Origin of the sequence: Phenylobacterium sp. NIBR 498073 (assembly GCF_027286305.1) — a bacterium.
Taxonomy (GTDB): Bacteria; Pseudomonadota; Alphaproteobacteria; order Caulobacterales; family Caulobacteraceae; genus Phenylobacterium.
Window position 1 is genome coordinate 4005617 of sequence record NZ_CP114599.1, and the last position, 54604, is coordinate 4060220.

At 69.5% G+C, this 54604-nt stretch carries 56 protein-coding genes (2 of these 56 cut by a window edge); 24 read left to right on the forward strand and 32 right to left on the reverse strand.

Going from position 1 to position 54604, the window contains the following annotated elements; genetic code table 11:
• Positions 1–376 carry the 5' portion of a 3-deoxy-manno-octulosonate cytidylyltransferase gene (locus O4N75_RS19920; RefSeq protein ID WP_269627147.1) on the reverse strand. It extends 362 nt beyond the left edge of the window, so 376 of the gene's 738 nt are visible here — the first part of the coding sequence; the start codon lies at positions 374–376; the stop codon falls past the left edge of the window.
• Between the two features lie 139 nt (positions 377–515).
• Between O4N75_RS19920 and O4N75_RS19925 the strand changes: the two genes are divergently transcribed.
• Positions 516–1190 (forward strand): cytochrome c family protein, encoded by a 675-nt coding sequence (locus O4N75_RS19925; RefSeq protein WP_269627148.1) that lies wholly within the window; start codon positions 516–518, stop codon positions 1188–1190.
• Between the two features lie 6 nt (positions 1191–1196).
• Here the strand turns inward: O4N75_RS19925 and O4N75_RS19930 are convergent, their stop codons facing one another.
• Entirely contained in the window at positions 1197–2030 is an 834-nt protein-coding gene (locus O4N75_RS19930; protein ID WP_269627149.1) for a C40 family peptidase, read from the reverse strand.
• The gene (locus O4N75_RS19935; RefSeq protein WP_269627150.1) at positions 2027–3409 is read right to left on the reverse strand and encodes a leucyl aminopeptidase family protein; all 1383 of its coding nucleotides are present in this window, start codon (positions 3407–3409) and stop codon (positions 2027–2029) included. Before O4N75_RS19935 ends, O4N75_RS19930 begins: the two co-directional genes overlap by 4 nt.
• Before the next feature lie 100 nt (positions 3410–3509).
• Here O4N75_RS19935 and O4N75_RS19940 point away from each other — a divergent pair, with 100 nt between their 5' ends.
• Positions 3510–4358: a tetratricopeptide repeat protein gene (locus O4N75_RS19940; RefSeq protein WP_269627151.1), complete on the forward strand. Its 849-nt coding sequence runs from the start codon at positions 3510–3512 to the stop codon at positions 4356–4358.
• A gap of 16 nt (positions 4359–4374) precedes the next feature.
• On the opposite strand, the gene O4N75_RS19945 is transcribed toward O4N75_RS19940, so the two are convergent.
• Entirely contained in the window at positions 4375–4551 is a 177-nt protein-coding gene (locus O4N75_RS19945; RefSeq protein WP_269627152.1) for a hypothetical protein, read from the reverse strand.
• The gene (locus O4N75_RS19950) at positions 4548–4847 is read right to left on the reverse strand and encodes a hypothetical protein (protein ID WP_269627153.1); all 300 of its coding nucleotides are present in this window, start codon (positions 4845–4847) and stop codon (positions 4548–4550) included. Before O4N75_RS19950 ends, O4N75_RS19945 begins: the two co-directional genes overlap by 4 nt.
• 142 nt (positions 4848–4989) lie before the next feature.
• Here O4N75_RS19950 and O4N75_RS19955 point away from each other — a divergent pair, with 142 nt between their 5' ends.
• Positions 4990–5235 carry a hypothetical protein gene (locus tag O4N75_RS19955; RefSeq protein ID WP_269627154.1) on the forward strand — a complete coding sequence of 82 codons (246 nt, stop codon included), beginning with the start codon at positions 4990–4992 and terminating at the stop codon, positions 5233–5235.
• Positions 5236–5284: 49 nt separating this feature from the next.
• Here the strand turns inward: O4N75_RS19955 and O4N75_RS19960 are convergent, their stop codons facing one another.
• Positions 5285–5494 carry a hypothetical protein gene (locus O4N75_RS19960; protein ID WP_269627155.1) on the reverse strand — a complete coding sequence of 70 codons (210 nt, stop codon included), beginning with the start codon at positions 5492–5494 and terminating at the stop codon, positions 5285–5287.
• Positions 5495–5601: 107 nt separating this feature from the next.
• On the opposite strand from O4N75_RS19960, the gene O4N75_RS19965 reads away from it, so the two are divergent.
• Positions 5602–5784, forward strand: coding sequence for a hypothetical protein (locus tag O4N75_RS19965; RefSeq protein WP_269627156.1), 183 nt, complete (start codon positions 5602–5604; stop codon positions 5782–5784).
• Between the two features lie 70 nt (positions 5785–5854).
• Complete coding sequence (locus O4N75_RS19970) at positions 5855–6232, forward strand: hypothetical protein (protein WP_269627157.1); 378 nt, start codon at positions 5855–5857, stop codon at positions 6230–6232.
• Between the two features lie 176 nt (positions 6233–6408).
• Here the strand turns inward: O4N75_RS19970 and O4N75_RS19975 are convergent, their stop codons facing one another.
• The gene (locus O4N75_RS19975) at positions 6409–7440 is read right to left on the reverse strand and encodes an NAD(P)-dependent alcohol dehydrogenase (protein ID WP_269627158.1); all 1032 of its coding nucleotides are present in this window, start codon (positions 7438–7440) and stop codon (positions 6409–6411) included.
• A 489-nt stretch (positions 7441–7929) separates the two neighbouring features.
• Here O4N75_RS19975 and O4N75_RS19980 point away from each other — a divergent pair, with 489 nt between their 5' ends.
• From O4N75_RS19980 to O4N75_RS19990, 3 genes are all read left to right on the forward strand, one after another.
• Positions 7930–9435, forward strand: coding sequence for an L-serine ammonia-lyase (locus O4N75_RS19980; RefSeq protein ID WP_269627159.1), 1506 nt, complete (start codon positions 7930–7932; stop codon positions 9433–9435).
• Between the two features lie 4 nt (positions 9436–9439).
• Positions 9440–10957 carry a hypothetical protein gene (locus O4N75_RS19985; RefSeq protein WP_269627160.1) on the forward strand — a complete coding sequence of 506 codons (1518 nt, stop codon included), beginning with the start codon at positions 9440–9442 and terminating at the stop codon, positions 10955–10957.
• A 158-nt stretch (positions 10958–11115) separates the two neighbouring features.
• Complete coding sequence (locus O4N75_RS19990) at positions 11116–12930, forward strand: NAD(P)/FAD-dependent oxidoreductase (protein ID WP_269627161.1); 1815 nt, start codon at positions 11116–11118, stop codon at positions 12928–12930.
• Positions 12931–12988: 58 nt separating this feature from the next.
• Here O4N75_RS19990 and O4N75_RS19995 read toward each other — a convergent pair whose 3' ends face one another.
• A complete protein-coding gene (locus O4N75_RS19995) occupies positions 12989–13426 on the reverse strand; it encodes an Rrf2 family transcriptional regulator (protein ID WP_269627162.1) in 438 nt (145 codons plus the stop codon).
• A gap of 104 nt (positions 13427–13530) precedes the next feature.
• On the opposite strand from O4N75_RS19995, the gene O4N75_RS20000 reads away from it, so the two are divergent.
• Positions 13531–14424, forward strand: a complete 894-nt coding sequence (locus O4N75_RS20000; protein ID WP_269627163.1) for an NAD(P)/FAD-dependent oxidoreductase — start codon at positions 13531–13533, stop codon at positions 14422–14424.
• Here the strand turns inward: O4N75_RS20000 and O4N75_RS20005 are convergent.
• Complete coding sequence (locus tag O4N75_RS20005) at positions 14421–15101, reverse strand: Crp/Fnr family transcriptional regulator (RefSeq protein WP_269627164.1); 681 nt, start codon at positions 15099–15101, stop codon at positions 14421–14423. The genes O4N75_RS20000 and O4N75_RS20005 overlap by 4 nt on opposite strands.
• Before the next feature lie 83 nt (positions 15102–15184).
• Between O4N75_RS20005 and O4N75_RS20010 the strand changes: the two genes are divergently transcribed.
• The gene (locus O4N75_RS20010) at positions 15185–16012 is read left to right on the forward strand and encodes a TauD/TfdA family dioxygenase (RefSeq protein WP_269627165.1); all 828 of its coding nucleotides are present in this window, start codon (positions 15185–15187) and stop codon (positions 16010–16012) included.
• A gap of 79 nt (positions 16013–16091) precedes the next feature.
• Positions 16092–18188, forward strand: coding sequence for an MASE1 domain-containing protein (locus O4N75_RS20015; protein WP_269627166.1), 2097 nt, complete (start codon positions 16092–16094; stop codon positions 18186–18188).
• A gap of 58 nt (positions 18189–18246) precedes the next feature.
• Here O4N75_RS20015 and O4N75_RS20020 read toward each other — a convergent pair whose 3' ends face one another.
• Positions 18247–18801 (reverse strand): TetR/AcrR family transcriptional regulator, encoded by a 555-nt coding sequence (locus O4N75_RS20020; RefSeq protein WP_269627167.1) that lies wholly within the window; start codon positions 18799–18801, stop codon positions 18247–18249.
• A 62-nt stretch (positions 18802–18863) separates the two neighbouring features.
• Between O4N75_RS20020 and O4N75_RS20025 the strand changes: the two genes are divergently transcribed.
• A complete protein-coding gene (locus tag O4N75_RS20025) occupies positions 18864–19265 on the forward strand; it encodes a hypothetical protein (RefSeq protein WP_269627168.1) in 402 nt (133 codons plus the stop codon).
• 79 nt (positions 19266–19344) lie between these two features.
• Positions 19345–19731, forward strand: a complete 387-nt coding sequence (locus tag O4N75_RS20030) for a limonene-1,2-epoxide hydrolase family protein (RefSeq protein WP_269627170.1) — start codon at positions 19345–19347, stop codon at positions 19729–19731.
• Positions 19732–19783: 52 nt separating this feature from the next.
• Here the strand turns inward: O4N75_RS20030 and O4N75_RS20035 are convergent, their stop codons facing one another.
• The 10 genes from O4N75_RS20035 to O4N75_RS20080 form a co-directional block, all read right to left on the reverse strand.
• The gene (locus O4N75_RS20035) at positions 19784–20764 is read right to left on the reverse strand and encodes a type II secretion system F family protein (protein WP_267231747.1); all 981 of its coding nucleotides are present in this window, start codon (positions 20762–20764) and stop codon (positions 19784–19786) included.
• A 4-nt stretch (positions 20765–20768) separates the two neighbouring features.
• Positions 20769–21746 (reverse strand): type II secretion system F family protein, encoded by a 978-nt coding sequence (locus O4N75_RS20040; protein WP_269629399.1) that lies wholly within the window; start codon positions 21744–21746, stop codon positions 20769–20771.
• A gap of 6 nt (positions 21747–21752) precedes the next feature.
• Positions 21753–23279 carry an ATPase, T2SS/T4P/T4SS family gene (locus tag O4N75_RS20045; RefSeq protein ID WP_269627171.1) on the reverse strand — a complete coding sequence of 509 codons (1527 nt, stop codon included), beginning with the start codon at positions 23277–23279 and terminating at the stop codon, positions 21753–21755.
• Positions 23280–24779, reverse strand: coding sequence for a CpaE family protein (locus O4N75_RS20050; RefSeq protein WP_269627172.1), 1500 nt, complete (start codon positions 24777–24779; stop codon positions 23280–23282).
• Positions 24779–25459, reverse strand: a complete 681-nt coding sequence (locus O4N75_RS20055) for a CpaD family pilus assembly lipoprotein (RefSeq protein ID WP_269627173.1) — start codon at positions 25457–25459, stop codon at positions 24779–24781. The genes O4N75_RS20050 and O4N75_RS20055 overlap by 1 nt, the downstream gene beginning before the upstream one ends.
• Positions 25456–26913, reverse strand: coding sequence for a type II and III secretion system protein family protein (locus O4N75_RS20060; protein WP_269627174.1), 1458 nt, complete (start codon positions 26911–26913; stop codon positions 25456–25458). Before O4N75_RS20060 ends, O4N75_RS20055 begins: the two co-directional genes overlap by 4 nt.
• Positions 26910–27773 carry a Flp pilus assembly protein CpaB gene (gene cpaB, locus O4N75_RS20065; protein ID WP_269627175.1) on the reverse strand — a complete coding sequence of 288 codons (864 nt, stop codon included), beginning with the start codon at positions 27771–27773 and terminating at the stop codon, positions 26910–26912. Before cpaB ends, O4N75_RS20060 begins: the two co-directional genes overlap by 4 nt.
• A 139-nt stretch (positions 27774–27912) precedes the next feature.
• The gene (locus O4N75_RS20070; protein WP_269629400.1) at positions 27913–28428 is read right to left on the reverse strand and encodes a prepilin peptidase; all 516 of its coding nucleotides are present in this window, start codon (positions 28426–28428) and stop codon (positions 27913–27915) included.
• A 122-nt stretch (positions 28429–28550) separates the two neighbouring features.
• Positions 28551–28742: a Flp family type IVb pilin gene (locus tag O4N75_RS20075; protein ID WP_269627176.1), complete on the reverse strand. Its 192-nt coding sequence runs from the start codon at positions 28740–28742 to the stop codon at positions 28551–28553.
• A gap of 97 nt (positions 28743–28839) precedes the next feature.
• Positions 28840–29022: a Flp family type IVb pilin gene (locus O4N75_RS20080; protein WP_269627177.1), complete on the reverse strand. Its 183-nt coding sequence runs from the start codon at positions 29020–29022 to the stop codon at positions 28840–28842.
• A 304-nt stretch (positions 29023–29326) separates the two neighbouring features.
• Between O4N75_RS20080 and O4N75_RS20085 the strand changes: the two genes are divergently transcribed.
• Genes O4N75_RS20085 through O4N75_RS20095 form a run of 3 tightly spaced genes read left to right on the forward strand, consistent with a single transcriptional unit; the run spans position 29327 to position 30913 of the window.
• Positions 29327–29707, forward strand: coding sequence for a pilus assembly protein N-terminal domain-containing protein (locus O4N75_RS20085; protein ID WP_269627178.1), 381 nt, complete (start codon positions 29327–29329; stop codon positions 29705–29707).
• Positions 29708–29762: 55 nt separating this feature from the next.
• Positions 29763–30398 carry a TadE/TadG family type IV pilus assembly protein gene (locus O4N75_RS20090; protein WP_269627179.1) on the forward strand — a complete coding sequence of 212 codons (636 nt, stop codon included), beginning with the start codon at positions 29763–29765 and terminating at the stop codon, positions 30396–30398.
• Entirely contained in the window at positions 30389–30913 is a 525-nt protein-coding gene (locus O4N75_RS20095) for a TadE/TadG family type IV pilus assembly protein (protein WP_269627180.1), read from the forward strand. The genes O4N75_RS20090 and O4N75_RS20095 overlap by 10 nt, the downstream gene beginning before the upstream one ends.
• Here the strand turns inward: O4N75_RS20095 and O4N75_RS20100 are convergent.
• Genes O4N75_RS20100 through O4N75_RS20110 form a run of 3 tightly spaced genes read right to left on the reverse strand, consistent with a single transcriptional unit; the run spans position 30903 to position 34484 of the window.
• Positions 30903–31667, reverse strand: coding sequence for an aminotransferase class IV (locus tag O4N75_RS20100; RefSeq protein ID WP_269627181.1), 765 nt, complete (start codon positions 31665–31667; stop codon positions 30903–30905). The two genes, O4N75_RS20095 and O4N75_RS20100, sit on opposite strands and share 11 nt — an antisense overlap.
• Positions 31664–33001, reverse strand: a complete 1338-nt coding sequence (gene pabB / locus O4N75_RS20105; RefSeq protein ID WP_269627182.1) for an aminodeoxychorismate synthase, component I — start codon at positions 32999–33001, stop codon at positions 31664–31666. The genes O4N75_RS20100 and pabB overlap by 4 nt, the downstream gene beginning before the upstream one ends.
• A gap of 37 nt (positions 33002–33038) precedes the next feature.
• A complete protein-coding gene (locus tag O4N75_RS20110) occupies positions 33039–34484 on the reverse strand; it encodes an MFS transporter (protein ID WP_269627183.1) in 1446 nt (481 codons plus the stop codon).
• 230 nt (positions 34485–34714) lie between these two features.
• On the opposite strand from O4N75_RS20110, the gene O4N75_RS20115 reads away from it, so the two are divergent.
• Entirely contained in the window at positions 34715–36550 is a 1836-nt protein-coding gene (locus O4N75_RS20115; RefSeq protein ID WP_269627184.1) for an ABC transporter ATP-binding protein, read from the forward strand.
• A gap of 148 nt (positions 36551–36698) precedes the next feature.
• Here the strand turns inward: O4N75_RS20115 and O4N75_RS20120 are convergent, their stop codons facing one another.
• From O4N75_RS20120 to O4N75_RS20130, 3 genes are all read right to left on the reverse strand, one after another.
• Entirely contained in the window at positions 36699–37868 is a 1170-nt protein-coding gene (locus tag O4N75_RS20120) for an alanine--glyoxylate aminotransferase family protein (RefSeq protein ID WP_269627185.1), read from the reverse strand.
• Positions 37869–38009: 141 nt separating this feature from the next.
• Positions 38010–38783, reverse strand: a complete 774-nt coding sequence (locus O4N75_RS20125; RefSeq protein ID WP_269627186.1) for a tyrosine-protein phosphatase — start codon at positions 38781–38783, stop codon at positions 38010–38012.
• 50 nt (positions 38784–38833) lie between these two features.
• On the reverse strand, positions 38834–39838 hold the full coding sequence (locus O4N75_RS20130) for a putative sulfate exporter family transporter (protein WP_269627187.1): 1005 nt from the start codon (positions 39836–39838) through the stop codon (positions 38834–38836).
• Positions 39839–39918: 80 nt separating this feature from the next.
• Between O4N75_RS20130 and O4N75_RS20135 the strand changes: the two genes are divergently transcribed.
• Positions 39919–40803 carry a LysR substrate-binding domain-containing protein gene (locus O4N75_RS20135; protein WP_269627188.1) on the forward strand — a complete coding sequence of 295 codons (885 nt, stop codon included), beginning with the start codon at positions 39919–39921 and terminating at the stop codon, positions 40801–40803.
• A 144-nt stretch (positions 40804–40947) separates the two neighbouring features.
• On the opposite strand, the gene O4N75_RS20140 is transcribed toward O4N75_RS20135, so the two are convergent.
• The gene (locus O4N75_RS20140; protein WP_269627189.1) at positions 40948–41733 is read right to left on the reverse strand and encodes a hypothetical protein; all 786 of its coding nucleotides are present in this window, start codon (positions 41731–41733) and stop codon (positions 40948–40950) included.
• A gap of 64 nt (positions 41734–41797) precedes the next feature.
• Here O4N75_RS20140 and O4N75_RS20145 point away from each other — a divergent pair, with 64 nt between their 5' ends.
• On the forward strand, positions 41798–43822 hold the full coding sequence (locus tag O4N75_RS20145; RefSeq protein ID WP_269627190.1) for a TonB-dependent receptor: 2025 nt from the start codon (positions 41798–41800) through the stop codon (positions 43820–43822).
• 48 nt (positions 43823–43870) lie between these two features.
• Here O4N75_RS20145 and O4N75_RS20150 read toward each other — a convergent pair whose 3' ends face one another.
• Positions 43871–45319 (reverse strand): AMP nucleosidase, encoded by a 1449-nt coding sequence (locus O4N75_RS20150; RefSeq protein WP_269627191.1) that lies wholly within the window; start codon positions 45317–45319, stop codon positions 43871–43873.
• Between the two features lie 123 nt (positions 45320–45442).
• Here O4N75_RS20150 and O4N75_RS20155 point away from each other — a divergent pair, with 123 nt between their 5' ends.
• The 4 genes from O4N75_RS20155 (at position 45443) to htpX (ending at position 50351) form a co-directional block, all read left to right on the forward strand.
• Positions 45443–46693 (forward strand): dicarboxylate/amino acid:cation symporter, encoded by a 1251-nt coding sequence (locus O4N75_RS20155; protein WP_269627192.1) that lies wholly within the window; start codon positions 45443–45445, stop codon positions 46691–46693.
• A gap of 192 nt (positions 46694–46885) precedes the next feature.
• Entirely contained in the window at positions 46886–48364 is a 1479-nt protein-coding gene (locus tag O4N75_RS20160) for a bifunctional diguanylate cyclase/phosphodiesterase (RefSeq protein ID WP_269627193.1), read from the forward strand.
• Positions 48365–48480: 116 nt separating this feature from the next.
• Positions 48481–49308, forward strand: a complete 828-nt coding sequence (locus O4N75_RS20165; protein ID WP_269627194.1) for an alpha/beta hydrolase — start codon at positions 48481–48483, stop codon at positions 49306–49308.
• A 68-nt stretch (positions 49309–49376) separates the two neighbouring features.
• The gene (htpX, locus tag O4N75_RS20170) at positions 49377–50351 is read left to right on the forward strand and encodes a zinc metalloprotease HtpX (RefSeq protein ID WP_269627195.1); all 975 of its coding nucleotides are present in this window, start codon (positions 49377–49379) and stop codon (positions 50349–50351) included.
• A 55-nt stretch (positions 50352–50406) separates the two neighbouring features.
• On the opposite strand, the gene O4N75_RS20175 is transcribed toward htpX, so the two are convergent.
• The gene (locus O4N75_RS20175; RefSeq protein ID WP_269627196.1) at positions 50407–51201 is read right to left on the reverse strand and encodes an enoyl-CoA hydratase/isomerase family protein; all 795 of its coding nucleotides are present in this window, start codon (positions 51199–51201) and stop codon (positions 50407–50409) included.
• Positions 51202–51277: 76 nt separating this feature from the next.
• Between O4N75_RS20175 and O4N75_RS20180 the strand changes: the two genes are divergently transcribed.
• On the forward strand, positions 51278–51877 hold the full coding sequence (locus O4N75_RS20180) for a class I SAM-dependent methyltransferase (RefSeq protein ID WP_269627197.1): 600 nt from the start codon (positions 51278–51280) through the stop codon (positions 51875–51877).
• Between the two features lie 159 nt (positions 51878–52036).
• On the opposite strand, the gene O4N75_RS20185 is transcribed toward O4N75_RS20180, so the two are convergent.
• The 3 genes from O4N75_RS20185 to O4N75_RS20195 form a co-directional block, all read right to left on the reverse strand.
• Positions 52037–53125, reverse strand: coding sequence for a ribonucleotide-diphosphate reductase subunit beta (locus O4N75_RS20185; protein ID WP_269627198.1), 1089 nt, complete (start codon positions 53123–53125; stop codon positions 52037–52039).
• Positions 53126–53349: 224 nt separating this feature from the next.
• Positions 53350–54186, reverse strand: a complete 837-nt coding sequence (locus O4N75_RS20190) for a lipid A-modifier LpxR family protein (protein WP_269627199.1) — start codon at positions 54184–54186, stop codon at positions 53350–53352.
• A gap of 318 nt (positions 54187–54504) precedes the next feature.
• Positions 54505–54604: the end of a ribonucleoside-diphosphate reductase subunit alpha gene (locus O4N75_RS20195; RefSeq protein ID WP_269627200.1), read on the reverse strand. 1766 nt of this gene lie beyond the right edge of the window; only the last 100 of its 1866 coding nucleotides appear in the window; its start codon lies beyond the right edge, outside the window; the stop codon is at positions 54505–54507.

Genomic DNA, 54604 nt, shown 5'->3' on the forward strand with positions numbered 1-54604 from the left:
AAATATCGCAGCTCGGCTGATCGACCAGCAGCCGGGTCGCGGCCTCGACGACGGCGGGCGCGACGAACGGGATGTCGCCTTGCAGGTTGATCACCACGTCGTGCGCGCCGGCCGGATCGAGGCTGTTTAGCGCCGCCAGGATGCGGTCCGAGCCGGACGGCAGGTCGGGATCGGTCAGCACCGCCTGGCCGCCCGCGGCCCTTACCGCCTCGACGATCTCGGCGTCACCGGCGGCCACCGCCACGGGTCCGACGCCGGCGGCCTGCGCCTGGCGCAGCACACGGACGATCATTGGCAGACCCTCGATATCGGCGAGGGGTTTTCCCGGCAGCCGAGTGGCCGCCATGCGCGCTGGAATGAGGACGATCGGTTTCATGACACCCGGAAGCGACCAACTGGCTGGTTGCGCGGGCGGCGGTAGCGTGTAAGAGAGCCGGGCGCAATAAGGGGCGGGGATTCCCGTGCTGACGCCAGCCCGCTTTTGGCTGGCCGTTGAGAGGGCCGATTTAGAGACTATGAGCGACCTGACGTTCAATAAAGTCGCGGGCGCCGTGCTTGCGACCGGCTTGGCCATTGTCGGCCTGCGTGAAATTTCGTCGGGCGTCTTCGCCCCCCAGCCGGTCGAGAAGCCGGGCTACGCGATCGAGGTCGCCGAGGACGCGGGCGCCGGCGGCGGCGCGGCCGAAGCGCCGATCGACTGGGGCACCGTGCTGCCGACCGCCGACGTCAAGGCCGGTGAAGCGGTCTTCGCCAAGTGTAAGTCCTGCCACACCATCGAAGCGGGCGGCGCCAACGGCACCGGTCCCAATCTTCACGGCATCCTCGGCAAGAAGTCGGGCCAACACGCCGGCTTCGCCTACTCGCCGGTCATGATCGAACACGGCACCCACGGCGTCTGGACCTTCCAAGAGACTTCGGAATTCCTCAAGGCGCCGCAAAAGCACCTGCCGGGCACCAAGATGACCTTCGTCGGCCTGAAGAAGGCCGAGGACCGCATCAACCTGCTGGCCTATCTGAACACCCAGGGCTCGAACCTGCCGTTCCCGGCGCCGAACCCGGCGGCCGCCGCTGCTCCGGCTGCGGACGCTGCTGGCGCCCCGGCCGCCGCCGAAGGCGCGGCTCCGGCCCCGGCCGAAGGCGCTGCGGCTCCCGCCGCGGCGGCTCCGGCGGCTCCGGCCGCCGCGCACTAAGCCTTTCTAATAACGGCGGAAAACGGTGGGTTCGCCCACCCCCGCCGCGACGTAGCGAGCCCTTGTCACCGACAAGGGCTCGATTGCTGTGGCCATATGGTGCGCGTTGGCGTGCACGATGGTCTCGCCGTCCAGCATCATGGCCACGTGGCCCTTCCAGAACACCAGATCGCCGCGGGCCAGCTCGGCTTCGGCCACCACCGCCCCGCCCAGCGCCTGCTGGTCGGTGTCGCGCGGCAGAGCCACCCCGCAGGCGCCAAACGCTTGCAGCGTAAGGCCCGAGCAGTCGAGGCCGAGGCTCTCGCGCCCGCCCCAGAGATACGGCGTCCCGAGATAGCGCAGGGCCACGGCGGCCGGATCGGTCTCGAACACGCCGATGTCGGCCAGGTGATCCTCCACGAACCAGCCGATCCCGGCGGCCCGCGCGAAGCGGCCTTCGCGCTCTTCGATGTCCAGCAAGCTGCCGAGCGAGTACGGGCCGAGCGCCCGCGACTTGATGCTGGGCGCCTCGAAGGCGTAGCTGCGCAGCGCCGATAGCTTCATATTCGGCGTCCTATCGGCAGGTTTCAGCGCCGATAGTTCCACAAACCCGACGTAACCGTCGCGGCGGGCCTGGCCCCAGGCGTAGCCGCCCTGCTCGTCCACGACGTCAAACCCTTCCCCGCAAAGCAGTTGATCGACCTGCTCGGCGCCGGCGTCCGGCTCACGCAAAATCCCAGCGGCAGGTTTTGCGCAGACGTATCGGCGCCTATCGGCATAGCGATCGGCAGCGACGAGAGCTTCCAGCTCGCGGGCGGCCAGGTCGCCGCGGGCGAGCGTCACGCGCGGATCGAAGCTCACGAGAAGCGGCCCGCCAGCATCGCGTACAGGGCGCGAATCGACTGCGCCTCGCCGCCCGAGGGCCAGCCCGGCCGGCCGCGCGGGTTCCAGGCGAAGATGTCCAGGTGAACCCACGGCCCGCTGGGCGCGAACTTCTGCAGGAATAGGGCGGCGGTCACCGAGCCGGCCTGGGCCCAGGCGTCGGAATCGTTCTTCAGGTCGGCGACGTCGGACTCGAGCGAGTCGACATAGCCCTTCCACAGCGGCATCCGCCACAGCGGGTCGGCGACCGCGGCGGCGGCGGCCTCGATCTCCCCCGCCAGCTCCTCGTCGTCGGTGTAGTAGGGCGGCAGCTGCGGGCCGAGCGCCATGCGCGCCGCGCCGGTCAGGGTGGCCAGGTCGATGGTCAGGGCCGGCTCCAGCTCGGCCGCACGGGTCAGGGCGTCGGCGAGGATCAGCCGGCCCTCGGCGTCGGTGTTGCCGACCTCGATGGTCAGGCCCTTGCGGCTGTCGAGCACGTCGCCCGGCCGCATGGCGTCGCCGGAAATCGCGTTCTCGACCACCGGCAGCAGGATCGCCAGCCGCACCGGCAGGCCGGCGGCCATCACCATCCGGCCGAGCGCCAGGGCGTGGGCGGCGCCGCCCATGTCCTTCTTCATGTTGCGCATGCCGGCTGAGGGCTTGATGTCGAGGCCGCCGGTGTCGAACACCACGCCCTTGCCGACCAGGGCGACCAGCGGCTTGTCGGCCGCTCCCCAGGTGATCTCGATCATCCGCGGCGCGCGCTCGGGCGTCGCGGCGCGGCCGACGGCGTGGACGGCCGGATAGTTCGCCTCCAGGAGGCCCGCGCCGGTGACCACGGTGACCTGCGCGCCGTACTGCTCGGCGATCTCGCGGGCGATGGTCTCGATCTGCAGCGGCCCCATGTCGCCGGCCGGGGTGTTGACCATGTCGCGGGCCAGCGCGCAGGCGTGGGCGATGCTGCGCACCTCGGCCACGTCGACGCCTTCGGCCGCCACCAGGCGCGGCTGCTTGTCGCCCTTCCTCTTGTAGCGATCGAAGCGGTAGCTCCCGAGCGCGAAGGCCAGCGCGATCTGGTCGGGCGCGATCTCGGCCGGGGCCGAGGCGATGCGGTAGTCGCCGGCCGGCAGCCTGGCCGCCAGCACCCGGAAGCCCTGGGCGTCGCCGCCCGCGCCGAGGCCCAGCAGCACCCGGTCGATCCCGCCGGCGGTGTCGGGCACGACCAGCACCTGGCCGGCCTTGGCCTTGAAGTCCGAGAGTTCGGCGAAGGCCTTCACGAACGCCTGGCGGCCCTCGAGGAAGCCGGCCAGCTCAGAGTCGCGCAGGGCGTGGACCGGGACGACGGCGCCCTCGGCATGGTCGACGACGACTTCGGTCATGGCGTTCTCCTGCCCCGCCCGGCGGCGGAAAATTATGCTTAACGCTTCCTTTAAGCGGGCGGGGCGAAGCTGGCGGCGATCACCCGGAGCCCGTCATTCCATGTGTCGCATGTCGGCCCTCGCCGCAACCGCCCTCGCCCTCGTCTTGAGCGCCAGCCCGGCGCTGGCCTTCCCGTTCGGCAAGAGCGCCGACAAGGCAGGGGACAAGGCGGGGGACAAGGCGCCCGCCGCGGCCGCGCCAGCGCCGCGCAAGGCCAGCGCCCAGGAGCGCGCCCAGGTGGCGCGGCTGGACCCGCTGGCCCGCGCCGCCTTCTGGGCGCACGAGGCCGAGGTCGATGCGAACGACGCCGAGGCCGGGATCAAGCTCTCCCAGGCCCTGCGCCAGATGGGCAATTACGACGACGCCCTGCAGGCGGCCGAGCGCGCGCTGATCGTCGCGCCGAACGACGTCGAGGCGCTGCTGGAGGCGGCCCGCAGCCAGGTCGGCCGCGGCCAGGGCTTCTACGCCATCGACCCGGCCCGCCGCGCCGAGAAGCTGGCCCCGCGCGACTGGCGCATCCCCTCGCTGCTGGGCGTCGCCTACGAGCAGGCCAGCCGGTACGACGAGGCGCTGGCCGCACACCGCCAGGCCCTGGCCCTGGCCCCGGACAATCCCGTCGCGCTGGGCAATCTCGGCATGTTCTACGCCTCGCGCGGCGACACGGCGAAGGCCGAGGCGACCCTGCGCCAGGCTGCCGCCCGCCCCGACGCGCCGATCGCCGTGCGCCAGAACCTGGCCCTGGTGGTCGGGCTGTCGGGCCGCATCGACGAGGCCGAGCGCCTGGTCCGCCAGGACCTGCCGCCGGAAATGGTCGAGAACAACCTCGCCTGGCTGCGCAGCGCCCAGGCCCCGGCCCCCGCGCCGAGCGCGCCGAGCGCGCGGTCGTGGGAGAGCCTGCGGACCCCTTGAGGGATGTCGCTCAGGCTCAATGCGTTGTGGGGCGCTCTTCCTTGATGATCGCAACGAGGGTCTCCCGGCCATCCGGCGGCCAGAACGCGATCTCCAGCAGCAGCTGTTCGATCTCGTAGGGCGCTGCGGTCCGTAGCCACTTCCTCAATTGGATGATCGAGTTGAGGGGAAGTCGCGAAACCAGCGGCGTCATGATCGCCCCGCTTCGCCGGCGGCGCGCGGGGACGGGCAAGACATCGGCGGCGAATAGTCGGGGGCCTGCTCCCCCACCGTCAGCGCCGGCGCGTTCTGGCGCTCCTGAGATAAGGCCCCGCCTCTGGACGACACCAGCCGGTCGCCTTGCCACACCGAAACCTTGGTCGCGCTGTCGTGTTCGCTGAGCACCGCCGACGCTCGCCGCGAGGCGCTCGCGTCGCTGGAACAGTAGATCGCCTCGAAGCTGGCGGACACGCCATCTGCTTTGGCGGGGTAGATCATATAGAGTTTCATTGTCGGCTCCGGCTGAGGCAGGGAGCTTCCCGGTGCAGCTAAAAGCTTCCAGATTTCAGTAAAAACTCAGTCATAACGTCACCCAACTTGAAGGTTACGCTCATTTTTGGAGACTCGAAACAAAATTTGTAATTTATGGAAAATGCGACAACTCGTCGGTTTCGCCGCAACGATTTCAATTTTGATCGGTTTATACTTTATGGATTTTCGCCACACACCACTAGAACGTGCATTTCAACTCGCCAGAACGGGGGAATTTCCGGGAGTAGGGGCCGTTGTCGACCGTCTTCGCGTCGAAGGATTCAGCGTGGCTCAGATCGAGGGACCGCTGCTCAAGCGCCAGATCCGCGACCTCTGCGCGGCGTCACGCACCGCCAAGGACAAATAGCCCGCGCGTCCGGCGCCTCGCGGCCGGTGGACGTAGCGGCGCAGGCCCGTCACCCCTCGGGTGGACAGCGGGTTTCGCTGGCGGCGATGAGGGCGTCGAAGTCCCTGATCGCGTCTCGCAGCTGATAGATGGTCTCGACGCTGACATCCTTGCTGTCGGACATGATCTGGTAGGAGCCGTCTTCGAAGCGCGCGAGCTGCTCGATCAGCAGGCCTCGGAGGTACGACCAGCGTCGCCGAATGTCAGCGGGCGTTTCCATGACGGGGACGGTACGCCTCGCGCCTGGGCCGCGCCATATCAATCCCACCTGCCCCGCCCGAACGCCCCGCGGCCGGGGCTTCGAAGGCGACATGGGAGGCGGAGGTCATGACGCTCCAGTACGAAGCGCGCCGCGACGAGGCCGGTTGGACGGTGTTCGATCGTTGGACCGGGATGACCGTGATCCTCAATCGCGTTCGACTGGCCGGGCTGGCCGCGTTCATGGCGGAGGAAATCGTCGAGCGCCTCAACAGCGAACAGGAACGCGGCGACCGCACGATCCATCAGTAGCGCAGCCGCCGCCACCGATCCAAAGCGCGACTGTCGCGCGGCTGACGCAGAGGGCGTGCAGGCTCGCGCCATGCGAATCGCGGCGCCGCTCGTCCTGGCTTTCGCGCTGGCGGCGGGCCAGGCTCCAGGCCTTGCTCGCGCCGCGCCGCCGATCGAGGCGGCGTTCGGCAACACCGTCGTCTCGACCTTCGCCGACGGCAAGACCCAGCACATCTGGTTCGACGAAGACGGCGGCTATAGCGCCAGCGGCCGGCGCGGGCAGCGGTCCAGCGGGCGCTGGAGCCTGAAGGGGACTGAGATCTGCCTGCGCCAGCTGCGCCCGTTCCCGGCCCCGATCGTCTATTGCACGCCGGTCCCGAACGATGCGGCGACCGTCGCCTGGACGTCGAAGGCGCTGGACGGCCGGCCGGTGCGGCTGCAGCTGGTGCGCGGGCGGTTCGGGCCGTGAGCGCCGGGCCCGCACCGCGGGTGTCATCCCGGTTTGCGAAGCAAGACCGGGACCCATGAACACCGGATGGGGCAGGCAGCAACTCGGCGGCGCCCCGTTCTTCGGATTCAGACGCGAATGGGTCCCGGTCTTCGGCTACGCCGAAACCGGGATGACACTCGGGGATAGGCGCCCCGTCAGGGCCGCAGCACCGCCCGGCCGTGGATCTTGCCCTCGCGCAGGCGCTGGTAGACATCGACGGCCTGGTCGAGGGCGAAGGTCTCGATGTCGGCCTTGATGGCGCCGGACTGCGCCAGCGCGATGACCTCCATCAGCTCGGTGCGCGAGCCCCAGTAGGGGATGGAGACCTGGGTGCCGTAGGGCGGGTTGTTCGCCGAATAGCTGAGCACGCCGCCGGCCAGGCCGACGATGGTCAGGCGGCTGGCGCGGCCGACCGTGCGCGCGCAGAGGTCGACGGTCGGTTGGGCGCCGACGAAGTCCAGCGCCACGCTGATCCCGCGCGGGCCGGCGAGGTCGGAGATCTCCTCCACCGCGAGGTCGCCGTTGCGGGTGTTGATCGTGTGGGCGACGCCGAGCTGGCGGGCGTGCGCGAGCTTGGCCTCGTCGATGTCGCCGGCGATGATCTTCGCCGAGGTCATCGCCTGGAGGATCTGCACGGCCATGTGGCCGAGGCCGCCGACGCCGAGCACCAGCACCGTGGCGTCGGGGGTCAGCAGCGGCAGCGCCGCCTTGATCGCGTGATAGGGGGTCAGGGCCGCGTCGCTGAGCGGGGCGGCGGCCAGCGGGTCGAGGCCGCCGAGCGGCACCAGCAGCCGCGCCGAGGGGACGATCATGAACTCGGCCATGCCGCCGTCGGAGCCGAGGCCGCCGCCGTAGCTGGGAATGGAGGCGTGGCGCTCGCAATAGTTCTCGGCCGAGGACTGGCAGGTCTTGCACTGGCCGCAGCCCCAGGGACCGTAGACGGCGACGGGATCGCCCTCCTTCCAGCCGCTCACGCCCTCGCCGAGCTGCTCGATCCAGCCGGCATTCTCGTGGCCGAGGGTGAAGGGGCCCGGCACGCTGAAGCCGTGGTCGAGCACGTGCAGGTCGGAGTGGCAGACCCCGGCCCCGCCCATCCGCACCAGCACCTGGCCGGGACCGGGCACGGGCTTCGGAATGTCGACGACCTCAGGCGGGCGGCCGGAGGCGATGAAGCGGACAGCCTTCATGCCGGGAACTCCTGGTTGTGGAGCGGGGAGTTTGGGGGCGTGGCGTCGGGGAAGGCAATGGGGGGGGATCAGTCCCTAGCGTTAGAGACCGAGTTCCAAGCTCGCCAGTTCTTGTCCGCTGTCGAGGCTCGCCAAGCCGACGACGACGCGATCGCCAAGGGGCAGATCGACAAGCAGGCGCTTACCAAGCACAGCGCCGAGCGCGACACGCACAGTATTGCCCGCCCGTTCCGCGCCCCGAGTTCCTGCCGATCCGCCCACCTCCGTCTACCCGCGCAACACCCCAGGCATCGAGTCCTTAGGGAAAACGCGCAGGGCGTCTACGCACTTCACCCTATGCTAAGCCAGCGCTTTCGGCCGCATCCTTCAGCCTGCTGATTTCTTCAAGAGGCGCAGGGTGTGATGGCCAGTGAAGATGTCTTAGAAGACAATCCCGTCCCGCAACTGGATACGAGCGAGCCGCCCGCCGGCTCGGATCGGCGTGCGTTCATGGTGCGCAGCGCGATGGCCGCGGCCATCGCGACCCTGACCGGTCGGCCCATCGCGGCCTATGCGCAGACGCCGGCGACCTCGCCGCAGGACTCGGTGAAGCTCGATCCCAGCCTCAATGTCGTGAAGAAGTCCAAGGGGCCGGTGATGACCCTGGTGGACGAATTCTACAAGGTCGGTCCCGGCCCGTCGTCGTCGCACACCATCGGGCCGATGCGGATCACCTACGACTTCTATCAACGCTGCACGAAGCTGCCCGCCGCCCAGCTGGACACCGCCACGGCGCTGCAGGTGAACCTGTTCGGCAGCCTGAGCGCCACCGGCAAGGGCCATGGCACCGAGCGCGCGGCGCTGGCCGGGCTGATCGGCAAGGAGCCGGCGACGGTCGACCCCGCCTTCCTCGACAGCCTGGCCACCAACCCGGACCAGACTTTCAAGGTCAAGCTCGGGAACAAGGAGATCCCGGTCTCGCTGAAGAATATCGTCTATGACGCCACCAAGGGCGACTTCCACCACCCCAACACCATGACCGCCAAGCTGATGGCCGGCGACAAGGTGCTGCTGGAGCAGGAATACTATTCGGTCGGCGGCGGCTTCATCGAGTGGAAGGGCTACGAGCCGCCGAAGAAGAACCCGCCGAAGTATCCGTACGAGCGGATCAGCCAAGTCATCGAGCACTGCAACCGCGACAAGATCTCGATCGCCCAGTTGGCGCGCGCCAACGAGACGGCGATCTCGGGCAAGAGCGACGCCGAGATCGACGCCTTCCTCGACAAGATCCTCGGAGCCATGGACGCAACGGTGAAGACCGGGCTCGCGGCGCCGACCTCGACCCTGCCCGGACCGATAAAGCTGAAGACCAAGGCGCACGACGTCTATCAGAGCGCCCAGAAGCAGGAGGGCGATGCGCGCCGCGCCATCGGGCTCGTCGCGGCCTACGCCCTGGCCGGCTCGGAGGAGAACGCCCGCGGTCACTTGGTGATCACCGCCCCGACCGGCGGCTCGGCCGGGGTCCTGCCAGCGGTCATCTACTCACTGGGGCCGAACGGCGTGAAGATGTCGAAGGAGAAGCTGCGCGAAGCGCTGCTAGCCGGCGCCGTTATCGGCTACCTCTGTAAGCACAACGCGACCCTGTCGGCGGCCGAGGGCGGATGCCAGGCCGAGATCGGCGTCGCCTCGGCCATGGGCGCGGCGGCCATCGCCCAGGCCTATGGCGACGCGCCGCAGGTGGCGGCCAACGCCGCCGAGGGCGCGCTGGAGCACCACCTGGGCATGACCTGCGATCCGGTCGCCGGCTTCGTGCAGATCCCCTGCATCGAGCGCTGCGCGTTCGGGGCGGTGAAGGCCTGGACCGGCTATCTCATCGCCAAGAACGAGATCCCCGCCAACCGGCGCGTCGATTTCGACTCGACGGTCGACGCCATGGCGCTCACCGCCAAGGAGATGAACTCCAAGTACAAGGAGACCTCCGAAGGCGGCCTGGCCGTTTCGCTCGTGCTCTGCTGAGGCCATGGGGCCGGGGGCGACAGTCCGGCGCGCGATCGCAGCCGGCGCGCTGAGCGCCGCGTTCGCGACCGCGGCCCAAGCCCAGGATCGGCCGGCGACGACCGCCGAGCTGCAGCAGCAGGTCTCCGCGCTGCAGGCGCAATTGCGGGCCATGGAGCAGCAGCAGCAGGCGCTGACCGCGACGCTCGGCCGGCTGCAGCAGCAGCTGGACGGCCAGACCGCCGCCGCGCCGCGGCCGGCCCCGGCGGCGGCCCCGCCTGCGCAGGCCGCGCTCGCCCCGCCGCTGACGACGGTGAAAAGCTCTGGCGAGTCGATGGGCCAGAAGCTGGCCGAGCGCTATCAGGACGGCATCGTGATCTGGCAGACGCCGCCGGACGCCGACGTCCCGTTCCTGCTGAAATACAACATCAATTCCCAGGTCCGGTATCTGAACACCACCTCGGGCGAGGAGACCTTCACCGACCATCTGGGCGCCGAGCGCGCGGTCAACCTGCGCAACGACATCACCGTCAATCGCACGATGTTCATCCTCGGCGGCTACATCTTCGATCCGCGGCTGCGCTACAGCTCGACGGTCTGGACCTCGGCCGGGTCGAACTCGATCGTCATCGCCGGCAACATCGGCTGGCAGTTCAACAAGGCCTTCACCCTGACCGGCGGCTATACCGGCGTGCCGGGCAGCCGCTCGCTGGTGAACACCTTCCCGTTCTTCCAGTCGACCGACCGGACCATGGCCGACAACTTCTTCCGCCCCGGCTTCACGCAGGGGATCTGGGCCAACGGGGACATCACCAAGGACCTGCATTACCTGGCCTTCGTCGGCAACGGCCTGAACACGTTGAACATCTCGGCGGCCAAGATCGACGAGAACCTGATGGCGTCGGGCAGCCTGTGGTGGGAGCCGCTCGGCGACTTTGGCCCGCCCGGCAAGTCGCGAAACATGTACGACGACTACTACGCCTCGCCGGATCTGCGCGTGCGCTTGGGCACGTCGTTCACGTGGGCCAGGGAAGACCGCTTCTCAGACCTCGATCAGTCGAGTCCCGAGAACACCTCGATGCACAATTCGGACGGCGTGCTGACCTTCGCCACCGGCGCCTTCGCGCCCGGCGTGACGGTGGACAACGCCACTTACCGGATGTGGGCGATCGACGTCGGCCTGAAGAAGTACGGCTGGTCGCTGAACGGGCAGTACTATTTCCGCTGGATCGACGACTTCAAGGCCGACGGCCCGATGCCGATCGACACCATGTTCGACCACGGCTTCGAGCTGTCCGGGGCGGCGTTCATCGTGCCGAAGAAGGTGATGGCCTACGGCCGCGGCTCGATGGTGTTCGGCGAGTTCCGCGACTCCTGGGAGGCCGGGGTGGGGGTGAAGTGGTACTTCGTCCCGACCGAGCGCATGTGGCTGACCGCCGAGGTGATGCGCGTGGTCGACGTGCCCTATGGCGGCGTCTTCACCCCCTACACGGCCGGCCTGACGGCCTGGGTGCCGATGGTCCAGGCGGTGCTGGCCTTCTGATCCTGGAAACCTGACCGGCGGGTCGCCGCTTGCCCGATTGCAGAACGCCGATAACATACTGTACATTCGAAAAACAACGAGCCGCAGAGAGTGATCGTTCGGCTTTGGCCGGGCGCCCACCACGGCGGCAATAGATTGATAAAGTTGGGGAATTCTGCATGACTGCCGTCACCGACGCGCCCGCCAAGGGGCGGATCGACAAGCAGGCGCTGCTGGCCAAGTACGTCGCCGAGCGCGTCAAGCGGCTGCGGGCCGACGGCAACGACCAGTACCAGCAGCTGACCGGCCGCTTCGCCCACTATGCGCAGGATCCCTATACTCCGGTGGCCGAGCGCGAGCCGAAGACCGACCATGTGACCTTCGCCTTCGTCGGCGGCGGCTTCGCCGGGCTGGTGACCGGGGCGCGGCTGGTCGAGCAGGGCGTCACCGACGTGCGCATCGTCGAGAAGGGCGGCGACTTCGGCGGCACCTGGTACTGGAACCGCTATCCGGGCGCGCAGTGCGACACCGCCTCGATGATCTATATGCCGCTGCTGGAAGAAACCGGTCACATGCCGACCGAGAAGTACGCCCACGCGCCGGAGATCCTGGCCCAGTGCCAGCGGATCGGGAAGCAGTACGGCCTCTATGACAACGCCCTCTTCCACACCGAGGTGACCGACATCGCCTGGGACGAGGCGGCCAGCCGCTGGGTGATCTCGACCAACCGCGGCGATGTCTTCACCGCCAGTTTCATCGGCCTGGGCACCGGGCCGCTGCACGTGCCCAAGCTGCCCGGCATTCCCGGCATCGAGGCCTTCAAGGGCCACGCCTTCCACACCAGCCGCTGGGATTATGACTATACCGGCGGCGACCCGAGCGGGGCGCTGATGGAGAAGCTGGCCGACAAGCGGGTGGCGATCATCGGCACCGGGGCGACCAGCGTGCAGGCCGTGCCGCACCTGGCCCGCGCCTGCAAAGAACTCTACGTCGTGCAGCGCACGCCGTCCTCGGTGGACGTGCGGGCCAACGCGCCGATCGATCCGGAGTGGTTCGCGAGCATCGCCACCCCCGGCTGGCAGCAACGCTGGCTGGAGAACTTCACCGCCAACCAGGCCGGCGGAAACGCCGAGGTCGACCTGGTGATGGACGGCTGGACCGACCTGTCGCGGCGCATCCGCGAGAAGATCGCCCAGCTGCCGCCGGGCGAGCGCACGCCGCAGAAGATGCTGGCCGCCTATGAGGACTCCGACTTCGAAAAGATGGAGGAGATCCGCGCGCGGGCCGCGGCGATCGTGCAGGACGGCGAGACCTCCGAGAAGCTGAAGGCCTGGTACCGGCAGCTGTGCAAGCGGCCGTGCTTCCACGACGCCTATCTGCAGGCGTTCAACGTTCCGGGCGTACGGCTGATCGACACCGACGGCCAGGGCGTCGAGGCGGTCACGGAGAACGGCTTCGTGGTCGGCGGGGTCGAGCACGAGGTCGACTGCATCATCTACGCCTCGGGCTTCGAGGTCGGCACCGACTACAAGCGCCGCTCGGGCTTCGAGGTGACGGGCCGCGACGGCCTGACCCTGTCGGAGGCCTGGGGCGAGGGGATCAAGTCCAAGCACGGCATCCACGTGCGCGGCTTCCCGAACGCCTTCTTCGTACAGCCGACCCAGGGCGCGAACCTGATCTCGAACATTCCGCACAACCTGACCGACTCCGGCCGCACGATCGCGCTCGTCATCAAGCACGCGCTGGACGGCGGCTTCCGCGAGGTCGAGGTCAGCGCGGCGGCGCAGGAGGCCTGGGTGGCGCTGATGCTGACCAGCATGGGCCGGATGACCGGGGCGCCGGACTGCACGCCCGGCTACTACAACAACGAAGGCCAGGACCCGGGCCCGGCGGCCAAGCTGAACGTCGGCTATCCGGCCGGGGCCAGCGCCTACTTCCAGTACATCGACGGCTGGCGGAAATCGGGCCAGTTCGAAGGTCTGGAATTCCGTTAAGCGCCGTCCTTTATTTTGGGGCGTGACGGGCGCTTCAACCGGCTTCCACTTGAAGCTGTCACGCCCCTCTACCGGCTGCGAAGCGGTCGTCGAAATCGCGGGAGAGATCCCCGAGGGTGACGGCCGCGAACCGCGCGGAGATCAGGTCGCGGGCCTGACTGAGGGTTCCCTCCAGCGCGCCGTTGACCGCCTGCTCGACCAGGCATTCGGGGTGGTCCCGCGACTGGCCGATGGCGAACAGCGCCGGCTCGCCCAGGGCCCGGTAGATGTCCAGCAGGGTGATGTCGTCGAGGCGCCGGGCCAGCGCCCAGCCGCCGCCCTGCCCGGACTCCGAGGCCACCAGCCCGTCGCGGCGCAGGCCGGCCATGGTGCGGCGCACCACCACCGGATTGGTCGCCAGCATCGCCGCCAGCTGCTCTGAGGTCGCCCGCCCGCCCAGCCGGTCCATGTGGATCAGGGCGTGCAGCATTCGCGAAAGTCGGCTGTCGGTGCGCATGGCGCAGATATGGCCCCTGCGCACAATCGTAACAAGGACAGTTGCGGAAACGATCGCCACGCCCATATCCGTAACTTCGAAAGTATCGAATACGGAGATGGACGATGTACGACGCGATCGTGGTGGGGGCGAGCTTCGCGGGCCTGTCTGCGGCGATGCAGCTGGCGCGGGCGCGGCGCAAGCTGCTGGTGATCGACGCCGGGGCGCCGCGCAACCGCTTCGCCGAGGCGGCGCACGGGTTCCTCGGCCAGGACGGCGTGGCGCCGGCGACGATCATGCGCACGGGCCTCAACCAACTCAGCGCCTATCCCAGCGTCGAGTTCGCCGACGGGCTGGCGACCCGCGCCTGGGGCGAGATCGACGCCTTCCGGGTCGAACTGGACGACGGGGCCCCGCTGGCGGCGCGGCGGCTGATCCTGGCCACCGGGGTGCGCGACGCCCTGCCCGACCTGCCGGGCCTGGCCGAACGCTGGGGAATGAGCGTGCTGCACTGTCCCTACTGCCACGGCTACGAGATGAACCGCGGGCCGCTGGGCCTGCTCGGCGGAGACCCAGCCCTGGCGCTCAAGGCCGGGCTGATCGCCGAGTGGGGGCCGACCACCCTCTTCCTGCAGGGCGGCGCGGCGCCCGAAACCGAGACGGCGGCCAAGCTGGCCGCGCGTGGGGTCGCCATCGAGGCTGCGCCCATCGCGCAGCTGATCGGCGAAGCGCCGCGGCTGTCGGCGGCGCGGCTGGCCGACGGCCGCGAGATCGCGCTCGCCGGCCTGTTCGTCGCCCCGCGCACCCGCCCGGCCAGCCCGCTGGCCGAGCAGCTGGGCTGCGCCTTCGAGGACGGCATGAGCGGCCCCTATGTGCGGGTCGACGACAGGCAGCAGACCAGCATCCCGGGCGTCTATGCGGCCGGCGACCTAGCGATGCAGATGCACAACGGCACGCTGGCCTCGGCGGCGGGCGCAATGGCCGGGTTTGGCGCGCACCAGTCGCTGGTCGGACTCTAGCTTTCCGCCACCCGCTCGAGCCGGCGCAGGTCGAGCACGGCGAGCCCGCCATAGTCGAGGTCGATCAAGCCCTCGCGGGCGAACTCGAGCAGCAGGCCGTTGACGGTCTTGCGGCTGAGCCCGACCATCTCGGCCAGGGCCTGCTGGCTGAGCCGCAGCTCGGGCGGGCCCTGGCGGCTGCGGGCCAGGGCCAGCAGCCGCGAAGCCAGCCGCTGGCGCGGCGGCAGGGCGATGGCGTCGGCCGCCATCCGCACCGCGCCGCGCAGCTGCAGGTAGACGAGCGCGGCGACCGCGCGCCAGACCTCGGGCCGGGTGCGGGCGATGCGCTCGAGCCCGGCGTCGGAGACCCGGAGCAGCAGGCTGTCCTGGGCGCAGACCGCGGTGACGATCCGAGGCCCGCCGCCGAAGGCCACGCTCTGGCCCAGCGCTGCGCCGGGCCCGGACTGGCTGAAGCGCACCTCGCGGTCGCCGGGCGCCTGGCAATAGAGGTCGACCGCGCCCTCGATCACCACCAGCACGCCCGCCGCCTCGTCGCCCTCGGCCTGGGCCCAGCGGCCAGCGGCGAGCCGGGCGAGCTGGCCCTCGGCCAGCAGCGCCTCAGCCAGCTCGCGGCCATGCGGCGCCAGCCAAGCCGAGCCCAGCAGCACCGCCAGCGCCTTGCCGCGATCGTCGGTCATGGCAAGACTGTAACCTGGGTGACAATCTTCGGCGAGCAGCGTTCCTAGATTTTGCGCAACATCACGCCAGGGAGGCGACCAACATGACCGCCATCGTCCGCGACACCGAAGGCTGCGGCGCCGAGATCGCCAACATCTCGCTGCCCGAGGCCAGCGCCGCCGAGATCGACCTGATCCGCCAGACCGTCTTTCGCCGCGGCGTCGCCTTCCTGCACGGCCAGCACCTGAGCCCCGAGCAGCACATCGCCTTCGCCGAGCAGATCGGGCCGATCGTGGTCAACCGCTACTTCCCGCCCTCGGAGAAGTACCCGCAGATCGCCAAGGTCGAGAAGACCGAGGCCCAGACCACCAATATCGGCGGCGGCTGGCACACCGACCACAGCTATGACGCCGAGCCGGCCATGGGCTCGGTGCTGCTGGCCATCGAGACCCCGCCGAGCGGCGGCGACACCATGTTCGCCGACATGTACGCCGCCTACGAGGCGCTGTCGGACGGGCTGAAGGCGACGCTGGCGTCCTTGCGGGCGGTGCATGCCTCCGAGCACATCTATGGAATGGACGGGGTATACGGAAAGACCGACCAGGCGCACCTGGCCGGCAAGACCGACACCCCCAGCGCGACGCACCCGGTGGTGATCACCCACCCGGGCAGCGGCAGGAAGGCGCTCTATGTGAACCCGGCCTTCACGCTCGGCTTCGAGGGCTGGAGCCGCGAGGAGAGCCGCGCCCTGCTGGCCTATCTCTACCAGCATGCGGTGAAGCCGGAGTTCGTCCACCGCTTCGCCTGGAAGCCCGGCTCGATGGCGATCTGGGACAACCGCGCCACCTGGCACCAGGCGATGAACGACTATCAGGGCCACCACCGGCTGATGCACCGCATCACCATCGCCGGCGGCCCGCTGGCGGCTTAGGGGCGCCTTTTCCGCCTTTTAACCCCTCGCCGCTATTTGGGACGGCGTGCTCCAAGATCCGCCGAGAAGCCGTATCGCCATGCCTGTTCGCCAAGCGGGGTTTTTCCTGCTGGCGCTTGCAGGCGTGTACGGCCTGGCTTGGTTCTGCATAGAGATCCCGGAGCGTTCGGGGCTGGTCGCGCCAATCTGGCTTGCGAACGGGTTCCTGCTGGCTCTGTCGCTGAGGGCTCCTCCCAGCGGCTGGCCTATGTTGATGCTCGCAGGGTTCGCCGGCAATCTGCTTGCCTATCCTGGCTTCCTGGACGCGCTTGACTCAGCCGTGCACTTCGCCGCCAGCGATGTCGCCGAAGTCCTCATCGCGCTCCTCCTGATCCGCGCATTAATCGGCGCCGCTCCCGACTTCTCCAGTCGACGGGACCTGATCCTGTTCATTGTGGTTTGCGGTCTCATCGCGCCAGGCGCCGGCACGCTCGTGGCCAGCGGACACCTGACTGGCGAGCCGTTCGATCGGCCGGCCGGTCAAATGATCCGCTGGATGGTCTCCAATGCGATGGGGCTTCTGGTCGCAACGCCGCTTCTGCTGGCCTTGGCGGATATGCGCGAGGATCTGCTCGAACGGCGCCCTGAGCCTGGCGCGCTGCTTTGTCTCGGGGGGCTGGGCGTCGTGCTCGTCGTCGCCCTGAGCAGCTCTGCTGTGGCGGCGTTGTTTCTCATCGCGCCAGTATTGATGTGGGTCGTCTTCAGACTTGAGCGCGTGGGCGCCGCCCTGGGCGGCGCCATGGTGGGACTGTCGACGATCGGCGCAACCCTATGGGGGCGAGGTCCAATCGCGGCCCAGGGCGCAGGGGCCGACGCGATGCTTCTGCTGCACGGCTTTCTGACATCGCTAATGCTGACAAGTCTCGTCGTCGGCGCCGTCCTGCGGGACAGGCGCGTGCTTCGAGAGCAACTAGCGATCGCCAGCATCGCCGCCGTTGCGGCGCAGGAACGGGCGTTGATGGAGGAGAGCAAGGCTCGCCAGGCGGCGGAAGTCGCTGCGGAGATGAAAGCGACTTTTCTGGCGGAAATGACCCACGAGCTGCGGACGCCGGTGACCAGCATGATCGGCTTCGCCCGCATCGCGCAGGATGAAGCTCCAGCATCGCTGGCCTCTAAGATTGAAAAGATCGTCGGTGCGGGCGAGGGCCTTCTGCAGACCGTGAACGACCTGCTCGACTTCTCCAAGCTCGAGGCGGGCCGATTGGTGATCAGGCCTCAGCCGACCGGGCTGCGCGCGTTGGGCCGAAAGGCGCTCGAATTGCTGGAGCCCCAGGCCGACGCCAAGGGCCTGAAGTTGGTGCATGAGGACGGTCCTGACTGGACCCTGATGGTCGACGGGCCTCGGCTCAACCAGATCCTTGTGAACTACCTTAGCAATGCGGTGAAGTTCAGTCCCACGGGCGAGGTTCGCCTGCGAACCCCGTATGATGCTGATCGGGGCATTCTACGGCTTGAGGTGACCGACAACGGGCCAGGCGTTGCTCCGGAGCAGGCCTCGTTGGTCTTCGACCGATATGCACAGACGGAGGCTGGCGCAGCAGCGCCTGGAACCGGGCTCGGATTGTCGATCTGCCGCCAGCTCGCAGAAGCTATGAACGGGTCCGTGGGGGTCGACAGCGCGCCCGGCGGCGGCAGCACCTTCTGGCTGGAAATCCCTGCGCAGTCGACGCGCCCATTGGCGGCTGAGCCTTCGCCTCCACAGCGCGCCATCGGCCAGCAATTTGAAGGAAGAGTCCTGGTCGCCGACGACAACCCAGGAAATCGTCATATCGCCAGGCACTTCCTGGAGGCGATCGGCTTTGACGTCGTGGAGGCGACGAACGGAGCCGAAGCGGTAGAACAGGCCCGGGCAGCGACCTTTGACATCGTCCTCATGGACTTGAACATGCCTGTGCTGGGCGGACGCCAAGCCGCTGCAATCCTTCGGGAGAGCGACGGGCCGAACAGGAGCGTCCCGATCATCGCCTTTTCGGCCGGATCGGCGGAAGACGGAGAGGGCCTCGATGAGCGTCTCTTCAACGGATTTGTCCAAAAGCCGCTGCAGCCACGCGAACTGATCGAAGCGCTCGCAGCGAGCGCGTCGCGTGCAAACAGCCGCGAGTCAGATTTCATCGTCCAGCCCGCGGCGGTATCCTGAACGGCCAACGTCTCCTGCTGACGCGTTCGAGTCCGGCGCCTGTGGCGACGCCTTCCCATCAGTCCCTCGCTAACGCCTCGAGGACCTCCACGGCGCGGAGGGCAGCCTCGTGGCCGGCGCCGATTTCCACCAGCACCAAGCCGTCCACGAGCGCCAGGATCCCCGCCGCCTGACCAGACGCGGAGTGTCCGTCGAGAGGACGCAACCGTTGCTCGATCCATTGCAGGAAGCCCTGCATCACCTCCGCAGAGATTAGGGTAAAGGGCGGCTCGCCTCTTCCCGCGGCGGCCACTACCTCAAGCCACAAGCGCATGTAGGGCATGAAGTCCGGTTCGATGACGATCCGGGCGGCGCGTGCAGTCAAAGCGGCCGCCGAGAGCCGGGCGTCTTCGGGGATCGCCGCGTCCAGCCGCTCCGACATGGAGGCCGCCAGGCGCGCCATGACCTGTGCGAGCACCTCGGCCTTGTCGACGAAGTAGTAGAGCAGCATGCGGTCGCTGACCTCTGCCGCAGCAGCCAGTTGCCGCAGGCTGGACTGCGACAACCCGGTCCGCAGCAGATGGCCGGTCAGAGCTCCGATCACGCGTTCGCGTTGCTCGTCTCTGGGCGACATGCTCCCCCCTTGTAGCGACCGCTACATCGTGCAAACGTGTAGCGATCGCTACAGGAATTGCGATGGACCTCGACCTCTACGAAATCCTGCCTTGGATTGCAGCCCTGGCGTTCGTGGCCATCGGGTTGATGCATGCCTCGGACCGTCCGCCCATGCGGGGATCATGGCTCGCGCCTAGCGCTCTCGCGGCCCTCCTCTTCGGGTGGAGCGCATTCACCATCGCTCGCGAGGGCTTCGCCGTTTGGGCCGAGCACACGCGCAACGCCTGGGGAAACCAGATTTGGTTCGATCTTCTGCTGGCCGCTGGGCTCGCGCTGGCGCTGCTTTTCCCACGGGCCAGGGCGGTCGGGATGCATCCGGCCCGATGGCTGCTGTTCGTGGGGTTGAGCGGCAGCATCGGCCTGTTCGCCATGCTGGCGCGATGCCTCTTTCTAGAAGAGCGCCGGCGGGCCGCCGCGCCCTGATCGGCGCGCTCCCTTTCGCATCAGCCGCGCGCAGTTCGACACCATGGGCCCGGGGAGCGGCCCCGAAAGGAGCTTCAATATGACTGCTGAGACCCCTTCGTCGCTCGAGATCGTCCGGGGATTCATGAAGGACATGCAAGGGCTCGACTACGCCCGTGCCGTTCAAAGGGTGGCGGCCGGCCTCGAGTATGTGAACCCCCCGCCAATCGGCGCAGCCCATGGGCCCGACGGCATGCGAGCGGTTCTTGAGCCTTTCTTCGCCCCGACGCTCGAGAACGAGTTCGTGATCCTGCGAGACGCCATGGCCGGCGAGACCGTGTTCCTGGAAAGGCTCGATCGGCACCGGCTGGCCGATCGCTGGGTCGAGTTGCCGGTGACCGGAGTGTTTCGGGTCGAGCGAGGACTAATCACCTACTGGCGGGACTATTTCGACGCGGCGACGATCCTCAGCCAGTGGCCGAGCTAACGCCGCGTTGCGACCTGCGTCGTGGCCGCCGCCGCCAGAAGCCGTCCAACCGTCAGCCGCCGCCAGCCCGCATCAGGTCGCTGACCTTGAGCGCGGCGGGGCCGAGGATGACGATGAACAGCACCGGCAGGAAGAAGACGATCATCGGGATCGTCAGCTTGGCGGGCAGCTGGGCGGCCTTCTTCTCGGCCGCGGAGATGCGCATCTCGCGGTTCTCCTTGGCCATGACCCGCAGGGCCGCGCCCAGCGGGGTGCCGTAGCGCTCGGCCTGGATCATGGCGGTGGTCACCGACTTGATGCCCGGATGGTTGGTCCGCCGGGCCAGCCCCTCATAGGCCAGCCGCCGCTCGGGCAGGTACGAGATCTCGGCGGTCAGCAGGGTCAGCTCCTCGGCCAGCTCGATCGAGGCGCCGCCGATCTCCTGGGCGACCTTCTGGATCGCGGCCTCGATCGACATGCCGCTCTCGACGCAGATCAGCAGCAGGTCGAGGGCGTCGGGCCAGGCGCCGACGATGGAGTCGCGGCGCTTCTGCGAGACATTGGTGATGAACACGTTCGGCGCGTAGTAGCCGCCGGTCATCGCCGCCACAGCGAAGAAGAACCGGGTCATCGGCGGCAGGTCGAAATCGTTGACCAGGAATAGGTAGCCGCCGACCACGATGAAGAACACGAACGGCAGGATGAACCGGAAGAAGTAGAAGGTGGAGACCGGCCGCGGGCCGCGGAAGCCGGCCTGGGCCAGCTTTTCGACCACCTTCGGATCCTCCAGCAGGCGCGAGAGCTGGAGGCGTTCGACGACCTTCTTGTAGAGGCCCTCGTCGACGTGGCGCAGGCTGCTCTGGCCGCGGGATCCGGCCAGGGCCTCGCGCGACTTGCGGCGCAGCTCCTCGCGGCGGGTCGACACCGACTTCAGCCGCGCCTCGAGACCGCGGCGGTTCATCATCGGCGTGGCGATGGTGACGATGGTCGCAAAGCAGACCACCGCCACGAAGATGGTCAGCAGGTTGGTCGGGTTGGTGAGCGTCTCGACCATGCCGTCAGAGCCTGAAGTTGATCATCTTGCGCATCGAGAGCACGCCGAGCGTCATCCAGAAGGCCCCGATCATCAGCATCACGCGGCCGCGCGGATCGGTGAACAGCGGGCCCATATAGTCGGGCGCGGTGATGAAGATGAGGATCGCCACCGCCGGCGGCAGGCAGCCGATGATCGCCGCCGAGGCCACCGCCTCGGCCGACAGCGCCTTGACCTTCTCGCGCATCAGCTTGCGCGAGCGGATGACGGTGGAGAGGTTGCCGAGCGCCTCGGCCAGGTTGCCGCCGGTCTTGGCCTGGATCGCCAGCACGATGGCGAAGAACCGCACCTCGGGGGTCGGCATCTCGGCGTGCATCTTGTCGAGCGCCTGGTCGATGGTCATGCCCATGCCGATGCCCTCGACCAGACGGTGGAACTGACCGGCCAACGGTTCGGGCGCCTCCTTGGCGATGACCCGCAGGCTGTCGTGCACGGGCAGGCCCGACTTGATGCCGCGCACGACGATGTCCATGGCGTCGGGAAAGGCCTCGGTGAACTTCTTGATCCGCGACTTGGCGATCGCGCCCACCACCCAGCGCGGCAGGCCCAGACCCGCGGCGAAGGCAAGGCCGACAGCCGCCAGCGGCATCTTGGTGACCGCCCAGACGACCAGCAGGACCACGAGGGCGAGGCCCGCGCTGATCAGCCAGAACGTGCTGACCTTCATGCCGATGCCGGCCTGACGCAGCTTCGAGGAGATGCTGAGCAGGGCCTTCTTCTGCTCGCGGTCCTGATCCTTGAGGGTCTTGATGATCTGCCGACGGCGCTGTTCCTGGGCGCTGACCGCGGGGCGGCGGCGATTGGCCTCGCGCAGCTCCTCGCCGCCGACCAGGGCCTGGGCTCGCTTCAGCGTCTTGGCGTCGGCGGTCGAGCCGCCGGCCAGGGCCAGGCCGACGCCGGCGATGGCGACGAACCCGAGCACGGCGATCAGCAGCGTCAGCAACATCGGCTATTCCGCCGCGTCGAGGGCTTCGGCCAGCTCGCGCTCCAGGCCATAGTAACGGGCGCGGTCCCAGAACCGCGGCCGGGCGATGCCGGTGGAGCGGTGACGGCCGAGGACCTTGCCGTCGGCGTCGTCGCCAGTGATCTCGTAGACGAAAAGGTCCTGGGTGATGATCACGTCGCCTTCCAGGCCCACCACCTCGGTGATGTGGGTGATGCGGCGCGAGCCGTCGCGCAGGCGGGCGGCCTGGATGATCACGTCGACCGAGCCGACGATCATTTCGCGGATGGTCCTCGAGGGCAGGCCGTAGCCGCCCATGGTGATCATCGACTCCATCCGGCTGATCGCCTCGCGCGGGGAGTTGGCGTGCAGGGTCCCCATCGAGCCGTCGTGGCCGGTGTTCATCGCCTGGAGGAGGTCGAAGGCCTCCGGGCCGCGGACTTCGCCGACGATGATCCGCTCCGGACGCATCCGCAGGCAGTTCTTGACCAGGTCGCGCATGGTGATCTGGCCCTGCCCTTCCAGGTTCGGCGGGCGGGTTTCCAGACGCACGACGTGCGGCTGCTGGAGCTGCAGCTCGGCGGCGTCCTCGCAGGTGATGACGCGTTCGGACGGGTCGATGAAGGCGGTCAGGGTGTTGAGCAGGGTGGTCTTGCCCGAGCCGGTCCCGCCGGAGATGACCAGGTTGCATCGGCAGGCGCCGATGACCCCGAGAACCCGCGCCCCTTCCGGGCTGATGGAGGCGAACTCCACCAGGTTCTTCATGGTCAGCTTGTCCTTCTTGAACTTCCGGATGGTCAGGGTGGGACCATCCAGCGCCAAGGGCGGGGCGATGACGTTGACGCGGCTGCCGTCGGGCAGGCGCGCGTCGCAGATCGGCGAGCTTTCGTCGACCCGGCGGCCGACCTGGCTGACGATCCGCTGGCAGATGTTCATCAGCTGGCCGTTGTCGCGGAAGCGGACATTGGTCAGTTGCACGCGACCGGCGACTTCGATGAACACCCGGCCCGCGCCGTTGACCATGATGTCGGCGATGTCGTCGCGGGCCAGCAGCGGCTCCAGCGGGCCGTAGCCGAGGACGTCGTTGATGATGTCCTGGACCAGCATGTCCTGCTCGGACACCGACATCGAGACGTTCTTGATCGCCACCAGCTCGGCGACGATGTCGCGGATCTCCTCGGCGGCCTGCTTGGCGTCGAGCTGAGCCAGCTGCGCCAGGTCGATCGTGTTGATCAGGGCGTTGAAGATCGTGGTCTTGGTGGCGTGGTAGTAGTCGCTCTGCTCGCGGACGACCTGGGTGGTCGGCGCCGGCCCCTGGGCGGCGCGCAGCTGCTCGAAGCCCAGGGTCGGCTTCGGGCCGGCCGCGGGCTTGGCGCGCTCGCTGGCCGGCGGCGGCGTCTGCACCGGCGCAGCCGGCGTGGGCGACGGCTCGATCCGCTGCGGGCGCGTAGCGATCGCCGGACCTTCGGCGGCGGGAGGCGGCGCCTGGCGCGGCGCCTGCGACCCGCCTTCTGTGGGGCGCTTGCCGAACATCTACTTCTTCTTGAACAGGCCGGAGAGCAGCGAGGTCTTCTGGACCTGCGGCGGCTCGCGGCGGGCGATCTGCTGGGCCAGCTGGTCGAGGCCCTCGGCGGCCTTCGACTTGGGGCCGACCTCGCTGATCATCTGGCCGTTGTTGGCGGCCTGGCCGAACAGCTTGGGATCGAACGGCAGGCAGAGCGCGGGGGTGAGGTCGAGCGCCTCGCCGAAGTCCTTGACCGGGATTTCCGGACGGCCGGGCACCCCGACCTGGTTCAGCACCAAGCGCGGGGGCGCATCGTTGGGCCGGGCGCGGCGGACCAGGTCGACGATGTTCTTGGCGTTGCGCAGCGAGGCCAGGTCGGGCGTGGCGACGATCACCAGATCGTCCGACGACAGCAGGATCTTGCGCTTCCAGGCGGTCCAGACGTGCGGCAGGTCGAGCACCACGAACGGCGCGGCGCCGCGGATCTTCTGGGTGACCTCCTCGAACGCCTCGGCCGAGATGTCGTAGTCGCTGTCGAGCGTCGCCGGGGCGGCGAACAGCGACAGGCGCTCCGAGCAGCGGGCCATCATCCGGTCCATCAGGACGGGATCGAGGCGGTCGGGCTGGCCGAGCGCGTCGGCGACGCCCTGCAGCGGATCCTGGTTGAAGTCGAGCCCGGCGGTGCCGAACGGCAGGTCGAGGTCGACCAGCACCGCGCCGGTCTGCAGCCGCTCGGTGATCGAGTAGGCGACATTGTGAGCCAGGGTCGAGACCCCCGCCCCGCCCTTGGCGCCGCAGAAAGCGATCTGGCGACCGATGAACGGCGCCGAGGGATCGGCGTAGAGGCCGGTGGCGGTGCGGACCAGCAGCAGGGGGTTGAGCGGCGGGACCAGATACTCCGACACTCCGCGGCGCATCAGCTCGCGATAGAGGGCGATGTCATTGGCCGAACCGATGACCACCACCTTGGTGCCCGGGTCGCAGACCTCGGCCAGGCGGTCGAGCTGAGCCAGCAGCACCGGGGCCGGATCGGTGCTCTCGACCATCACCAGCGAGGGCGTGGCCTGGTTCTGATAGGCCTCGACGGCGGCGGCCAGGCCGCCCATGCGCACGACGACGACGCCACGCTCCATGCGCCGGTCGGCGGCGGCGACCTCGGCGAACTCAGCGGTCTCGGCGCTGGCGCAGTAGATGTGGACGGTGATCCGCGGCAGGCTGGCCTCGCCGAAGGCCGCCTCGGCCCCAGCGAGCATGTCATGCACCGGATTGGTCGCGGCCGGCCGCTCCGGCGGCAACGGCGGCACGGCGGGCTCGTCGAAGTCGTCCTCGGCGGCGGCCTCGAGCCGAGCCTCGGCGCGGGCGCTCTCGCGCACCGGCGGCAGGTCGGCGAAGGGGTCGGCGAACGGATCGGCGGCGGCGGCTTCGGCGGCGGGCGGCGGTTCGGGCCACGCGGCCTCCGGCGGCGAGGCGAACTCGTCGTCGGCGTCGAAGTCGAGATCGAAGGGATCTGCGCCCTGTTGCGGCTTCATCAGTTGACCACCTGCGACACCGTGCCCTTCGCCTGACTGTCACTGGCCGAGGACGTGACCTCGCCCTTGCGGTACTTGCCGAGCGTCACGTCGCGGCGCTGGGCGTCGGCCGGATCGATGGCCGCCGGGCCGAGCAGGTCGGCCGGATTGGCGATCTGGGCCGCCATGTTGGCGGTGACAGAACAGCCGAATTGCGACTGCACCTCGTTGGTCGCCGAGCGTGAGATGTTGTCCCACTGCCGACCGCAGGTCGGGATCGACACCGCGTAGCTCTCGCGGCCGACGATCAACGGCGCGCGGGCGTCGCCCCCCGCCTCGTAGCCCTGGACGCGGACCTCGGCGCCGTAGCTGGCCAGCGTGGCGCGGGCGCCCTCGGTCGCGCGCGACACCATCGCCGCGTCGGGCCCGCCGACCGGCGCGCGCAGGGTGATCGGACCGCGCCCGCCGAGCCGCCAATCGCCGGCGAACCGAGCCAGGGCGTCTTGCTGGGTCGGCGACAATCCCTGGGCGTGGACCGCCAGGCGGATCTCCGCGGTCTGCGGCTGGACGTCCGGGGTCCAGAGTTCGGTCGGGGTGCGGGCGGCCTGCGCGCGGGTCAGCTCCGGCGGCGGCGACGTACTGGCGCAGGCGCTGAGAACCGCGGCGGCGGCGACCAGGACGGAAAGGCGAAGTGCGCTCATTCGATCACGTAGCCATGCGGCCCCTGATAGCTGCGCCCCGATTGCGCCTGGGGATTGGCGTTGTAGGCCTTGATCAGCGAGCCCATCAGAACGGTGGACGGATCGTCGGCGATGCGCAGACCGTCGACCGGCGTCTGCAGGCGCTTGGGGTCGGCAGCGTCGACGATGTAGGGCGTCACCAGGATCACCAGCTCGCTCTCGCCGGCCAAGTAGTCGCGCGAACGAAACAGGGCGCCGAGCACCGGCAGGGTGGTCATGCCGGGCAGGCTGTCGATGTTCTGCTTGGTCTTTTCCTGCAACAGGCCAGCGATCATCATCGAGCCGCCGGAGGGCAGCTCGACCGCGGTCTCGGCGCGCCGCACGGTCAGGGCCGGGATAGTCAGGGTGGTGCCGGTGCCGGGCGTGCCGACCGAGAATGCGCCCTGGCTGGTCAGCTCCGACACCTCGGTCGACAGCTTCAGCGCGATGCGGCCCGAGGACAGCACCACCGGGGTGAAGCCGAGGCCGACGCCGAACGGCTTGAACTGGACGCTGATGGCGCCGTTTGTGTCCTGAGCCACCGGGATCGGAAACTCGCCGCCGGCCAGGAACCGGGCCGATTCGCCGGAGACCGCGCTGAGGGTCGGCTCGGCGAGGGTGCGCACCAGACCGACGCGTTCGAAAGCCTTGAGGGTGGCTTCGCCCTCATACTTGCCGCCGAGCTCGCGGACCTGGGCGACGCCGCCGCCGAGCAAGGCGCCGTTGATCGCGAAGCTGGAGGTCGTGCCGAGCAGGAACTGGGTGCTGCCCAGCTCGCCGAGCACGGCGTTCATATTGACGCCGAGCTGCTTGATGACGTTGCGCTGCATTTCGACGATGCGCACCTTGAGCATCACCTGGTCCTTGCCGGCGACGCTCATCATGTTGATCGCCCGGTCGGGGTTGGCCACCGCGGCGCGGGCGATCTGCATGGCCCTGTCAGCGTCGGCCAGGTTCGCCACCTGGCCCGAGAGGATCAGGCTCTCGTTCATCGAATCGACCTGGACGCGGGCGCCCGGCACGATGCGGTTGATGGTCTGGGCGACAGCGCTCGGATCCTGGTCGACGCGGATGTCTAGCGCCAGGATGCGGCGGCCGGCGGAGTCGAAGAACACCGCGTCGGTGGTGCCGTTCTTGAGGCCGAGGATGAAGATCCGCCGCGGCGAGCGCAGCATGGCGTCGGCGACGCCCGGATTGGTCACCAGCACGTCGCGGACGTCGACCGGCAGCTCGATGATCGCCGACTTGCCGGTCGGCAGGTTGAGCGCCTGGGAGGCGGTCCCGCCGGTCAGGTTGACGCGGACCACCGCCGATTGGGCGGCGAGGCCCGCGGCCATGGCGGGAGCGGCGGCCTCGGCCGCCTGGGCGATGGCCGCGCCCGGCGCCAGCAGGGCGGCGGAGGCGGCGAGCGCGGTGAGGATGCGGCGCGGCGTCATGGATTGGCGACCTCGGTGACCTGCCCGGCGCGGAACACGCGCACGCCCTGGGCGGAGGCGCGGCTGGCGACGCCGCGGCCCGGCGGGCCGCCGATGTCGGCGTAGGAGCGCAAGGCCAGCTGCATCTCGCCTTGGGCCTTGCCGCGGGCGATGACCTCGACGTCGGCGGCGGGAACTTCGATGGTGGCGACGCCGCCGACGATGGTCCGGGAGTCCTTGGCCGGCTCGATGTTCTGGTCGATGGCCAGGACGCGGACGTTGCGCATCAGCACCTCGGTCAGCATCGCCTTGGCGCCGCCGCTGGAGTCCTGACGGCTCTGCAGCACGTCGACCCGGTCGCCCGGCAGGATGAATCCGCCGGCCGCGGTCTCGGCGTTGATCGGTATGGCCATGGCCCGCATGCCCGGCGCCAGCACCACGGCCATGAAGCCGCTCTGGCCGGCGCGGACCACCTTGCGCGCCACCACCGGCTCGCCCGCGGCGAGGGCCTCCTTGACGATCGCGCCTTCGAAGGCCTGGATCGGCCCCTGGGGCATGACCAGGTCGTTGGCGGCGCGGGCGGCCTTCTGCACGGCCTTGTCGGGCATCTTCGCCGGCAGGGCCGGCGCGGCGCCGTCGGTGACGAAGGCGGCGTTGAGCGCGTTGGCGGGCCAGGGCTGCCAGCCGAGGTCGGCGGGGGTCAGGCGGGTGCCGATCGGCAGCTCACGCTTGGCGACCAGCACCTGGACCACGGGTTGCGGCGGCGGCGCGGCGGCGAGCGCCTCGGGCCGCTGGGGCGTGACCATGCCGCGCACGATGAAGGCCAGCCCAATGGCGGCGATCGCGGCGACGGCCAACAAGGCGATACGGGCGGGACCCATGGTCGGTGCTCGAGGCTCCGCGCAAGCGGGTGACGGGCGGGTGCGCCGCGGTCCGCGGGCGCACGCGATTCGGTCTACCGGCGTTTTGCCGGCATGGTCTGTTTGCGCGGCCCATGGTTAACGCGGCCTAAAGCCACGTTTAGAAACCAGGCCAGGCCTTCATCAGCGGCGAGGTCGCGAAGGTCGCCAGCGCCCCGGCCGCGATCGCCACCCCGTAGGGCACCGCCTCCTTGGGATCGGCCAGCCGCCCGAACCAGGCCGGGCCGCTGAGCACGTAGGGGCGCAGCAGCGGCGAGCGCAGGCTGATCAGGGCCAACGCCAAGGCGCCGCCGGCCATGCCCGTCATCACCACATAGGAGAGCGCGGCCGGCGCGCCGAGCCAGAGGGCGGCGGCCGCGAACAGCTTGGCGTCGCCGCCGCCGATCCAGCGCAGGGCGAACATCCCGATGCCCACCGCCAGCGCGCCGAGCCCGATCAGCAGGTGCGCGCCGATGGCCATGGGCGCAATCCCGACCAGCAGGGCCGCCGGGAAGAAGGCGAGAATCAGCAGGCCGGAGATCCAGTTGGGGATGGTGAAGCTGGTCAGGTCGCGCAGCGCGCCGACGATCACCAGCACCGGGAAGACGAGCAGCAACGCGGCCTGGAGAAGCGTGATCATGTCTGGAACGGTCCGGAACGTTTGTTCGACGGCACTTTGCGCGCCCAGCCGTGAATGGATGATTGAAAAGAAAAAGGCCGCTGCGGAGAGCGGCCTTTTTTCTGTTCAGTCCCGACGCCCTATGGCGCAGGCGGAGGCGCGGGCGTCTGGGGAAAGGCGTTGGCGACGGTGCGGTACGCCTCGGTCAGGGCGACCGACAACGGCCCCAGGGCCGCGACGAGGACGATGGTGATGAGAGCCGCCATGAGCGCGTATTCGACGGCGGTCGCGCCCGACTGCTGAACGCGGAACCGTTCAAGTAGCTTTCTCATTCCGCAACCCCTTCCCGGCAAACCGTGGTCGGAACATCACGTCAGAAGACGCAACCGCGGCGGCTTTCGCCGCCGCGGTCCGTCGAACCGTGAACGCTTACGTCGCGCTCTTCGGATCCTTCAGAGTGCCCTCGATGTCCGAGAAAGCGCTCGACAGGCCATCGCTCAGGAAGCCCATGGCCGCGACCAGGGCCACGGCGATCAGGGCCGCGATCAGGCCGTACTCGATGGCGGTGGCGCCGGACTCATCTTTCAGGAAGCGCGAAACGAACTTCGACATGCTCGATCTCCTTTTGTTTAGCGAGCAGATTGTTGAGGCATCAAACCTTTTGGTCTGCTCGCCCCGAAACGCAGGATGACTTTCGCAAACTTGGCTTAATCGGCAGTAAACAGTCATGTATAAACGAATCTTCACTCATGGTTTACTTGCGTTTACTGTAAATATCGGTTAACCACGAGCCCGGAATTGGGGATTTTCGGCGTTTCGACATAATGATTCTCGCGCCCGCGAGGGGCCGAAAGTTCAGGCTTTATTGACCATTCCAATCGAGTCTTCGCTCGACGCCTTCACGCTGGAACCGCCCATGCGCCGCCCGATCCTGTCCCTGACGTTCGCCCTGGCCGCCCTCGCGGGGGCCGCCCAGGCCGCGCCGGCGCTGGTCGTCCCGATCGACCAGAGCACCCCCCTGGCCCTGCCGCGGGGGACCCGCGACGTGCTGGTCGGCAATCCGGCCATCGCCGACGTGAGCGTGATCGACGCCGGCAAGGCGGTGGTCAGCGGACGCGGCTACGGGGTCACCAACCTGGTGGTCATCGACCAGCTGGGCCGCACGGTGCTGGAGCGCCAGGTGGTGGTCGCCGCCCCCAGCCAGGGCCGGGTGTCGGTGATCCGCGGTCCGCGCGTCGAGGAGTACGCCTGCGCCGGCGGCTGCGAACGCTCGGGCGGCGATTCAGCAAAGCCTTAAACCTCCGGTTAGCCAGACTTGGCTAGTCTCCGGCGCTCACGCCCCTGGAGACGCCATGCCGCGCTCTGCCATCCAGCTTCGCGCCGCCATTAGACGGTTCGTGCGCTCGCGCCGCGGCGCGACGGCGGTGGAGTTCGCCCTGATCAGCATGCCGCTGATGATCCTGGTCTTCGGGGTGCTGGAGCTGGCGATGATCCTGCTGGTCTCGGCGACCCTGGACACCGCCACCGACTTCGCCGCGCGCAACATCCGCACCGGGGTGTTCCAGCAGGGGCCCAGCAACATGAAGGGCCAGGAGGGCTTCCGCCGGCTGGTCTGCGCCAACATGAGCTGGCTGCAGCAGATGTGCACCCAGGCCGCGCCCGAGCCGGGCGATCCCGACCCCAACCCGCTGTTCGTCGAGGCCCGCACCTTCGACAGCTACGTCGCCGCCGGCGCCTTGCAGCCGCGCGATCCGACCGTCTTTGACCCGACCACCTTCAACCCCAATCAGCTCGACTGGTGCGCCGGGAACCCGGAGGACATCGTGGTGGTCACGACCTATTTCAAATGGCCGATCGTCACGCCGCTGATCCGCCCGCTGTTCAAGAACTATGACGGCGGCCGGATGATCAGCTCGACGCGGCTGTTCCGCAACGAGCCGTTCAATCCGGCGCTCTCCCGCCGCGGGAACAGCACCCAATGCCCGTAAGAAACGACCTGATCGGCGACCGTCGCGGCTCGGCCGCCGTCGAGTTCGCCTTCATCGTGCCGATCGTGCTGGCGCTCTATTTCGGCATGGTCGAGGCGACCCAGGCGCTGCTGGCCAACCGCCGGGCCAGCGCGGTCACCACCGCGGTCGGCGACCTAGTGACCCAGCAGGCCCAGGTGACGAGCGCCGACGTCAACGGCATCTTCGGCGCCAGCACCGCGATCATGAAGCCGTTCTCGACCGACACCCTGGCGATCCGGGTGACCAGCATCGAGATCGACGCCAGCGGCGCCCCAAAGCAGAAGTGGACCATGGACAACGGCCGCACCATTCCGGCCACCGACGTGACCACCGTCGCCCCCACCATGCGCACCCCGAACACCGCGGTGCTGCGCGCCGAGACCGTCTACGAGTACTCCACGCCGTTCCAGCGGATGCTGCCGGGCAAGTTCACCTTCCGGCACAAGATGGACCTGGCGCCGCGCGCCGGCGTGCCGATCGCGCTCAACCCCTGACCGCGGCGGCGAGCGCCGCGACCAGCGGCGAATGATCCCAGGCGAAGCCGTCCAGCGACCTGGCCTGGCGCACGCCGATCAGGCTGTTGGTCAGGAACACCGCGTCGGCGCGGGCCAGCTCGGCGAGCCCCGAGCGGGTCTCGACGACGTTCAGTCCCTGCCCCGCCGACGCCGCGATCACCTTCGCCCGCATGGTTCCGGCCAGCACGCCGCAGTCGAGCCCCGGCGTGTAGAGCCGTCCGCCCCACAGCCAGAAGACATTGGCCGCCGCCGCGCAGGCGACGTCGCCGCGGGTGTTGAGCATCAGCGCCTCGTCCATGCCGGCCTCGCGCGCCTGCGCCCGGGCCAGGACGTTATCGAGATAGGACAGCGTCTTCAGCCGCGAGGCGGGCGAGAGCTCGTTGCGGCGGACGGTGCTGGTGATCAGGTCGGCCGGGTCCTGCGGGGCCGGGGCCGGAGCGGCCGAGGCGAGGAGGCGCACGGCCGGCGCCTGCGGCCGATCCAGACCGCGGCCGCCGGACCCGGCGGTGAGGGTCAGGCGCACCGCCGCGCGGGGGGCTTCCAATCCGGCGAGCGCCTGGGCCATGGCCGCTTCGGCCGCGGCGCGGTCGAGCGGCGGCAGGCCGAGGGCCGCGCAGCCGGCGGCCATGCGTTCGAGGTGCGGCCGGGGATCGACGAGGGCGCCGCCCACGGCCAGCAGGGTTTCGAACAGGCCGTCGCCGAGCAGCAGGCCGCGGTCGTCGAGCGGGATCATGCGGGGGGCGCCTCCGTGAGCGCATTGGCCAGGGCTGCGATCTTGGCTTCCGTCTCCAGGCGCTCGGCGTGCGGGTCGCTGCCCTCGACGATTCCGGCCCCGGCCCGCGCCTCCACCCGCCAGCCGCCGGCGGTCTGCACGCAGGCGGCGGTGCGGATCAGGACGCTGGAATCGAAGCCGCCGTCCGCGCCGGCCCAGAACAGCGAACCGCAATAGGGACCGCGCGGGGTCTCCAGCTCGGCGATCACCTTCATCGCCTGGACCTTGGGCGCGCCGGTGATCGAGCCGGGCGGAAAGGCCGCGGCCAGCAGGTCGAGGGCGTCGCGGCCCGGGCTCAGCGCGCCGGTGACGGTGGAGACCAGGTGGTGGACGTTGGCGAAGCTCTCCAGCGCCCAGAGCGCGGGGACCTTGACGCTGCCCGGCGCGCAGACGCGGGCCAGGTCGTTGCGCATCAGGTCGACGATCATCAGGTTCTCGGCCCGGTCCTTGTCGCTGGCGAGCAGCTCGGCGGCGAGGGCGGCGTCGCTCGCCGGGTCGGCGCCGCGCGGCCGGGTGCCCTTGATGGGCTTGGTCTGCGCCGCGCCCTCACGGACCTGGAGGAAGCGCTCGGGCGAGTTGGAGACCAGGGCCAGGCCCGGCAGGCGCAGATAGGCGGCGAACGGCGCGGCGCTCTGGTCCAGCAGCCGGGCGAAGAGGTCGAAGGGCTGCACGCCCGCCGCCAGCGCGCAGGTCCAGGCGCGGGCGATGTTGGCCTGGAAGATCTCGCCGGCGCGGATGCGGGCGACGACCTCCTCGACCGCCGCCTCGTAGGCGGCCGCGTCGCTCGCCTGCAGCGGCCCGGCGAGGACGCCGCCGCGGGGCGCGCGCGGGGCGGCGTCCAGCCAGCCGAGCGCGGCGCGGGCGCGGGCCTGCGCCGTATCGTGGTCGCCGGCGCGGCCGACGGCGATCACCTTCCCGGCCCGGCGGTCGAAGGCCAGCAGGGCGTCGTAGCGGGCGGCGGCGAGATCGGGCCAGTCCGGCTGGCGCGCCAGGCCCAGCGCCTCGACGTGGTCGCCAAGCTCGTAGGCGGCCAGGCCCACCACGCCGCCCTGGAACGGCGGGCCGTCCGTCGCCGGCGCCGCCGGCGGGCCGAGCAGATCCCGCAGGCGGGCGAACGGCTGGCCGGCCTCGCCGGCGCGGTGCGTCAGGGTCGCGGACGGCGCGCGGGCGACATAGGACCATCGCGCGCCCGTCCCGCCGGTGACCAGGCCCAGCGCCCACGGCTCGCCGGCGAAGGCGCTGAGCACCTCGGCCGGTTCGCGCCAGGGCGCGGAAAGCTGGACGACGCAGGTCATGGCCCGGGCCTTAGCCCCAGCGCGGCGCCAGGGGAAGTCAGATGCGCCGGCCGCCCCCGCGCACGAACAGCAGGCCGACGAAGCCGATGGCCAGCAGGATCGTCACCATGGCGAAGCCGCCCTGCTGGCTGTGGGTCGCCTTGGTGCCCCAGTTGACCATCATCGGCCCGAGCCAGCCGGTGGCGACGCCCGACAGCGCATAGACCCCGAAGAAGGCGCCGGTCTGATCGGGCGGGGTGATCCGCGTCAGCATGGTGCGGCTGGAGGCGTACTGGGCGGTGATGAACACCGCATTGGAGAAGCTGATCAGTATGTAGATCCACTCCGGCAGGGTGCGGAACACCGGCCCGTCCCACATCGGCGGATGGGCGGCGACGTCGTAGGCCCAGAAATAGAGGATCCTGTCCGGGGCCATGCCCAACAGGGCGATGATGCCGAGCAGCGACATGAAGATCTCGACGCGCACCGCGCCCTTGGGGCCGAGGCCGGCGTCCAGCCAGCGGCCGACGAAGCCGCCGAGCACCGCCAGGACGGAGAGGACGATGCCGTACATCAGCATCTCCAGCGCGCCCCACTTCATCACGCCGATGGCGTAGAGCCCAGCGTAGATGAGGATGGCGTTCATGCCGTCGACATAGAACATCCGGCTGACCAGATAGACGGCCGCGTCCTTGTAGCGGCGCACGGTGGCGACCATCCGCACCAACTGGACCGCGCCGCTGCGGAACGCGGTGAGCATCGGAATCCCGGTCTTCGGCGCGTCGGGCGTGAACAGGAACAGCGGCAAGGCGCCGAGCGCGAAGATGCCGGCGGCGAGCAGCGCCACCACCCGCTCGGGCTCATGGCTGGCCGGATCGAGCCCGAACAGCGGCGCGGCAGGCACCCAGGCCCAGTCGACCTTTCCCGGCAGGGCGAAGGCCCAGGCGGTGAAGCCCAGGGCCACCACCGAGGTGAGGTTGCCGAGCGCCAGAGCCAGGCCCGAGGCCTTGTGCGCCGCGCCTAAGCCCGCAGCGCGGACCAGCAGCGAATTGTGCAGCACCTCGCTGAACGCAAACAGCAGGCCGATGGCGGTGACCAGCAGCATGACCATGGTGACGCTGAGGCCGCTGTGGTCGGGCCTGGCCCACCACAGCGCGACCATCATCGGGACCATCAGCCCTACGATCAGGGCCAGCCAGCCCTTGCGCGGGCCCAGCTGGTCGATCGAGGCGCCGAGCAACGGCGCGGTCAGCATCACCGCCCAGCCGGCGTACTGGCTCCATTGGGAGATCACCTCCTGGCCGCGCACCGGGTCGCCGACCATCACGCCCGCCACATAGGGCATGAAGATGTAGATGGTGATCAGGATCACGTAGGGATTGCGGGCGCCCTCGAACAGCGACCAGGCGACCCCGCCGCGGTTCAGGCGGCCGTCCCCCATGACTTCGGCGTCGATCGGGAGGTCGGCGACCGACCCCGATCCGCTGGCTTCGACTGTACTCAAGGGGCTCTCCCGGACGCCCGCTCATGGCGGCGGACTTGGCCGGCAGGTTACGCCCCGGTGCGGGCTTGGGAATCGAAAAAGCGGCATGGCGGAGAGATAACGTCGGTTGCCCACGCGGCGAGCGGGCGGCATAGTCCGGCGCGTCGACATCGGCCGGCGCAGGGAGAGTGAAATGAGAACGTTCGTGTCCAACCAGAAAGGAAAATCCTCGCAACAGGACATGATCGTTCATGCAATCACGTACTCCGGGGGCGCTGGCGCAAGCAGACGCGCCGCATAACCCCCACGCCCTTCGGCCGTCGCGGACGGCCGGCCTCGACGCCCAGGCGCGCGCCCGGGCGCTGAAATTCGTTTCCTACTATCGGCCGCACATTCCGCTGCTCCTGGCGGACCTGGCCTGTGCAGTGCTCGTCTCGGCGACGGCGCTGTTCCTGCCGCTGTGCGCCAACTACGTCGCCCGCCAGCTCGGGGCGAGCGGCGCGACGCCGCAGATCCTGCACCAGATCTACGCGGTCGGCGGGATCATGCTGGGCCTGCTGGCGGTGCAGGTCCTGGCGACGCTGTTCGTCGACTATCAGGGCCATGTGATGGGCGCGAAGATGGAGAGCGCGCTTCGCAAGGAGCTGTTCGAGCACTGCCAGACCCTGCCCTTCCGGTTCTACGACCGGACCCGGACCGGGCAGCTGATGAGCCGGATCACCAACGACCTGTTCATGCTGGGCGAGCTCTATCACCACGGCCCCGAGGACTTGGCCATCGCGGTGCTGAAGTTCGCCGGGGCGATCGCCATCCTCGCCTATCTCGACGTGCCGCTGACCCTGATGATTGTCGCGATCATCCCGTTCGCGGTGCTGTACGCCCTGCACTTCAGCGGGCGGATGAGCATCGCCCTGACCCAGTCCAAGCGGCAGGTCGGGGCGATCAACGAGCGGGTCGAGGATTCGCTGGCCGGCATCCGGGTGGTGAAGTCGTTCGCGAACGAGGACGTCGAGAACCGCCGCTTCGAGGCGGAGAATCTCAAGTTCCTCGACACTCGGCGGGCCGGCTACAAGAGCGAGGCCTTCTTCTCGGTCGGGACCACCACCTTCGCCCAGCTGATCACCGTGGTGGTCATCGTCGCCGGGGCGATCCGCGTGCAGCAGGCGCAGCTGAGCGTCGCCGACATGCTGACCTTCCTCCTGTGCGTGGCGGTGTTGATCGACCCCGTGCAGCGGCTGGCGAACTTCGTACGGCTCTGGCAGCAGGGCTACACTGGGTTCACCAGAATGATGGAGATCCTGGAGACCGCGCCGGAGGTCGCCGACCGGCCCGGCGCAATCGTGCTGGAGCGGCCGCGCGGGGCGCTCGCGTTCCGAAACGTCAGCTTCCGCTACGAGGAGGACGGCCCGCACGTGCTGCGCAACGTCTCGCTGGACGTCCGCCCCGGCGAGTTCGTGGCGCTGGTCGGGACCTCCGGGGTCGGCAAGACGACGCTGTGCTCGCTGATCCCGCGGTTCTACGAGCCGAGCGGCGGGGCGGTGCTGGTCGACGGGACCGACGTGCGGGACCTGACGCTGAGCTCGCTCCGGCGCAACGTCGCGGTGGTGCAGCAGGACGTCTACTTGTTCGCCGGCAGCGTGGCCGAAAACCTGCGCTATGGGCGACCGGACGCGAGCGAGGACGAGATCGTCGAGGCGGCCCGGCGGGCCAACGCCCATGACTTCATCATGGCGCTGCCGAACGGATACGACACCGACATCGGCCAGCGCGGGGTGAAGCTGTCGGGCGGGCAGAAGCAGCGGCTGACCATCGCCCGCGCCTTCCTCAAGGACGCCCCGATCCTGATCTTCGACGAAGCGACCAGCGCGCTCGACAACGAGAGCGAGAAGGCCGTGCAGGGCGCGCTGGGGGAACTGGCCCGCAACCGCACGACCCTGGTCATCGCCCACCGGCTGTCGACGGTGCGGAACGCCGACCGCATCCTGGTGCTGACCGACCAGGGCGTCGCCGAGCAGGGCAGCCACGAGCAGCTGATCGCCGCCGGCGGGGCCTATGAGCGGCTCTACCGGATGCAGGCGAGCATCTAGGGGCGATGGGAGACGATGCTCCTCCTCTGGGGGAGCTGTCAGCCTCATGGCTGACTGAGGGGGACTTTAACTCTCTTGAGAGCAGTCCCCCTCCGTCTCGGCGCTATGCGCCGATCCACCTCCCCCAGCGGGGGAGGATCTGATGGCTTCAGGCCAGCTTGGCGTCGGCGGCGGCGAGCGCAGCCTGGGTGTCGGCCTTGAAGCCTTGGGCGGCGAGGGCTTCGGCCAGGGCGTTGAGGCAGAGGCGGACGTGCCAGGGGGTCGCCGAGGCGCCCATCAGGCCGATGCGCCAGACCTTGCCCTTCAGCGGGCCAAGGCCGGCGCCGAGCTCCAGGTCCCACTTGTCGAGCACGTAGGTGCGGACGGCGGCCTCATCGACGCCGTCGGGAACGATCACCGCGTTGAGCTGCGGCAGGCGGTCCTTGGCGTCGACCAGGAACTTCAGGCCCAGGGCCTCGATGCCGGCGGCCAGCGCCTCATGGGTGCGGGCGTGGCGGACCAGGACGGCCTGCTGGCCTTCCTCGAACAGGGCGACCAGGCTTTCGTGCAGGCCGTAGAGCGCGTTGATCGGCGCGGTGTGGTGATAGGTGCGCCCGCCGTCGCCGCCCCAGTAGCTCATCAGCAGGTTGAAGTCGCAGAGCCAGTTACGGACCTTGGTCTTGCGGCCGGTGATCGCCGCCTGCGCGCGCTTCGACAGCGCGATCGGCGAGAGGCCCGGAGGGGCCGATAGGCACTTCTGGGTGCCGGAATAGACCGCGTCGGCGTCCCAGGCGGCGACGTCGACGGTGATCCCGCCGAGCGAGGTCACGCAGTCCACGATCGAGAGCGCGCCGTGCTGGCGGGCCAGGCCGCAGAGGGTGGCGGCGTCCGAGCGCGCGCCGGTCGACGTCTCGGCGTGAACGAAGGCCAGGACCTTGGTCGGGGCGGCCTTGAGCGCTTCCTCGACCACGGCCGGATCCACCGGCTTGCCCCATTCGAACTCGAGTTTCACGACCTCGGCGCCGGCCCGGTCGGCCATGTCGGCCATGCGGCCGCCGAAGGCGCCGTTGATGGCGATGACGGCGCGGTCGCCCGGCTCCAGCAGGTTCATGATCGCCGCTTCCATGCCGGCGGTGCCGGGCGCGGGCAGCGGGACGCAGGCGTGGTCGGGGGCGTTGAACAGCCGGGCCAGCGCGCCCTTGATCTCTTCCATCAGATCCTGGAACTGCGGGTCCAGGTGGCCGATGGTCGGGCGGGCGAGCGCGGCCAGCACGCGGGGGCTGACGTCGGAGGGGCCGGGCCCCATCAGGATGCGCCGCGGCGGCTGGAAGCTCTGCATGACTGGTCCCCGTCTTTGTTGGTTGCGGGGACGCTTAGGGGATCGGGGCGGCGATGTCAGCCCAGGGAAACCCAGCAAGTGTCATCCCAGCTGGAGCGAAGCGAAAGGCCGGGACCCATTCGCGCCGCAGTCGAAGCGGCGTCAGCCCAGGATGCGGGCCTCGATCTTGTCGCGCAGGGCGGCGTCGACGCCGAGAACTTCGGCCAGGTAGTTGTCGACCGAGCCGTGGCGCTCGACCATCACCGAGAAAGCTTCGGCGAGGAACGCCTCGTGGACGCTGACCGCCTGGCGCAGGCCGGCGTCGTCGACGGTGACGCCGGTCAGGTCGTGGATCCAGGGGCCGAGGAACTCGATGCGCTTCTCAACGTCCGCCGCGGCGTTGGTCGCCAGATAGTCGGCCATGGTGTCGTCGCGGTGCACGCCGGCGATGTGGTGGGTCAGGGCGCAGATCATGCCGGTGCGGTCCTTGCCGGCCGCGCAGTGGACGACCACGGCGCCGTCTGTCTTCGCCAGGGTGGCGAAGTAGCGGCTGAACAGGTCGATGATCCGCTCGGCGTGCGGCGCGGCGCGGTAGAAGCCGAGGCTGTCGTTGAAGAACCAGTCGGCATTGACGCTGGGCGCGGCCTTCAGGGCGTCGGCCCAGTCGTGCTCAGGACCGTCGATGTCGTTCTCGATCACCGCGCCGGAGAAGCCTTCCCAGCGGCGCGAGGGCTCGCGCTCGCGCTCGCGGCGGCGGCGCAGGTCGACGATCACCCCGACCCCCAGGTCACGCAAGCCGGCGAGGTCGCCGTCGGTGGCGTAGGCGTGATTGGCCGAGCGGAACAGGCGTCCGGCCTTCAGGCCCCGGCCGCAGGCGGTGTCGTAGCCGCCGAAGTCGCGGAAGTTGTCGATGGCTTCGAATTTGATCGTCGTCATGGCGGCGGATTTAGCGCGTCCCAGGCGTGATTTCGAGGGGGCGCGGCGCCTCAGGCCCAGCCGAGCAGGGTCAGCAGACCAAGCGCCAGCAGGCCGAGCAGCAGCAACGACAGGCTGGCCGCCGCCACGACCCGCGGCCCGGCCGCCAGCAGCGCCCGCACGTCGGTCCCGAGCCCCAACGCGGCCATGGCGGCGATGGTCAGCCAGGTGGAGATCTGGCCGGCGGCCTGGATCGCCGGCTGCGGGGCGACGCCCGCCGCACGCAGGGCGGCCAGCGCCAGGAAGGCGACCACGAACCAGGGAACCAGGCGGGGGAGGTCCGCGGGCGCTCCGCGACGCGACAAGAGGCCGAGCGCCAGGCACACCGGCCCGAGCGCCACCACGCGGGTCAGCTTGACCAGCGCCCCGACCTGCACGGCCGCGGCCCCCGCCGGCGCGGCGGCGGCCAGCACCTGGGGCACGGCGTAGACGGTGAGGCCCGCGAAGGCCCCGGCGGCCAGCGGCGCGAGGCCGAGCCAGGCGGCCAGCGCCGGGACGGCCAGCACCACCCCGACCCCGAGCACGGCGGTGAAGGCGATGGCCGAGGCGACGTCGTCCGGCTCGGCCCCGATCACCGGAGCGACGGCGGCGATCGCCGAGTTGCCGCAGATCGAGTTGCCGGCGGCGATCAGCACCGCCATGCGGCGCGGCAGGCCGAAGGCCCGGGCGATGGCGTAGCCGCCAGCCACCGATAGCGCCACAACCAGGGCGATCCCGGCCAGCATCGCCGGACCGACCGCCGCCAGGGCGTCGGCGCTGACCCCGACGCCGAGCAGGGCGACGGCCAATTCGAGCAGGGTGCGGGCGCTGAACTCGATCCCGCCGCTCCAGAGCGGTCCCGGCGTCCAGAGCGTGCGGACCGCAGCGCCGAGCAGGATGGCGAGAACCAAGGCCTCCAGCCAGGCGCGGCCGGTCAGCCGCGCCTCGAGCCCCTGCAGGCCGACGGCGGCGAGCCCCAGCAGCGCGCAGAGCAGCACCCCGGGCAGGCGATGGCGAATGGCGAGGGCGGGCGACATGCCCCCTTGTCCGCCTTGGCGTTCGATCATTCCAACGCATTGTTCTTGCCATACCGATCGTCAATTCAGATCATACCGCCATGACCCTGGAGCAGTTGCGCATCTTCGTGGCGGTGGCCGAGCGCCAGCACATGACGCGCGCAGCGCAGGCGCTGAACATCACCCAGTCGGCGGCCAGCGCAGCGATCGCGGCGCTGGAGGCGCGGCACGACGCGCGGCTGTTCGACCGAGTCGGCCGCGGCCTGACGCTGAGCGAGGCCGGCCGCGCCTTCCTGCCCGAAGCCCGGGCGGTGCTGGCCCGCGCCGCCGACGCCGAGCGGCTGCTGGACGACCTGGCCGGCCTGAAGCGCGGGCGCATCGACATCTTCGCCAGCCAGACGGTCGGGGCCTATTGGCTGCCGCCGCGCCTGGCGGCGTTCGGGCGGGCCCATCCGGGGATCGAGTTGCATCTGGCGATCGGCAACACCGCCCAGGTGACCGAGGCGGTGCTGAGCGGGGCGGTCGAGTTGGGCTTCGTCGAGGGCGCGGTCGAGGCGCCGCGGCTGGAGCGGCGGCAGGTCGGCGCCGACCGGCTGGCGATGGTGGCCACGCCCGACCACCCGCTGGCGCGGGGCCGGGGGTTCGAGGTCGCCGCGCTCCTCGACCACCGCTGGGCGCGGCGCGAGGCCGGCTCGGGCACGCGCTCGGAGTTCGAACAGGCGCTGCGCGACCTGGGGATCGATCCCGACGCCCTGCCCTGCGCGCTGGTGCTGGCCTCGAACGAGGCGATCCTGTCGGCGGTGACGCAGGGCGGGCTGCTGGCGGCGGTGTCGGAACTGGCGGCGCGGCCGCTGATCGCCAGCGGCGCGCTGGTCGCGGTCGGACCGGAACTGCCGCCGCGCCCGTTCGACCTGGTCCGCCACCCGGACCGCCGGCCGAGCCGTGCGGCTGCGGCGCTGCTGGATAGCCTGTCCGGCGCGCTCTAGTCCGACTTCACCGCCAGGCGCGGCGCCCCAAAGTGGGGCCCAAACCCGACGCACGGCGGACAAAGGCCTATCGTCCGCGGGATCCCCGTGAAACGCTGATTTCGCTGACAGATGCACGTCGCGGTCGGGAGATCCTCCCATCCCTCAGGCGGACGCTTCGGCCGCGATGACATAGTCATGGCCGTGAGCGAGCCCGCCGTGCCGCAGGCATAGGTCGAGACTGCGCCCCCGCATCGTTTCGACCCACAGCCCCATGGCTGCGGCGAGGGAGGAGTCGGGCAGCTTGGCGAGGCGGCGCGCCGCCATGTCGAGCTGCCCGTTCACCCAGGCCGCGCGATAGCGGTTGCCGAAGCGGCGTGCGGACAGCACCCGATAGCCCGAGGCCCGCAGGCTGCTCACCACCCATTCGGCCGGGAATTCGCGATAGGGCGTCTCGCCGGCCAGCAGCAGCACCGCATCGCGCAGCCGCCCGATGTCGCGCACCGCACGCGCCGCCTCGGTGGGCGCCTCGCCGGTCACGTAGGGATCGAGCCCGATCACATAGAGCCGCCGCTTCACCAGCGGCCGCAGTCGCGCAAACAGGTGCGGCTGGAAATAGGGCGAGAAGCCCTCGACCGCCCCGACCAGATAGTCGGCGAGCACGGTGTCGAACCCCTCCTCCGCCAGCAGGTCGCCGTCGGTCCAGTTGCCGACGATCAGCCGATCCTGCGCGCGCAGCCGCGCGCCGACGCGCTCGCGCACCTGATCGCCGTGCGCCGCCGAGCCGGTCACCGCGCACCAGCGGTCGGTGGCCAGCCCCGTCGACCACAGCGCCGAGTTCACGCCGGTCCCGGCGTCGAGGAAGCCGCCCCAGGGGACGTCGCCCTGGAGGTGCTCGATATGGCGGAAGAGCGCCGAGGTCTTGAGGGCGCCTTGAGGAGCGGGAGGCATCTTGATGAATGTTATGTTATAACATAATGAACGAGGCTTCAGTCATGTGCCGGGGTCCCGTAAAATGCAACTTCGAACTGTCCTGCTCGCCGCCGCCAGCCTGTCGGCGAGCGCCACCGCGGCCTGGGCCGACCAATCCGGGCCTGGCGCGGAAATCGGCGAAATCGTCGTCACCGGCGACCCGCTGGGCCGCTCCGACAGGGACGTGGCCTCCAGCGTGGCGGTGGTGCGCGGCCAGGACCTGGACCATCGCCGGCAGGCGACGCTGGGCGAGACCCTGACCGGCCTGCCGGGCGTCAACTCCGACACCTTCGGCGGCGGGGCGAGCCGGCCGGTGATCCGCGGCCAGACCGCGCCGCGGGTGAAGGTGCTGACCGACGGCGCGGCGATCATGGACGCCTCCGAGGTGTCGCCGGACCATGCCGTGTCGGGCGAGCCGCTGCTGCTGGAGGGCGTCGAGATCCTGCGCGGGCCCAGCGCCCTGCTCTATGGCGGCGGGGCGATCGGCGGCGCGGTCAACCTGATCGACAAGAAGGTCCCGACCGCCATTCCCGACGACGGCTTCGAGGGCGTCGCTGAAGTACGTCTGGGCTCGGCCGACAACGAGCGGGCCGGGGTGGTCGGAGTGACCGGCGGGACCGGCAATTTCGCGATTCGGCTGGAAGCGGCCGGCCGCCGGGCCGACGACTACGAGGTTCCGGACTGGCCGGAGGACACGCTGGACGGCTCGTTCAACCGCAGCCGGACGGCGACGCTCGGCCTGTCGTGGATCGGCAGCCAGGGATACCTGGGCGCGGCCTATACCGACCAGCGCAGCACCTACGGCCTGCCCGGCCACAGCCACGAATACGAGGACTGCCACCCGCACGGCTCGAGCCTGCACTGCGGCGGCCACGACCACGATCATGAGCACGAACATGGCGAGGGCGACGAGCACGGCGCGCCGATCGTCGAGCTGAGGAGCAAGCGGGTCGACGTGCGCGGCGAACTGCGCGACCCGCTGGCTGGGATCGAGCGCATCCGCCTGCGCGGCGGCTACACCGACTACGCCCACGACGAGATCGACGACGGGTTGGTGGCGACCACCTTCACCAACAAGGGCTATGACGCCCGGATCGAGGCGCAGCATGCGCCGCTCGGCGCCCTGCGCGGCGTGGTCGGGGTGCAGACCGCGCGCAGCGACTTCGCGGCGGTCGGCGCGGAGTCGTTCATTCCCAAGAGCCGGACGACCAACTCGGCGATCTTCGTGCTCGAGGAGCTGGAGCTCGGCGCCTGGCGGTTCGAGGGGGCGCTGCGCCAGGAGTGGCAGGACGCCCGCGCCGTCGGCCGCATCGACACCGACCACAGCCCGTTCTCGGCCTCGGCGGCGGCCACCTGGCGGCTGGCCCCGGACTATGCGGCGAGCCTGTCGGTGGCGCGTTCGCAGCGCGCCCCGAGCGCCCAGGAGCTGTACGCCCGCGGCGTCCACCTGGCGACCAACACCTATGAGATCGGGACTCCGACCCTGGACGTCGAGACCGCCAATTCGGTGGAGTTGAGCCTGAAGAAGACCGGCGGGGCGACGACCTTCTCGGCCAGCGCCTATCGCTACGCCTATGACGGCTACATCTTCGCCCGCACCCTCGACCAGTTCGAGGACTTCCGGCTGATCCGCTACAGCCAGGCGGACGCGACCTTCACCGGGATCGAGGGCGAGGTGCGCCACGCCTTCGCGCCGGGCCTGTCGGCGAGCGTGTTCGGCGACTATGTGCGCGCGAAGTTCGACGAGGGCGGCGACCTGCCGCGCATTCCGGCCGGGCGGCTGGGGGTGCGGGGCGACTTCGCCCGCGGCGACTGGTCGGGGAGCCTCGAATACGTGCGGGTCTTCGAGCAGGAGAAGATCGCCGACTTCGAGACCAAGACCCCGGGCTACGACATGTTCAACGGCACGCTGGCCTACGACTTCGCCGCCGCCGGGTTCGCCAGCCAGGTGTTCGTGCGCGGGACCAACCTGCTGGACGAGAAGGCGCTGAACCACGCCTCGTTCATCGCCGACGTCGCCCCGCTGCGCGGCCGCAACTTCGCGGTCGGCCTGCGGACGAAGTTCTAGGGACTCGTTTTCCTCCCCTGCAAAGCGGGGGAGGAAAACGCGCTACGCCTAGCGGAACGGCGGCTCGTCGAAGCTGCGCAGCTTGCGGGAGTGGACCCGGGGGCCTTCCTCGCGCAGCAGGTCCATGGTCGCGATGCCGATCTGCAGGTGCTGGCCGATGGCGCGTTCGTAGAAGGCGTTGGCCTGGCCCGGCAGCTTGATCTCGCCGTGCAGCGGCTTGTCCGACACGCAGAGCAGCGTCCCGTAGGGCACCCGGAAGCGGTAGCCCTGGGCGGCGATGGTGGCGCTCTCCATGTCGATGGCCACGGCGCGCGATTGATTGAACCGCAGCGACGAGGACGAGAAGCGGAGCTCCCAGTTGCGGTCGTCGGTGGTGACCACCGTGCCGGTGCGCAGCCGGCGCTTGAGCATCTCGCCGCTTTCGCCGGTGACGGTCTCGGCGGCGCGGTTCATCGCCACCTGGATCTCGGCGATCGGCGGGATCGGGATTTCCGGCGGCAGCACGTCGTCGAGCACATGGTCGTCGCGCAGATAGGCGTGGGCCAGGACGTAGTCGCCGATGGTCTGCGAGCCGCGCAGGCCGCCGCAGTGACCGATCATCAGCCAGGCCTGCGGCCGCAGCACCGCCAGGTGGTCTGTGATGGTCTTGGCGTTGGAGGGGCCGACGCCGATGTTGACCAGGGTCAGGCCGCGCTTGCCCTTGGCCATCAGGTGGTAGGCCGGCATCTGGTGACGCCGCCAGGCGCCGTCGGCGACCACCTGCTCGGGGTTCTTGGTCTCTGCCGTCACCAGCACGCGGCCGGCGGCCGAGAGGGCGTCGTACTTGCCCTCGGCGATCTGCTGACAGCCCCAGCGCACGAACTCGTCCACGTAGCGGTGGTAGTTGGTGAACAGGATGTAGGGCTGCACGTGCTCGGCCGGGGTGCCGGTGTAGTGCGCCAGCCGGGCCAGCGAAAAGTCGGTGCGCAGGCCGTCGAACAGGGCCAGCGGCCGGGTCGGCTCCAGGCTGGCGTCCCAGAAGCCGTCAGCGATCTCGTCGCCGATATGGGCCAGCTCGGTGGTCGGGAAGTGGCGGGCGATCTCGGCCGAGCCGACATCGGCCATGGCCAGGTCGACAGCGCCGTCCAGCACATAGGGGAACGGCATTTCCTGGCGCGAGCGCCCGACGTCGACGGTGACCTCGAAGTCGGCCATCAGCAGGCTGATCTGCTCGGTCAAATAGTCGCGGTAGAGGTCCGGGCGGGTCACGGTGACCGAGTAGGCGCCGGGCTGCGACAGGCGGGCGTAGGCGCGCGACAGGCGCGGGTAGCTGTGCCCCGGAGGCCAGGTCAGCCGCAGTTCCGGATAGGCGAAGATTCCTTCGGCGCGGGAGGCGGGACTGGGCGGCGGGCCGCCGGCCAGGAAGGTTTTCAGGGCGCTCCGCAGAGCTTCGACGGTCGTCTGATATTCGGTATTGAGCCGCTCGACGATGGCGGCTGCTTTCTCTTCGTTGAACATGGGTCAGTTTAGCCTGCTCTTGTGCAGGTTGCGAGACGTCTCTTTCACGCTTTTGCAAACCTATGGACGAAAGCCCCCATTGTCGGCCACAAGGCCTGCTCTAGTGACGTTGGGGGACCCGCCATGAACAGACTTTTCACCGCCTTCATTGTTGGGGCGATGGTGCTCGGGGTCCTCGTCGGCTGGGGCGTGAACCAGGGGCTGAGCCCCGAACAGGCCAAGTCCGTCGCCGACAACCTGACCATCATCACCGACGTCTTCCTGCGGCTGATCAAGATGATCATCGCCCCGCTGGTGTTCTCGACCCTGGTGGCGGGCATCGCCCACATGGAGGACGCCGCCTCCATCGGCCGGGTCGGCGTCAAGACCATGGCCTGGTTCATCACCGCCTCGATCGTCTCGCTGACCATCGGCCTGATCATGGTGCACCTGATCCAGCCCGGCGTCGGCATGGGCCTGGTCGACAGCGCAGGCCACGCGGCCGGCACGGTCGACGCCAGCAAGCTGACCCTGAAGGAATTCGTCACCCACCTGGTGCCGAAGTCGATCGTCGAGGCGATGGCCAACAACGAGATCCTGCAGATCGTGGTGTTCTCGGTGTTCGTCGGCACCGCGGTCGCGGCGCTGGACGACAAGGCCCCGGCCGTCACCGCCCTGGTCGACCAGATCGCCAACATCATGCTGAAGGTCACCGGCTACGTCATGAAGACCGCGCCGCTGGCGATCTTCGCGGCCCTGGCGGCCACCATCTCGACCCAGGGCCTGGGCGTGCTGATCGACTACGCCAAGTTCGTGCTCGGCTTCTACGCCTCGCTCGGCGTGCTGTGGGGCCTGCTGAGCCTGGCGGTCGTCCTCATCGTGGGCAAGCGCGCCCTGCAGCTGCTCGGCCAGATCCGCCAGCCGGCGCTGCTGGCCTTCGCCACCGCCTCGTCGGAAGCAGCCTATCCGCGGACCCTGGAAGAACTGCAGAAGTTCGGTCTGTCGCGCCGGATCTCCAGCTTCGTGCTGCCGCTGGGCTACTCGTTCAACCTCGACGGCTCGATGATGTATTGCACCTTCGCGGTGATGTTCATCGCCCAGGCCTATGGCATCGAGCTGACCATCGGCCAGCAGATCACCATGCTGCTGCTGCTGATGGTGACCTCGAAGGGCATGGCCGGGGTGCCGCGCGCCTCGCTGGTGGTGATCGCCGCCACCCTGACCTACTTCGACCTGCCGGAGGCCGGCCTGCTGCTGATCCTCGGCGTCGACCACCTGCTCGACATGGGCCGCAGCGCCACCAACGTGGTCGGCAACTCGGTGGCCGCCGCGGTGGTCGCCAAGTGGGAGAACCAGATCGAGGAACCCAGCGAGGGCGAAACCGCCCGCGCCTGACCACCCTGACGGGGCGCCTTTGCGGCGCCTGTTAACGGACGATTCCGGGATTGCCGCATATTACGCGTAACCTTGATTTTTCAGGGCGCGCGGAAGGGGGGCGACATGAAGGGCATCGTCTGGACGGAGATCCTGGGATCCATGGCGGATTCCACGGGCCCCCGCGGACGGCGTCCGGGGGCCTGATCCGGCATGTCCCTTCCCATCCCCGCACCTGTGACGCGCGACGCCGAAGCCCTGCTCATCGAGGCCCGGCAGGAGCTGCGGCAGGTCTCCGCCAGCCTGGCCGCGCGCATCGAGGAGCTGGAGACCGAGCGCGCGCTCACCATGCACCTGGCGCGGACCGACAGCCTGACCGGGCTGCTCAACCGCGGCGCCTTCACCGCCGCCCTGGTCGGGCGGCTGGAGGAGGCCCAGCGCAGCGGCGAGCCAGTGGCGCTGCTGGTCATCGACCTCGACCGCTTCAAGAACCTCAACGACAGCCTGGGCCATGACGCCGGCGACCAGCTGCTGATCGAGATCGGCCGCCGGCTGAAAGCCTCCGCGCGCGAGGGCGACGTGGTCTCGCGCCTCGGCGGCGACGAGTTCGCGGTGATCGCCGCGGGCGCCGAGGCCGCCGCCCGCGCCGCCGAGCTGACCTCGGCCCTGACCCAGACCCACACCATCTACGGCCGGGCGATCGCGCCGGGCGCCTCGGTCGGGCTCGCGGTCTATCCGACCGACGCAGCCGACGCCGCCGACCTGCAGCGGTTCGCCGACATCGCGCTCTATCGCGCCAAGACCGCCGGCGGCAGCCGCTGGTCGGCCTTCGACGATGACCTGCGCAAGGCCACCGAGGCCCGCAACAGCCTGGAGACCGAGCTGCGCCGGGCGATCCCGGCCGGCCACATCGTTCCCTGGTTCCAGCCGGTGGTGAACGCCGCCGACGGACGGATCATCGCCGCCGAGGTGCTGGCCCGCTGGAACCACGCCGAGCGCGGCATGATCCCGCCGGGCGTGTTCGTGCCGTTGGCCGAGGAGCTGGGCCTGATCGCCGAGCTGGACGGGGCGATCTTCCAGTCGGCCTGCCAACGCGCCGCCCCCTGGGTCGCCGAGGGGATGATCGACACGATCTCGTGCAACGTCTCGCAGCGCGAGCTGATGGACCCGGCCTTTTCGCGCAAGCTGATCGCGCGGCTGGCCGACACCGACCTGCCGGCCACCGCCCTGACCGTCGAGATCACCGAGACCTTCCTGGTCCACGACCTCAGCCTGGCGCGCCGCCATATCGAGCGGCTGGCCTCACGCGGCGTGCGCATCGCGCTCGACGACTTCGGCACCGGCTATTCGAACCTGCGCGCGCTGCTGCAGCTGCCGATCCATACGGTGAAGCTGGACCAGTCGCTGATCGGCGGAGTCGGCCGCGACCCGCGGGTCTCCAAGCTGGTCCGGGCCATGCTCGGCGCCGCCAAGTCGCTGGACGCCCGCATCGTCGCCGAGGGGGTGGAGGACGAGGCCCAGGCCATCTTCCTGCGCGCCGCCGGCGCCGACCGGATGCAGGGCTACCTGTTCGCACGCCCGATGCCGGGCGACGACTGCGAGGCCCTGATGCGGGCCCAGGCGGCCGGCGCCGAGGCGCCCACCGACCGCATCATGGCCGCCGCCGCGACCCTGCGCACGGTCGCCTTCTAGGCAATCACAAGCATCGCGCCGGATAGGGCGCCAACCCGACTCGACAAACCTCCGCCCCGCCCACGTGATGCCGGCGCCGCGCTCCGCGGCGCGGCGATCAAAGCGGAGCAACGAGCATGCCGACCATCACCACCCACGACGGCGCCGAGATCTTCTACAAGGACTGGGGCGCCGGACGTCCCCTCGTGTTCCATCACGGCTGGCCGCTGAGCGCCGACGACTGGGACGCGCAGATGATGTTCTTCCTGGCCAAGGGCTATCGGGTGATCGCCCACGACCGCCGCGGGCACGGCCGGTCCAGCCAGACCGCCGGCGGCCACGAGATGGACACCTACGCCGCCGACATGGCGGCGCTGGCCGCGCACCTGGACCTGAAGGACGCTGTCCACATCGGCCACTCCACCGGCGGCGGCGAGGTCGCGCGCTATGTCGCCCGCTACGGCCGCGGCGGGCGGGTCGGCAAGGCGGTGCTGATCGGGGCGGTGCCGCCGATCATGGTCAAGTCGGACAAGAACCCCGGCGGCCTGCCGATCGAGGTGTTCGACGGCTTCCGCGCCGCCCTGGTCGCCAACCGCGCGCAGTTCTTCCACGACGTGCCGGCCGGGCCGTTCTACGGCTTCAACCGGCCCGGGGCGAAGGTGTCGGAAGGGGTGATCGACAACTGGTGGCGCCAGGGGATGATGGGCGCGGCCAACGCCCACTACGAGTGCATCAAGGCCTTCTCGGAGACCGACTTCACCGAGGACCTGCGGGCGATCGAGGTCCCGGTGCTGGTCATGCACGGCGACGACGATCAGATCGTGCCGATCGCCGATTCCGCGCTGCTGGCGATCAAGCTGCTCAGGAAGGGCGAACTGAAGGTCTATCCGGGCCTGCCGCACGGCATGTGCACGACCCATCCGGAAATCATCAACCCGGACCTGCTGGCCTTCATCGCGGCCTGACGGATTTGGACCGCGGGAGGACGGCTACGCCTTGCGCAGCCGCCCCGCCCGCCCCCATATCCGGCCCCATGCACAATCACCTTCGCACCTTCATGCTGCTGGCGGGCATGACCGCCCTGTTCGTCGGCGTCGGCTACCTGATCGGCGGGGCGACCGGCATGGCCGTCGCGCTCGCCATCGGCGTGGCGATGAACTTCTTCAGCTACTGGAACTCCGACAAGATCGTGCTGCGCATGTACGGCGCGCGCGAGGTCGATCCGGCGACCTCCGAGCCGCTGCTGCGCAACTATGTCAACGACGTCTACGAGCTGGCCGACCGGGCCAACATGCCGCGGCCGAAGGTCTATGTGATGGAGACCGAGCAGCCGAACGCCTTCGCCACCGGCCGCGACCCCGAGCACGCCGCCGTGGCCGCCACCGTCGGCCTGCTGCGCATGCTGGACCGCCGCGAGATCCGCGGGGTGATGGCCCACGAGCTGGCGCACGTGAAGAACCGCGACACCCTGACCATGACGATCACCGCGACCCTGGCGGGGGCGATCTCGTCGCTGGCCAACTTCGCGCTGTTCTTCGGCGGCAACGATCGCGAGCGCCCGGGCGGGATCATCGGGACCATCGCGCTGATGGTGCTGGCGCCCATGGCCGCGGCCCTGGTGCAGATGGCGATCAGCCGCGGTCGCGAATACGAGGCCGACAAGCACGGCGCAGAGATCAGCGGCGACCCGCAGGCCCTGGCCAGCGCGCTGCAGAAGATCGAGGCCTACGCCCACGGCATCGTCAACGTCACCGCCGAGCGCAATCCGGCCACCGGCCAGATGTTCATCATCAACCCGCTGGCGGGCCGCGGGGCGGACAACCTGTTCTCAACCCACCCGGCCACCGGCAACCGCGTGGCGGCGCTGATGAAGATGGGCGGCGGCCGCGGCGCCCCGCCGCGCCAGCAAGACCCGATCGTCAGCGGCGGCGGCCGCTGGGGCGGCGGCGCGACCGCCGTGCCGACCACCGAGCCGGGCAAGCCGCAAGGCGGGCCCTGGAACAGCTAGGGGCCACAGCTAACGGCCCCAGCAGCCCGGTTTCGCCGCCCTGGCGGCAAATGCCCTAGCGCCCCTGGAACACCGGCTTGCGCTTTTCGAGGAAGGCGCGGCGGGCTTCCTGGCCGTCCTCGCTGCGGAAGGCGCGGCCGATGTTGGAGACCTCGTAGCGGAGCTGCTGCTCCATATCGATCGACTCGTAGGACTTCACGATGCCGCGCTTGAGCAGGCGCAGGGTGATCGGCGACCACTCGCAGAGCTGGGCGCAGTACTCGGCCAGCCGGGCATGGAAGTTCGCGTCGTCAACCGCCTCGCCGGCCATGCCCCACTCCAGGGCCTGCGCGCCGACGACCGTGCGGTTCTCCATCATGAAGCGCATGGCGCGCTCATAGCCCATGACCTGCGGCAGGGTGATGGTCAGGCCGGCGTCCGGCGAGCCGCCGATGCGGGTGTAGCCGGCCATCAACCGCGCGCTGGAGGCGATGAGGCGCACGTCGGCAGCCATGGCCAGGCCCAGGCCCGCGCCGACCGCCACGCCGTTGATCCCGCCGACCACCGGCTTGTCGCAACGCTTGCGCAGGGCGAGCACGAACTGGCCGACCCAGCTGATGTCGTCGAGTTGGGCGGTCATCGCGGAGTCCGGGTGGTAAGGCTCGGAGCCCGACAGGTCGAGCCCGGCGCAAAAGGCGTCGCCCGAGCCGGTCAGGGCCACGACCCAGACATTGTCGTCGCGGGCGGCGGCGTCGACCGCCTCGATCACGCCCCAGGCCAGCTGCTGGCTGAGCGCGTTCTTCTTCTCCGGACGGTTCAGGCGGATGGTGCGGACGTGGCCGGCGTCGGACACCTCGACAAGCTTGGACATGGTTTCCCCGTTTCTTTGCGTTGACGGGACAATGGACGCGGTGGGAGGTGGTGGCCAGACCTAAGGGGAGGACGGCATGGCCCAGATGCACGACGCAGACACCCTGGCCTTCTATGACCGCGAGGCCGCGGCCTACGCCGCGCGCCAGCGGGGCGCGCCGGTGCGGCTGCAGGCCTTTCTCGAACAGCTGCGGCCGCGGGCGCGCATCCTGGAGCTGGGCTGCGGCGCCGGTCAGGACGCCGAGCTGATGACCGCCGCCGGCTTCGAGGTCACCCCCACCGACGGCTCGGCGGGCTTAGCGGCGGAAGCTGAGGCGCGGCTGGGGCGGCCGGTGCGGGTGATGCGGTTCGAGGAGCTGGACGAGACCGCCGCCTATGACGGCGTCTGGGCCAACGCCTGCCTGTTGCACGTCCCGGAAGACGGGCTGGCCGACGTGCTGGCCCGCATCCACCGGGCGCTGAAGCCGGGCGGCCGCTTCCACACCGGGTTCAAGGCCGGCGACGGCGGCGGGCGCGACAGCCTGGGCCGCTACTACAACTTCCCCGACGAGGCGCGGCTGCGGGCCGCCTACGGCGCGGCCGGCGACTGGGCGGCGCTGACCATCACCCCCGGCAAGGGCGGCGGCTTCGACGGGGTGATGCGCGATTGGCTGTTCGTGGACGCGGTGAAGGGATAGAGCGCCCTTCAGGTGTCATCCCGGAAAGCCCATAGGGCTTGTCCGGGATCCATTTGCGCCGCGTCGGCGGAAATGGGCGCGGTCCGAACAAGGGGTCCGCGATCAGGTGTTCATGGGTCCCGGACAGCCGCTGCGCGGCTTCCGGGATGACACGTTTACCTACTCCGCCGCCTCGCTGCGCTTGGCCAGCACTTTGTCGAACGACGCCCAGACGCCGTCGGCGCCGTGCCACTGGCCCTTGGTCGCGGCCTTCGAGTACTCGGTCGAGCGGGCCTCGAAGAAGTTGGCGTGCTCGACGCCCGAGAGCATCGACTGCAGCCAGGGCAGCGGATTTTCCTTCACGCCGTAGACTTCCGGCAGCGCCAGCTGGCGCAGGCGCCAGTCGGCGATGAAGCGGATGTAGGCCTTGATGTCGTCCGGGGTCATGCCCTGGATCTCGCCGGCCTCGAAGGCCAGGTCGATGAACTTGTCCTCCAGGCCGACCACGGTCTTGCAGCAGTCGACGATGTCGTCGCCGACGCTCTTGGTGACCGCGCCGGTCTCCTTGTTGAACGCGTGGTAGAGCTTGATGATGCCTTCGCAGTGCAGGCTCTCGTCGCGCACCGACCACGAGACGATCTGGCCCATGCCCTTCATCTTGTTGTGGCGCGGGAAGTTCATCAGCATCGCGAAGCTGGCGAACAGCTGCAGGCCCTCGGTGAAGCCGCCGAACATGGCGAGCGTCCGGGCGATGTCGGCGTTCGAATCGACGCCGAACTTCTGCATGTAGTCGTGCTTGTCGCGCATCGCCTGGTAGTCGAGGAACGCCGTGAACTCGGAATCGGGCATGCCGATCGTCTCGAGCAGCAGGGCGTAGGCGGCGATGTGGATCGTCTCCATGTTGGAGAAGGCCGACAGCATCATCTTCACCTCGGTGGGTTTGAAGACGCGGCTGTAGCGTTCCATGTAGTTGTCGTTCACCTCGACGTCCGATTGCGTGAAGAACCGGAAGATCTGGGTAAGGAGGTTGCGCTCCTTGTCGTTGAGCTTGGCCGCCCAATCCTTGAGGTCTTCGCCCAGCGGCACCTCTTCGGGCATCCAGTGGACCTGCTGCTGCTTCTTCCAGAAGTCATAGGCCCACGGATAGCGGAACGGCTTGTAGGCGAAGGACGGGGTAAGCAGGCCGGGCTGAGCGGACGTCGCGGTCACGGGTGCGGCTTTCGAATCTGACGGCTGGTGTTGGAGCCTATCTAGGCGCCGTTCGGGCATCCGCGGAAGGGCATATCTTGTGGTCGGGACATCAGGGCACACGCAAGATGTTGTGAAACATGGGGATGAACGATGCGCGCTGAATATGTCGCTCGAAGGGCGGCCGGTTCGGGCTCAGCGGCGGTCCAGGCGACGCTGAGCCTGCGCGGCCGCCCTGTCGTAGGGCCGGCGGATGCAGTTCGAAGGGGCGGCCCGCTTCCTCCCCATGAAGGGGAGGGCGGAGGTCACTTCTGCGGCTTGATCGAGAAGGTGAAGGCCAGGACCGAGTCTTCCTTGGTCTCCTGACCGAAGACCATGTGCTCGCCCTTCACCTCGCGGTGGATGTAGCCGAACGAGGTCTGCAACGCGCCCTTGCGATACGCCACGCCGACATGCGCATCGCCGACCAGGGCGCTGGACGGATCAGTGGTGAAGCCCTGGCGGTCCCAGCTGTTGCCGTTGCGCAGCACGTTGAGCCCGACGGCGCGGCCGCTGGCGGCGGCGAACAGGTACCAGCGGCCCTGGTCGCCATAGGCCTTGCCGTCGCGGACGCCGAGGTCGTTGAGGCGGTCCTCGACCTCGCCGTCGCGCTTCTGGGCGACGGTGAGGGTGGCGCCGGCCTCGGCCTGGCCGCCGCTGTTGGAGAGGCCGACGCCGGTATGCGGAGTCAGGGCGACGTCGAGCTCGCCGGCCCCGAAGCGCACCGGCGCCCAGTCGCGGGTGACCGCGACTTCGTAGGCGTCGGCGTCGAACTGGGCGGCGCGCGGGTCAATGTTGGCCGGCAGGCCGCTGGGCGAACGCTCGGTCCCGCCGACGCTGAGCCGCATGGTGTCGATCGAGCCGCGGGCGGTCTTGCCGAGTTGGAAGTTGTTGGTGGTCCAGCGGACCGGGGCGCCGTCGGCGGCGAACTGCTCGCGCTCGACGAGGTTGGCGAAGTCATCCTGACGTATCTTCGGCGCCTTGTCCGGCGCGAAGCCCGCGCCCTTCAGCTCCGTATCACCGCCAGGCCTCGATGTTTGGGCCGCGCCCTCCGTCGCAGCGCCAAAGCACAAGGCGATGGCCAGCCCAGCCAACAGCCTCATCGGCGAATCTCCCGTACCGCATCGTTGAGCGTGCGGCTCAACAAGCACCCTTCCATGATGATGGAATGACGCCAACGGAAAATCCGTTCCTCTGCCCTGCGTCACATAGGGTTTACACCTGAGGTGGCGCGCCCCTGGGCGTGGAACTGCGCCAGACTGGGACAAAGCAGGGAAAATGCGCGCAATTTGTGCGCGCCGACGCGAACGGACGCCTTGGCGCGGGCGCCGTCCGGACAGCAATCGAGGGGCGCGAAGGCCCCTCGCCTCAGGTCTTTGAGAATTTCCGCCGCCGGAGGACGGCGGCTAGAACCTTGGCGCCTACTGGCAGGCCAGGCACTCTTCGTAGTCGGTGCGCTCGGACGGCGCGTCGATGACCATGGCCACACCCTCGCCGCCGGCGTGAGCGGCGCGCTGCACC

Coding starts and splice junctions, on each gene's coding strand:
- O4N75_RS20015 (WP_269627166.1), top strand. CDS start 16,092: ATGCCTGTTCGCCAAGCGGGGTTTTTCCTGCTGGCGCTTGCAGGCGTG.
- O4N75_RS20125 (WP_269627186.1), bottom strand. CDS start 38,783: ATGACGACGATCAAATTCGAAGCCATCGACAACTTCCGCGACTTCGGC.
- O4N75_RS19965 (WP_269627156.1), top strand. CDS start 5,602: ATGACGCTCCAGTACGAAGCGCGCCGCGACGAGGCCGGTTGGACGGTG.
- O4N75_RS20185 (WP_269627198.1), bottom strand. CDS start 53,125: ATGCCCGAACGGCGCCTAGATAGGCTCCAACACCAGCCGTCAGATTCG.
- O4N75_RS20050 (WP_269627172.1), bottom strand. CDS start 24,779: ATGAAGCCGCAACAGGGCGCAGATCCCTTCGATCTCGACTTCGACGCC.
- O4N75_RS20175 (WP_269627196.1), bottom strand. CDS start 51,201: ATGTCCAAGCTTGTCGAGGTGTCCGACGCCGGCCACGTCCGCACCATC.
- O4N75_RS20135 (WP_269627188.1), top strand. CDS start 39,919: ATGACCCTGGAGCAGTTGCGCATCTTCGTGGCGGTGGCCGAGCGCCAG.
- O4N75_RS20005 (WP_269627164.1), bottom strand. CDS start 15,101: ATGACCGACGATCGCGGCAAGGCGCTGGCGGTGCTGCTGGGCTCGGCT.
- O4N75_RS20035 (WP_267231747.1), bottom strand. CDS start 20,764: ATGGTCGAGACGCTCACCAACCCGACCAACCTGCTGACCATCTTCGTG.
- O4N75_RS19980 (WP_269627159.1), top strand. CDS start 7,930: ATGGTGCGCAGCGCGATGGCCGCGGCCATCGCGACCCTGACCGGTCGG.
- cpaB (WP_269627175.1), bottom strand. CDS start 27,773: ATGGGTCCCGCCCGTATCGCCTTGTTGGCCGTCGCCGCGATCGCCGCC.
- O4N75_RS19955 (WP_269627154.1), top strand. CDS start 4,990: ATGCGACAACTCGTCGGTTTCGCCGCAACGATTTCAATTTTGATCGGT.
- O4N75_RS20130 (WP_269627187.1), bottom strand. CDS start 39,838: ATGTCGCCCGCCCTCGCCATTCGCCATCGCCTGCCCGGGGTGCTGCTC.
- O4N75_RS19940 (WP_269627151.1), top strand. CDS start 3,510: ATGTGTCGCATGTCGGCCCTCGCCGCAACCGCCCTCGCCCTCGTCTTG.
- O4N75_RS20080 (WP_269627177.1), bottom strand. CDS start 29,022: ATGTCGAAGTTCGTTTCGCGCTTCCTGAAAGATGAGTCCGGCGCCACC.
- O4N75_RS20165 (WP_269627194.1), top strand. CDS start 48,481: ATGCCGACCATCACCACCCACGACGGCGCCGAGATCTTCTACAAGGAC.
- O4N75_RS20160 (WP_269627193.1), top strand. CDS start 46,886: ATGTCCCTTCCCATCCCCGCACCTGTGACGCGCGACGCCGAAGCCCTG.
- O4N75_RS20150 (WP_269627191.1), bottom strand. CDS start 45,319: ATGTTCAACGAAGAGAAAGCAGCCGCCATCGTCGAGCGGCTCAATACC.
- O4N75_RS20120 (WP_269627185.1), bottom strand. CDS start 37,868: ATGCAGAGCTTCCAGCCGCCGCGGCGCATCCTGATGGGGCCCGGCCCC.
- O4N75_RS20155 (WP_269627192.1), top strand. CDS start 45,443: ATGAACAGACTTTTCACCGCCTTCATTGTTGGGGCGATGGTGCTCGGG.
- O4N75_RS19935 (WP_269627150.1), bottom strand. CDS start 3,409: ATGACCGAAGTCGTCGTCGACCATGCCGAGGGCGCCGTCGTCCCGGTC.
- O4N75_RS20145 (WP_269627190.1), top strand. CDS start 41,798: ATGCAACTTCGAACTGTCCTGCTCGCCGCCGCCAGCCTGTCGGCGAGC.
- O4N75_RS20055 (WP_269627173.1), bottom strand. CDS start 25,459: ATGAGCGCACTTCGCCTTTCCGTCCTGGTCGCCGCCGCCGCGGTTCTC.
- O4N75_RS20140 (WP_269627189.1), bottom strand. CDS start 41,733: ATGCCTCCCGCTCCTCAAGGCGCCCTCAAGACCTCGGCGCTCTTCCGC.
- O4N75_RS19990 (WP_269627161.1), top strand. CDS start 11,116: ATGACTGCCGTCACCGACGCGCCCGCCAAGGGGCGGATCGACAAGCAG.
- O4N75_RS20180 (WP_269627197.1), top strand. CDS start 51,278: ATGGCCCAGATGCACGACGCAGACACCCTGGCCTTCTATGACCGCGAG.
- O4N75_RS20190 (WP_269627199.1), bottom strand. CDS start 54,186: ATGAGGCTGTTGGCTGGGCTGGCCATCGCCTTGTGCTTTGGCGCTGCG.
- pabB (WP_269627182.1), bottom strand. CDS start 33,001: ATGACCTGCGTCGTCCAGCTTTCCGCGCCCTGGCGCGAACCGGCCGAG.
- O4N75_RS19985 (WP_269627160.1), top strand. CDS start 9,440: ATGGGGCCGGGGGCGACAGTCCGGCGCGCGATCGCAGCCGGCGCGCTG.
- O4N75_RS20020 (WP_269627167.1), bottom strand. CDS start 18,801: ATGTCGCCCAGAGACGAGCAACGCGAACGCGTGATCGGAGCTCTGACC.
- O4N75_RS19970 (WP_269627157.1), top strand. CDS start 5,855: ATGCGAATCGCGGCGCCGCTCGTCCTGGCTTTCGCGCTGGCGGCGGGC.
- O4N75_RS20085 (WP_269627178.1), top strand. CDS start 29,327: ATGCGCCGCCCGATCCTGTCCCTGACGTTCGCCCTGGCCGCCCTCGCG.
- O4N75_RS19995 (WP_269627162.1), bottom strand. CDS start 13,426: ATGCGCACCGACAGCCGACTTTCGCGAATGCTGCACGCCCTGATCCAC.
- O4N75_RS19925 (WP_269627148.1), top strand. CDS start 516: ATGAGCGACCTGACGTTCAATAAAGTCGCGGGCGCCGTGCTTGCGACC.
- O4N75_RS20000 (WP_269627163.1), top strand. CDS start 13,531: ATGTACGACGCGATCGTGGTGGGGGCGAGCTTCGCGGGCCTGTCTGCG.
- O4N75_RS19950 (WP_269627153.1), bottom strand. CDS start 4,847: ATGAAACTCTATATGATCTACCCCGCCAAAGCAGATGGCGTGTCCGCC.
- O4N75_RS20060 (WP_269627174.1), bottom strand. CDS start 26,913: ATGACGCCGCGCCGCATCCTCACCGCGCTCGCCGCCTCCGCCGCCCTG.
- O4N75_RS20030 (WP_269627170.1), top strand. CDS start 19,345: ATGACTGCTGAGACCCCTTCGTCGCTCGAGATCGTCCGGGGATTCATG.
- O4N75_RS20100 (WP_269627181.1), bottom strand. CDS start 31,667: ATGATCCCGCTCGACGACCGCGGCCTGCTGCTCGGCGACGGCCTGTTC.
- O4N75_RS20115 (WP_269627184.1), top strand. CDS start 34,715: ATGCAATCACGTACTCCGGGGGCGCTGGCGCAAGCAGACGCGCCGCAT.
- O4N75_RS19975 (WP_269627158.1), bottom strand. CDS start 7,440: ATGAAGGCTGTCCGCTTCATCGCCTCCGGCCGCCCGCCTGAGGTCGTC.
- O4N75_RS19945 (WP_269627152.1), bottom strand. CDS start 4,551: ATGACGCCGCTGGTTTCGCGACTTCCCCTCAACTCGATCATCCAATTG.
- O4N75_RS20075 (WP_269627176.1), bottom strand. CDS start 28,742: ATGAGAAAGCTACTTGAACGGTTCCGCGTTCAGCAGTCGGGCGCGACC.
- O4N75_RS20045 (WP_269627171.1), bottom strand. CDS start 23,279: ATGTTCGGCAAGCGCCCCACAGAAGGCGGGTCGCAGGCGCCGCGCCAG.
- O4N75_RS20095 (WP_269627180.1), top strand. CDS start 30,389: ATGCCCGTAAGAAACGACCTGATCGGCGACCGTCGCGGCTCGGCCGCC.
- O4N75_RS20010 (WP_269627165.1), top strand. CDS start 15,185: ATGACCGCCATCGTCCGCGACACCGAAGGCTGCGGCGCCGAGATCGCC.
- O4N75_RS20090 (WP_269627179.1), top strand. CDS start 29,763: ATGCCGCGCTCTGCCATCCAGCTTCGCGCCGCCATTAGACGGTTCGTG.
- O4N75_RS20025 (WP_269627168.1), top strand. CDS start 18,864: ATGGACCTCGACCTCTACGAAATCCTGCCTTGGATTGCAGCCCTGGCG.
- htpX (WP_269627195.1), top strand. CDS start 49,377: ATGCACAATCACCTTCGCACCTTCATGCTGCTGGCGGGCATGACCGCC.
- O4N75_RS19960 (WP_269627155.1), bottom strand. CDS start 5,494: ATGGAAACGCCCGCTGACATTCGGCGACGCTGGTCGTACCTCCGAGGC.